55 protein-coding genes, 2 rRNA genes, 1 pseudogene and 1 other annotated feature (1 of these 59 running past the window's edge) are annotated in these 57,671 nt (G+C 38.9%); of the genes and pseudogenes, 17 read left to right on the top strand and 41 right to left on the bottom strand.

From position 1 onward, the window contains the following. Both V6C17_RS03225 and V6C17_RS03220 read left to right on the top strand, forming a co-directional pair. Window positions 1–1,744, top strand: partial view of a peptidase U32 family protein gene (locus tag V6C17_RS03225; RefSeq protein WP_333521107.1) — the 3' portion only. It extends 197 nt beyond the left edge of the window; 1,744 of the gene's 1,941 nt are visible here — the last part of the coding sequence; the start codon falls outside the window, past its left edge; it ends in the stop codon at window positions 1,742–1,744. Window positions 1,745–1,783: 39 nt separating this feature from the next. After that, window positions 1,784–3,070, top strand: coding sequence for an aspartate aminotransferase family protein (locus V6C17_RS03220; protein WP_333521106.1), 1,287 nt, complete (start codon window positions 1,784–1,786; stop codon window positions 3,068–3,070). On the opposite strand, the gene V6C17_RS03215 is transcribed toward V6C17_RS03220, so the two are convergent. From V6C17_RS03215 to V6C17_RS03140, 16 genes and pseudogenes are all read right to left on the bottom strand, one after another. After that, complete coding sequence (locus V6C17_RS03215) at window positions 3,071–3,361, bottom strand: hypothetical protein (protein ID WP_333521105.1); 291 nt, start codon at window positions 3,359–3,361, stop codon at window positions 3,071–3,073. A 253-nt stretch (window positions 3,362–3,614) separates the two neighbouring features. Continuing rightward, a pseudogene (gene fosX, locus V6C17_RS15945) lies at window positions 3,615–4,030 on the bottom strand (FosX/FosE/FosI family fosfomycin resistance hydrolase). A gap of 132 nt (window positions 4,031–4,162) precedes the next feature. Further along, a complete protein-coding gene (locus V6C17_RS03205) occupies window positions 4,163–4,561 on the bottom strand; it encodes a cell division protein SepF (protein WP_333521103.1) in 399 nt (132 codons plus the stop codon). Window positions 4,562–4,661: 100 nt separating this feature from the next. Then, window positions 4,662–6,359 carry an adenosylcobalamin-dependent ribonucleoside-diphosphate reductase gene (locus V6C17_RS03200; RefSeq protein ID WP_333521102.1) on the bottom strand — a complete coding sequence of 566 codons (1,698 nt, stop codon included), beginning with the start codon at window positions 6,357–6,359 and terminating at the stop codon, window positions 4,662–4,664. A 27-nt stretch (window positions 6,360–6,386) separates the two neighbouring features. Then, on the bottom strand, window positions 6,387–8,210 hold the full coding sequence (gene typA / locus V6C17_RS03195; protein WP_333521101.1) for a translational GTPase TypA: 1,824 nt from the start codon (window positions 8,208–8,210) through the stop codon (window positions 6,387–6,389). A gap of 164 nt (window positions 8,211–8,374) precedes the next feature. After that, window positions 8,375–9,985 (bottom strand): MBL fold metallo-hydrolase, encoded by a 1,611-nt coding sequence (locus V6C17_RS03190; RefSeq protein WP_333521100.1) that lies wholly within the window; start codon window positions 9,983–9,985, stop codon window positions 8,375–8,377. A 95-nt stretch (window positions 9,986–10,080) separates the two neighbouring features. Further along, complete coding sequence (gene murB / locus V6C17_RS03185; protein ID WP_333521099.1) at window positions 10,081–10,998, bottom strand: UDP-N-acetylmuramate dehydrogenase; 918 nt, start codon at window positions 10,996–10,998, stop codon at window positions 10,081–10,083. Next, window positions 10,985–11,335, bottom strand: coding sequence for a YlbF family regulator (locus V6C17_RS03180; protein WP_333521098.1), 351 nt, complete (start codon window positions 11,333–11,335; stop codon window positions 10,985–10,987). The genes murB and V6C17_RS03180 overlap by 14 nt, the downstream gene beginning before the upstream one ends. Window positions 11,336–11,425: 90 nt before the next feature. Further along, window positions 11,426–12,277, bottom strand: coding sequence for a TIM barrel protein (locus V6C17_RS03175; protein ID WP_333521097.1), 852 nt, complete (start codon window positions 12,275–12,277; stop codon window positions 11,426–11,428). Window positions 12,278–12,308: 31 nt separating this feature from the next. Beyond that, window positions 12,309–12,767: a tRNA (uridine(34)/cytosine(34)/5-carboxymethylaminomethyluridine(34)-2'-O)-methyltransferase TrmL gene (gene trmL, locus V6C17_RS03170; RefSeq protein ID WP_333521096.1), complete on the bottom strand. Its 459-nt coding sequence runs from the start codon at window positions 12,765–12,767 to the stop codon at window positions 12,309–12,311. Between the two features lie 42 nt (window positions 12,768–12,809). Further along, window positions 12,810–13,202 carry an ATP-binding protein gene (locus V6C17_RS03165; protein WP_333521095.1) on the bottom strand — a complete coding sequence of 131 codons (393 nt, stop codon included), beginning with the start codon at window positions 13,200–13,202 and terminating at the stop codon, window positions 12,810–12,812. Window positions 13,203–13,218: 16 nt separating this feature from the next. Further along, window positions 13,219–14,388, bottom strand: a complete 1,170-nt coding sequence (locus V6C17_RS03160; protein WP_333521094.1) for a M20 metallopeptidase family protein — start codon at window positions 14,386–14,388, stop codon at window positions 13,219–13,221. Between the two features lie 166 nt (window positions 14,389–14,554). Further along, on the bottom strand, window positions 14,555–16,207 hold the full coding sequence (ilvD, locus tag V6C17_RS03155; RefSeq protein WP_333521093.1) for a dihydroxy-acid dehydratase: 1,653 nt from the start codon (window positions 16,205–16,207) through the stop codon (window positions 14,555–14,557). A 26-nt stretch (window positions 16,208–16,233) separates the two neighbouring features. Next, the gene (locus V6C17_RS03150) at window positions 16,234–17,142 is read right to left on the bottom strand and encodes a ketopantoate reductase family protein (RefSeq protein ID WP_333521092.1); all 909 of its coding nucleotides are present in this window, start codon (window positions 17,140–17,142) and stop codon (window positions 16,234–16,236) included. A 21-nt stretch (window positions 17,143–17,163) separates the two neighbouring features. Continuing rightward, a complete protein-coding gene (gene panB / locus V6C17_RS03145; RefSeq protein WP_333521155.1) occupies window positions 17,164–18,006 on the bottom strand; it encodes a 3-methyl-2-oxobutanoate hydroxymethyltransferase in 843 nt (280 codons plus the stop codon). A 167-nt stretch (window positions 18,007–18,173) separates the two neighbouring features. After that, on the bottom strand, window positions 18,174–18,683 hold the full coding sequence (locus V6C17_RS03140) for a YmaF family protein (protein ID WP_333521091.1): 510 nt from the start codon (window positions 18,681–18,683) through the stop codon (window positions 18,174–18,176). 250 nt (window positions 18,684–18,933) lie between these two features. Here V6C17_RS03140 and V6C17_RS03135 point away from each other — a divergent pair, with 250 nt between their 5' ends. From V6C17_RS03135 to V6C17_RS03125, 3 genes are all read left to right on the top strand, one after another. Continuing rightward, entirely contained in the window at window positions 18,934–19,206 is a 273-nt protein-coding gene (locus V6C17_RS03135; RefSeq protein ID WP_333521090.1) for a TM1266 family iron-only hydrogenase system putative regulator, read from the top strand. Continuing rightward, a complete protein-coding gene (gene hydG, locus V6C17_RS03130; RefSeq protein WP_333521089.1) occupies window positions 19,203–20,630 on the top strand; it encodes a [FeFe] hydrogenase H-cluster radical SAM maturase HydG in 1,428 nt (475 codons plus the stop codon). Before V6C17_RS03135 ends, hydG begins: the two co-directional genes overlap by 4 nt. 138 nt (window positions 20,631–20,768) lie before the next feature. Next, window positions 20,769–22,388, top strand: a complete 1,620-nt coding sequence (locus V6C17_RS03125; RefSeq protein ID WP_333521088.1) for an SGNH/GDSL hydrolase family protein — start codon at window positions 20,769–20,771, stop codon at window positions 22,386–22,388. Here the strand turns inward: V6C17_RS03125 and V6C17_RS03120 are convergent. Together V6C17_RS03120 and aroF are read right to left on the bottom strand one after the other, a co-directional pair. Then, window positions 22,357–23,235 carry a prephenate dehydrogenase gene (locus V6C17_RS03120; protein ID WP_333521087.1) on the bottom strand — a complete coding sequence of 293 codons (879 nt, stop codon included), beginning with the start codon at window positions 23,233–23,235 and terminating at the stop codon, window positions 22,357–22,359. The two genes, V6C17_RS03125 and V6C17_RS03120, sit on opposite strands and share 32 nt — an antisense overlap. A 6-nt stretch (window positions 23,236–23,241) precedes the next feature. Beyond that, window positions 23,242–24,258 carry a 3-deoxy-7-phosphoheptulonate synthase gene (gene aroF, locus V6C17_RS03115; RefSeq protein ID WP_333521086.1) on the bottom strand — a complete coding sequence of 339 codons (1,017 nt, stop codon included), beginning with the start codon at window positions 24,256–24,258 and terminating at the stop codon, window positions 23,242–23,244. Window positions 24,259–24,323: 65 nt separating this feature from the next. After that, window positions 24,324–24,565, bottom strand: a binding site (T-box leader). A 226-nt stretch (window positions 24,566–24,791) separates the two neighbouring features. Between aroF and V6C17_RS03110 the strand changes: the two genes are divergently transcribed. After that, the gene (locus tag V6C17_RS03110; protein ID WP_333521154.1) at window positions 24,792–25,460 is read left to right on the top strand and encodes a metal-dependent hydrolase; all 669 of its coding nucleotides are present in this window, start codon (window positions 24,792–24,794) and stop codon (window positions 25,458–25,460) included. Between the two features lie 137 nt (window positions 25,461–25,597). On the opposite strand, the gene V6C17_RS03105 is transcribed toward V6C17_RS03110, so the two are convergent. The 6 genes from V6C17_RS03105 to V6C17_RS03080 form a co-directional block, all read right to left on the bottom strand. Continuing rightward, on the bottom strand, window positions 25,598–26,050 hold the full coding sequence (locus V6C17_RS03105; RefSeq protein WP_333521085.1) for an N-acetyltransferase: 453 nt from the start codon (window positions 26,048–26,050) through the stop codon (window positions 25,598–25,600). Between the two features lie 75 nt (window positions 26,051–26,125). Then, the gene (gene nth, locus V6C17_RS03100) at window positions 26,126–26,761 is read right to left on the bottom strand and encodes an endonuclease III (protein WP_333521084.1); all 636 of its coding nucleotides are present in this window, start codon (window positions 26,759–26,761) and stop codon (window positions 26,126–26,128) included. Window positions 26,762–26,863: 102 nt separating this feature from the next. Then, a complete protein-coding gene (locus tag V6C17_RS03095; RefSeq protein ID WP_333521083.1) occupies window positions 26,864–28,219 on the bottom strand; it encodes a PFL family protein in 1,356 nt (451 codons plus the stop codon). A gap of 62 nt (window positions 28,220–28,281) precedes the next feature. After that, window positions 28,282–28,551 carry an ACT domain-containing protein gene (locus V6C17_RS03090; RefSeq protein ID WP_333521082.1) on the bottom strand — a complete coding sequence of 90 codons (270 nt, stop codon included), beginning with the start codon at window positions 28,549–28,551 and terminating at the stop codon, window positions 28,282–28,284. A gap of 291 nt (window positions 28,552–28,842) precedes the next feature. Next, window positions 28,843–29,751: an NAD(P)/FAD-dependent oxidoreductase gene (locus V6C17_RS03085; protein ID WP_333521081.1), complete on the bottom strand. Its 909-nt coding sequence runs from the start codon at window positions 29,749–29,751 to the stop codon at window positions 28,843–28,845. 10 nt (window positions 29,752–29,761) lie between these two features. Then, window positions 29,762–30,526 (bottom strand): flavin reductase, encoded by a 765-nt coding sequence (locus V6C17_RS03080; protein WP_333521080.1) that lies wholly within the window; start codon window positions 30,524–30,526, stop codon window positions 29,762–29,764. A gap of 184 nt (window positions 30,527–30,710) precedes the next feature. Between V6C17_RS03080 and dat the strand changes: the two genes are divergently transcribed. The 3 genes from dat (at window position 30,711) to V6C17_RS03065 (ending at window position 33,099) form a co-directional block, all read left to right on the top strand. Continuing rightward, window positions 30,711–31,571, top strand: coding sequence for a D-amino-acid transaminase (gene dat / locus V6C17_RS03075; RefSeq protein WP_333521079.1), 861 nt, complete (start codon window positions 30,711–30,713; stop codon window positions 31,569–31,571). A gap of 143 nt (window positions 31,572–31,714) precedes the next feature. Next, complete coding sequence (locus tag V6C17_RS03070) at window positions 31,715–31,897, top strand: DUF896 domain-containing protein (protein ID WP_333521078.1); 183 nt, start codon at window positions 31,715–31,717, stop codon at window positions 31,895–31,897. A gap of 11 nt (window positions 31,898–31,908) precedes the next feature. After that, window positions 31,909–33,099, top strand: a complete 1,191-nt coding sequence (locus V6C17_RS03065; protein WP_333521077.1) for an MFS transporter — start codon at window positions 31,909–31,911, stop codon at window positions 33,097–33,099. Between the two features lie 59 nt (window positions 33,100–33,158). Here V6C17_RS03065 and V6C17_RS03060 read toward each other — a convergent pair whose 3' ends face one another. Then, window positions 33,159–33,548, bottom strand: coding sequence for a DUF1540 domain-containing protein (locus tag V6C17_RS03060; protein ID WP_333521076.1), 390 nt, complete (start codon window positions 33,546–33,548; stop codon window positions 33,159–33,161). Window positions 33,549–33,603: 55 nt separating this feature from the next. Continuing rightward, entirely contained in the window at window positions 33,604–33,846 is a 243-nt protein-coding gene (locus V6C17_RS03055; protein WP_442891429.1) for a hypothetical protein, read from the bottom strand. Window positions 33,847–33,934: 88 nt separating this feature from the next. On the opposite strand from V6C17_RS03055, the gene V6C17_RS03050 reads away from it, so the two are divergent. From V6C17_RS03050 to V6C17_RS03040, 3 genes are all read left to right on the top strand, one after another. Continuing rightward, the gene (locus V6C17_RS03050; protein ID WP_333521075.1) at window positions 33,935–36,187 is read left to right on the top strand and encodes a diguanylate cyclase; all 2,253 of its coding nucleotides are present in this window, start codon (window positions 33,935–33,937) and stop codon (window positions 36,185–36,187) included. Window positions 36,188–36,396: 209 nt separating this feature from the next. Then, on the top strand, window positions 36,397–37,776 hold the full coding sequence (locus V6C17_RS03045; protein WP_333521074.1) for a [Fe-Fe] hydrogenase large subunit C-terminal domain-containing protein: 1,380 nt from the start codon (window positions 36,397–36,399) through the stop codon (window positions 37,774–37,776). 220 nt (window positions 37,777–37,996) lie between these two features. Beyond that, a complete protein-coding gene (locus tag V6C17_RS03040; RefSeq protein WP_333521073.1) occupies window positions 37,997–39,343 on the top strand; it encodes a pyruvate carboxylase subunit B in 1,347 nt (448 codons plus the stop codon). Window positions 39,344–39,441: 98 nt separating this feature from the next. On the opposite strand, the gene V6C17_RS03035 is transcribed toward V6C17_RS03040, so the two are convergent. The 10 genes from V6C17_RS03035 to V6C17_RS02990 form a co-directional block, all read right to left on the bottom strand. After that, the gene (locus V6C17_RS03035; RefSeq protein WP_442891428.1) at window positions 39,442–41,106 is read right to left on the bottom strand and encodes a TGS domain-containing protein; all 1,665 of its coding nucleotides are present in this window, start codon (window positions 41,104–41,106) and stop codon (window positions 39,442–39,444) included. A gap of 132 nt (window positions 41,107–41,238) precedes the next feature. Further along, window positions 41,239–42,225, bottom strand: coding sequence for an inorganic phosphate transporter (locus V6C17_RS03030; RefSeq protein ID WP_333521072.1), 987 nt, complete (start codon window positions 42,223–42,225; stop codon window positions 41,239–41,241). Beyond that, complete coding sequence (locus V6C17_RS03025) at window positions 42,218–42,844, bottom strand: DUF47 domain-containing protein (RefSeq protein ID WP_333521071.1); 627 nt, start codon at window positions 42,842–42,844, stop codon at window positions 42,218–42,220. The genes V6C17_RS03030 and V6C17_RS03025 overlap by 8 nt, the downstream gene beginning before the upstream one ends. Before the next feature lie 492 nt (window positions 42,845–43,336). Continuing rightward, entirely contained in the window at window positions 43,337–44,584 is a 1,248-nt protein-coding gene (locus tag V6C17_RS03020; RefSeq protein WP_333521070.1) for an aminotransferase class I/II-fold pyridoxal phosphate-dependent enzyme, read from the bottom strand. A 210-nt stretch (window positions 44,585–44,794) separates the two neighbouring features. Continuing rightward, window positions 44,795–46,087 (bottom strand): asparagine--tRNA ligase, encoded by a 1,293-nt coding sequence (asnS, locus tag V6C17_RS03015; RefSeq protein WP_333521069.1) that lies wholly within the window; start codon window positions 46,085–46,087, stop codon window positions 44,795–44,797. A gap of 251 nt (window positions 46,088–46,338) precedes the next feature. Then, window positions 46,339–46,542 (bottom strand): alpha/beta-type small acid-soluble spore protein, encoded by a 204-nt coding sequence (locus V6C17_RS03010; RefSeq protein WP_333521068.1) that lies wholly within the window; start codon window positions 46,540–46,542, stop codon window positions 46,339–46,341. 157 nt (window positions 46,543–46,699) lie between these two features. Further along, window positions 46,700–47,560, bottom strand: a complete 861-nt coding sequence (locus V6C17_RS03005; RefSeq protein WP_333521067.1) for a putative porin — start codon at window positions 47,558–47,560, stop codon at window positions 46,700–46,702. Window positions 47,561–48,073: 513 nt separating this feature from the next. Beyond that, a complete protein-coding gene (locus tag V6C17_RS03000; protein ID WP_333521066.1) occupies window positions 48,074–49,300 on the bottom strand; it encodes an aspartate kinase in 1,227 nt (408 codons plus the stop codon). A 197-nt stretch (window positions 49,301–49,497) separates the two neighbouring features. After that, window positions 49,498–49,893, bottom strand: a complete 396-nt coding sequence (locus V6C17_RS02995) for a class II SORL domain-containing protein (RefSeq protein WP_333521065.1) — start codon at window positions 49,891–49,893, stop codon at window positions 49,498–49,500. 92 nt (window positions 49,894–49,985) lie between these two features. Then, window positions 49,986–51,107 (bottom strand): hypothetical protein, encoded by a 1,122-nt coding sequence (locus tag V6C17_RS02990; RefSeq protein ID WP_333521064.1) that lies wholly within the window; start codon window positions 51,105–51,107, stop codon window positions 49,986–49,988. A gap of 278 nt (window positions 51,108–51,385) precedes the next feature. On the opposite strand from V6C17_RS02990, the gene uraA reads away from it, so the two are divergent. Then, a complete protein-coding gene (uraA, locus tag V6C17_RS02985; protein WP_333521063.1) occupies window positions 51,386–52,636 on the top strand; it encodes a uracil permease in 1,251 nt (416 codons plus the stop codon). Between the two features lie 62 nt (window positions 52,637–52,698). Here the strand turns inward: uraA and V6C17_RS02980 are convergent, their stop codons facing one another. Continuing rightward, window positions 52,699–53,193, bottom strand: coding sequence for a YajQ family cyclic di-GMP-binding protein (locus tag V6C17_RS02980; RefSeq protein WP_333521062.1), 495 nt, complete (start codon window positions 53,191–53,193; stop codon window positions 52,699–52,701). 14 nt (window positions 53,194–53,207) lie between these two features. Continuing rightward, window positions 53,208–53,462, bottom strand: coding sequence for a hypothetical protein (locus V6C17_RS02975; RefSeq protein WP_333521061.1), 255 nt, complete (start codon window positions 53,460–53,462; stop codon window positions 53,208–53,210). 294 nt (window positions 53,463–53,756) lie between these two features. On the opposite strand from V6C17_RS02975, the gene V6C17_RS02970 reads away from it, so the two are divergent. The 4 genes from V6C17_RS02970 (at window position 53,757) to fba (ending at window position 56,778) form a co-directional block, all read left to right on the top strand. Then, window positions 53,757–54,086: a hypothetical protein gene (locus tag V6C17_RS02970; protein ID WP_333521060.1), complete on the top strand. Its 330-nt coding sequence runs from the start codon at window positions 53,757–53,759 to the stop codon at window positions 54,084–54,086. 75 nt (window positions 54,087–54,161) lie between these two features. Then, the gene (locus V6C17_RS02965) at window positions 54,162–54,629 is read left to right on the top strand and encodes a hypothetical protein (RefSeq protein WP_333521059.1); all 468 of its coding nucleotides are present in this window, start codon (window positions 54,162–54,164) and stop codon (window positions 54,627–54,629) included. Window positions 54,630–54,872: 243 nt separating this feature from the next. After that, on the top strand, window positions 54,873–55,757 hold the full coding sequence (locus V6C17_RS02960) for an RluA family pseudouridine synthase (protein ID WP_333521058.1): 885 nt from the start codon (window positions 54,873–54,875) through the stop codon (window positions 55,755–55,757). A gap of 91 nt (window positions 55,758–55,848) precedes the next feature. Further along, complete coding sequence (fba, locus tag V6C17_RS02955) at window positions 55,849–56,778, top strand: class II fructose-1,6-bisphosphate aldolase (RefSeq protein ID WP_333521057.1); 930 nt, start codon at window positions 55,849–55,851, stop codon at window positions 56,776–56,778. Window positions 56,779–56,992: 214 nt separating this feature from the next. Here fba and V6C17_RS02950 read toward each other — a convergent pair whose 3' ends face one another. From V6C17_RS02950 to V6C17_RS02940, 3 genes are all read right to left on the bottom strand, one after another. After that, a complete protein-coding gene (locus V6C17_RS02950; protein WP_333521056.1) occupies window positions 56,993–57,208 on the bottom strand; it encodes a hypothetical protein in 216 nt (71 codons plus the stop codon). A gap of 117 nt (window positions 57,209–57,325) precedes the next feature. Beyond that, a 5S ribosomal RNA gene (gene rrf / locus V6C17_RS02945) occupies window positions 57,326–57,442 on the bottom strand. A gap of 103 nt (window positions 57,443–57,545) precedes the next feature. After that, window positions 57,546–57,671, bottom strand: a 23S ribosomal RNA gene (locus tag V6C17_RS02940); the annotation flags it as partial.

Raw genomic sequence — 57,671 nt, 5'->3', positions numbered from 1 at the left:
TAAGCTTTATGTAACTGTAAATAATTTAATAAGTGACCGTGAGATTGACGGAATGAGAGATTATTTAAAACTGCTTGATGAGATTCAGCCTGATGCTCTAATTGTCCAAGACTTAGCAGTTTTAGAATTAGCAAGCGAACTTAACCTGACCGTTCCTCTTCATGCATCTGTTATGGCAAATACTCATAATGAATATGCTGTGCGGAAACTGCAAGAATACGGAATCACCAGAGTAGTAGTAAGCCGTGAGATGACCTTAGCTCAAATGGCCTTACTTAAAGACCGGACAGGTATTGAAATAGAGTATTTTATGCATGGTGACATGTGTGTCGCTCAAAGCGGCCAATGCTTCCATTCTGGTATTTTATTTGGCCAAAGTTCAAACCGAGGCCGCTGTTTAAAGCCTTGCAGATGGCCATTTCAGCTAATGGATACATCAACAGGACAAGCTATAACTAACGGCGATCCTGGACCCTATAAACTAGCTTTAAAAGATATGTGCATGTATCGCAACCTGCCAGAACTCATCCAATCCGGAGTTTGTTCGTTCAAAATTGAAGGGCGTATGCGTACTGCCGATTTTGTTAAGCGTATAGTTCAAGTATATCGCCGTGCAATTGACCGCTATATTGCCGATCCAATGGGATACACTACGGACGAACATGATTGGGCCGACTTGTATGAAAACCGCTCCCGAGACTTTACAACATGTTATGCATTAGGAAACCCTGGTGCAGCTTCAATTGGTTATACTGGTGAAAGAGAGCCGCGCTTCTTCAGCCAAGCTGTTAAAGAAGCTGGTCTTAATGCGCCGGCCGCTGTTAGCCAAGATAGTAATAATTCTTCAAAACCTCCGGCCAAATTATCCGTAAGAGTTTCAGATATGGCTGGTCTCACAGCAGCATGTGAAAACGGCGCCGATATTATTTATATTGGCGGAGAAGCTTTTAAACCTGCGAAACCTTGGACGATTGGCGAAATATCCGAAGCTATAGAAGTTGCAGCAAAATATAATGTTAAAGTGGTTGTAACAACACCTCGTATCACGATGGAACGCGAGAGCAATGAGCTTGAACAATTCTTTACGCAGCTAAACCAAATTAGGCCCCATGGCGTAATGGTTAGTAATATTGGGATGTTAAAACTTGCAAAAGAAACTTGTGATCTTCCTGTTCAAACAGATTTTTCATTAAATACTTTTAATCATCTAAGTACAAAATGGCTTAAAAATAACGGTGCAGCTCAAGCTACTATTTCACTTGAGGCCACACATGAGCAAGTCGGCACTCTCATCAGCCAATCAGACCTTCCATTAGAATTAATTGTTCACGGCCCAATTGAGGCTATGGTACTTGATCATTGTATTCCAACTGCTATTGTTGGCTATAACTTTGACAATAGCAATGAACTAAATAATAAGCAGTTTGAACTCTTGGATACAGCTGGTCAAAAGCACCCAATTAGAATAGACCAATATGGAAGAAACCATATTTTATTTGCCAAGGACTTATGTCTGCTTTCTTATTTACCTGCGCTGCAAGGTGCGGCATCTTACCGCATCGAAGCTCAACATTATTCCCCTGAACTGGTCGGCGTAATCGTCAAAGCTTATCGTGAACAATTAGACAAACAAGCTTCAGGCCAAACTGAGCAGTTAGTTTCAGCTGAAATTGTCAATACAATTGCCGCCGCCAGCCCTAGAGATTTAGGTATCGGAGCTTTCCGTTACCGAGTTTCACGCTAACCCTTGGTTTGATATATTAACCTAGTAGAGGTGATCGATATGACCAACTATATTGGTCCTGATGAGATTATAAGAAAAAAGCGGGAGTATCTAATACCCTGTGTTTACCATTTTTATAGCCAGCCTATGCAGTTAGTGCGCGGTGAAATGCAGTATTTGTACGATCAAAATGGCAAGCAGTATCTTGACTGTTTCGCCGGAGTATCAGTGGTTAACTGTGGACACTGTAATCCGCAAATTACTAAAGCAATTTGCGAGCAAGTTAATACACTTCAGCATACAACAACAATTTATTTGACTCAAAACATAGTCAACTTAGCAGAACGACTTGCCAATGTTACTCCTGGACAGCTTCAAAAATCGTTTTTCTGTGCCAGCGGTACTGAAGCTAATGAGGGTGCTGCTCTCCTTGCGTCAATTTATACAGGCAAGCATGAGTTTATAAGTTTGAGACAAGGTTTACACGGACGTACAAAACTAACAATGAGTCTAACAGGTCTAAGCTTCTGGAGAACCGATACTAATCCGGTCGGCGGCATCAGTTTCGCCCCAAACGCATATTGCTACCGTTGTCCTTATAACAAAAAATACCCTGAATGTGATTTGGCTTGTGCTAACGAAATTGAGACCATAATCAAAACTTCTACTTCAGGTCAAGTAGCTGCTTTGATCGCGGAGCCTATACAAGGCAATGGTGGAATAATAACTCCTCCACCAGGGTACTTTCAAAGAGTTAAAGAAATTCTCGATCAATACGGAATACTGCTTATTATCGATGAAATACAGACAGGCTTTGGCCGTACTGGCAAAATGTTCGGCATAGAGCACTATGATATCGAACCTGATATCATGACCATGGCAAAAGCATTAGCAAATGGAACCCCTGTTGGCGCCTTCATAGCCAGAGCAGAAATTGCTGACAAATATACTCGCCCTGGCGCTTCTACTCTAGGAGGAAATCCTGTTACTGCTGCTGCCAGCATGGCTACTCTTGATTTCATAGAAACTCAAAATCTGCCTGCTAGAGCTGAGGAGTTAGGCTGCTATCTTAAAAACGGTCTTTATCAGTTGCAGCAAAAATATCCGATCATTGGTGAAGTTCGTGGTTTGGGCTTAATGCTCGGGGCGGAATTAGTCCTACCAGATAAAACACCTGCGGTCAGTCAAGTTGATCTTATAATAGAAAAAATGAAAGACCGGGGCTTCCTGGTTGGAAAAAATGGTCCCAACCGAAATGTCCTGGCCTTTCAACCGCCGCTTATTATTACCAAGGGTGACCTTGATAATCTTCTTAATAATCTTGATACAGTTTTGGACTCAATATAACTATCCTCTCATGAAACGCTGCGTACGTGCCAACTTACTGTTGGTACGTGCGTCTTTTTTTACGGAAAACCGTGATAACTGGTACCGCGGTCGATGGTTATTTATTCTTGTAACATGAGCAATAAAAGCTATAATCGCAGTCACTGCCCACACAACCATAAAAACTCTGCCAGAGGTAGATATAATAAATTCAGGCAAAGCCAATGAAAAAAGCACTAGCATAGCAGTAATAGCGACTAAACTAATCAACGATCCAAACTTACTTACCTTATCTTTGAAAAGCTGTTTCATAGCGACACCCCTTATCTTGTGTCATCTGCAGGAAACTATCCGACGACCAATCCGCTCTTATAACCAAAGGCACAGGAGAGCGTCTAAGTCCGTTGGATAAATACGACTAGAAATTCAGACGGTGTTCTACCCGTAGGGCACTGGCGCCTCACTGAATTAAGCCTCATTTGATCCCGCCTAAATAATTATATTATACTTTGCGAATATATATTACCAGTAATTATGAAAAATATTCATATTATGTTATTTAATTCTATTTTTGCACTTTGCTAGCATATCGCTTAAGACTTTCTTCAAGTGTGCCGGTATGTATTTCAAATAGATGATTATTAAAGTCATAGAAATACAATGATCTACCCTCACCTGCTACACGCGGACGAGACGGCTTAAAATCAAGCCCCAAATCACGAATTTTGGCTTCATATTTTTCAAGCTCCTCTTCTGCTACTTTAAACGCTACGTGATTATAAGAACATTCACTCATGGCTTCAGCCCTCCATTATAGCAATCCAAAGCTTACCTAATTAAAAAAAATTTCTCTCGTGATAACGAAAACAAGTTGTCCTCACTTGAATATACTTCCTCAGCATCAAAGATATAAGTAAAGAACTTAGATGCTAACTCCAAATCATTTACAATAAATGTTATGTGACTTATTCTCTCAAATATTCAAACTGCCTCCTCCTGCCTATAGCTTCTAATATGATATAACACCTTAGAATAAATATAACCCTTATATAATTTACAAAACCAATTATATAAGGGTTATTTCTTTTTTAAAATATTTGTATAATAAATAGCTTATTGTTTGATATAGGTTGGAATTGAGTAAGCATATAGCTCTTTATTTATATCCACATTCTCAGGGACATAAATTATGCTATTATCCGAAATTCGCTGAACAGCCCCTGCCGTAATATAACAAACTCCATTAAGGAAATCGCCAATGCGCTGCTGTGTTGCTTGGTCAACATGCTCATAATTAACAATTATAGCTTCCTTAGCTTTCAAACGATCTGCAAACCCCTTGGCGTCATCAAAATTCCGTGGTACAGCTATAAATAACTTTAACTCATCAGCGGCATTACTGTGCACAGTAAAATTAGGTCTCGCTGCAGAATTACCCAAGCTCTTTGAATCCGCTTCTTCTTCAATTGGCATTAAAAAATTTGTCAGCTTATGAATTAGGCCTACAGTCATTTTCTCGCCTCCAGACATTACAATATAAATTTCACCATTTTTTGGTAAATATTCGACAACATATTAGTTTTTTCCTGCAAGTCTGGAAAATAAAATATATTTATATAACACATTTTGCGCACTCTGTCGTTCCATGTGTGAGAACTTGTTCATTTCGGCTCGAATCCCGGTAAACTGTTACCCCTTTACACCCCGCTAAGTAGGCTGTCATATAAACTTCGGCTACGTCTTCTTTACAAGCTTGGTGGGGCATATTAACAGTCTTAGATACGCCATTGTCAGTATACCTCTGTGCTGCTGCTAAATGTGCAACATGCCATTTTGGCGCAATCTCATGAGCAGTTAATAATACCTCTTTTACCGATGCAGGCAGGTAAACATCACGTAAAGTACCTTGTTTTCCAATGGCGCTTTCCACATCACTGCTCAGCAGTCCTCGTTTATCCAAATATCGCATTACCACCGCATTAGTACTTGTGATTAGCTGTCCTTCTAACACGCGCCGCGTTACAGCCAACGCAAATAATGGCTCTATGCCGCTTGAGCATTGCGCAATCAGGCTAATACTGCCAGTGGGTGCAATTGTAGTGACAGTTGCATTACGCATAGCATTATACCCCTTCATGGGGAAAACACTATGCCTAAACTCAGGAAAACTGCCGCGTACTAACGCTATTTCATGGGACATCTGTCTTGCTTCGCTCGTAATATAATTCATAATTTTAGCAGTAAGTTTTACCGCCACATCGCTTCCATACGGTATATCTAGCTTTATAAACAAATCGGCTAAGCCCATAATACCCAATCCTATTTTACGCGTAAGCTTAGTCTTGTCGGCAACTTCGTGTAAAGGATAATGGTTTATATCTATAACATTATCAAGAAACTTCACAGCTAATCTAATAGTTCTGCGAAGTTTATCATAATCCAGCTGTTTATTGTCCTTTAACATGTTTGCTAAATTAATTGAACCTAAATTGCAAGATTCAAATGGTAATAAAGGCTGTTCTGAGCAAGGGTTAGGACTTTCAAACATTCCTAACCTAGGAGTAGGATTAAATTTGTTTACTGTATCGATAAAGAATAAGCCTGGTTCACCGTTTTCCCAGGCCATTTCAATTAGTTCATTATAGATATCCTTCGCATTAACTTTTTTAGCCACTTGTTGAGTTCGAGGATTAATAAGTGTAAATGGCTCATTTTTTATTACTGCTGACATAAATTCATCTGTAACTGCAACAGATAAGTTAAAATTATTTAGTACATCGCGCTGCTTTTTTACGGAAATAAAATCAAGAATATCGGGGTGATCTACACGTAATATTGCCATGTTAGCTCCACTTCGCACAGCACCCTGTTTAACAATTTGAGTTGCTAAATTATAAACATGCATAAAAGAAACCGGACCACTTGAAGAGTTGCCTGTTGCAGCAACTTTATCGCCCTTTGGGCGCAATCGTGAAAATGAAAACCCCGTCCCGCCCCCGCTCTGATGGATTAAGGCCGCATTTTTTAGTGTTTCGAAAATTCCTTCTAGTGAGTCTTCAATAGGCAGCACAAAACACGCAGATAATTGAGCAGCCGATTTACCTGCATTAATTAGTGTTGGTGAATTAGGGAGAAAGTCTAATGATGACATCAAGTTATAGAAATCTTCGGCTGTACCCTGAGGGTCGCAGCCGAAGATTTTATCTGCCTGAGCAACGTGATGAGCTACTCTCATAAACAAAGCATCAGGCGTTTCATTTTCTTTTAAATAGCGAGCCTTGAGTACAGCCATAGCTTCATTTGAAAGCATATGGAAAGCCTCCTTGTGCTTATCTATTTAGCCCTTGTCTTGATTCTTACGTTCGCGGTTACGCACATTGCGGTCAAGTGTTGCTTTACGCAATCTTATGCTATGCGGTGTTACTTCAACTAATTCGTCTTTATTAATATACTCTAATGCTTGCTCTAAGCTTAAGATACGCGGAGGAGTCAAACGAATAGATTCATCAGCAGAGCTTGAACGCATATTTGTAACGTGTTTTTTCTTGCATGGGTTTACATCCATATCTAGTTCGCGGGAATTTTCCCCGACAATCATACCTTGATAAACTGCTTGAACAGGAGCAATGAACATAACTCCCCGATCCTGAACAGTATTAATACCATAAGCCGTTGTTTCCCCATCCTCAAATGCGACTAGTGCACCGCGGCTGCGCCCTGGAATTTCTCCTTTATAAGGAACATAGCCATGGAAAATATGATGCATTATTCCGTTACCTTTAGTGTTAGTTAAAAACTCTGAGCGGAAACCAATAAGACCACGTGCTGGAATAATAAATTCCATACGCAAATAGCCAGCTATCTCGGTCATGTTAACCAACTCAGCTTTTCTTGTTCCCAATGATTCCATTACAGCGCCCATGAATTCCTGTGGGACATCGATAGTAAGTGCTTCCATCGGTTCACAACGCTGACCGTTAATAGTCTTATAGATAACCTCAGGCTTACCCACTTGAAGTTCGAACCCTTCCCGGCGCATCGTCTCAATTAATATTGATAAATGTAATTCACCACGACCCGACACTTTGAAGGTATCAGCGCTATCTGTCTCGTCAACACGTAAACTTACGTTTGTTTCAACTTCCTTAAATAGGCGGTCCCTTAAATGTCTGGATGTAATTAAATGCCCTTCACGACCGGCAAAAGGACTTGTATTTACCCCAAATACCATGGCTAATGTTGGTTCATCTATGTTAATTGTAGGCAGTGCTTCTGGTCTTTCTGGGTCAGCTATAGTTTGCCCAATACTTACATCATCTAGACCAGTTATAGCGATTATATCACCAAGACCAGCTTCTTTAACTTCGACTCGCTTTAATCCCTGATATGTATAAAGTTTGCCAATCTTACCTTTGGTTTCAATATCACCATTTAAAACTAAAACATTTTGCCCATTGTTGACTCGACCGCGAATAACCCGTCCAATAGCAATACGACCAACATAATCATCATAGTCAAGTGTTGTAACCATGATTTGTAGCGGTCCTTCTAACTCACCATGAGGTGCAGGAATTTCCTTGATAAGCAATTCAAACAATGGTTTTAAATCATTGGATTCATCAGCCATGGCCAATTTAGCAATGCCATCACGTGCAGCTGCATAAACGACTGGGAAATCTAATTGATCATCATCTGCTTCTAGCTCGATAAACAGCTCTAGGACTTCGTCTACTACATCTTCTACCCGTTGATCTGGGCGATCGATTTTATTGATTACTACGATTGGTTTTAACTTCTGCTCTAAGGCCTTACGTAAAACATACTTAGTTTGAGGCATTGGCCCTTCAAAAGCGTCGACAAGCAATAACACTCCATCCACCATGTTGAGAACACGTTCTACCTCACCGCCGAAATCGGCGTGGCCTGGTGTATCGACTATATTAATCTTTATATCGTCATACATGACTGCTGTATTTTTGGATAAAATCGTTATCCCGCGTTCACGTTCAAGGTCGTTCGAGTCCATAACGCGTTCTGCTACTTGCTCGTTAGCCCGAAAAACGTTACTCTGTCTTAGCATAGCATCCACTAACGTAGTCTTGCCATGGTCAACGTGTGCAATAATTGCTATATTTCGTAGATCATTCCGTTGTTGTTTCATAAAAAACCTCCTAATAAATAAAGAAAAGGGATGTCTGTAATTTTACATACATCCCTTTTAGTGTACATATACAGACCACTATATTATACAACCGATCGACTTGTCAATTATTAAAGTTAATTTTAAAAGAAATATTATTGATTTTACCTGGTTTAATATCTACTTTATAAGTCGTTTGTCAGTTTTTTCAAATACTTTAATACTTTCTCAATGCGGATAATAACTTCAGAAAGCTTACTTGGATCATTAGCTACAATATTCACTAAACGTTTACGCTCAAGGTTATAAAAAACTTCGGCTTGATTCAAGTAATCTTCTAGTTCCTTAACTGACGGCTCAAGGCTAGATAGATCTGTTTGTTCAATCCGCCATTCCCGTCCATCAATTATTGCAACATCACCATACTGAGGTATATAGCTAGATAAATCCAACCGCTCTTTAATAATTTCAGCTAAAGGTCCGGATGCATCTGCTTCGCCATGTACTAGGAAAATATTAGCGGGCTTAGGATCACTAAAGTTACTTAACCAATCTAATAGCTGATCTTGGTCAGCATGAGCAGAAAAACCATCAAGGTTATAAATTTGAGCTTTTACACTAATTTCTTCACCCATTATTTTAACACGTTTGGCGCCCTCAATAAGTCGACGCCCCATACTTCCTTCTGCCTGATAGCCGACAAATAGTATGCTGCTTTCCGGCCGCCATAGATTATGCTTTAAGTGATGAAGAATACGTCCGGCGTCTGCCATGCCACTGGCAGAAATTATTATTGCCGGATGGTCCATACTATTTAAAGCTTTTGACTCATCCGCTGTTTTAGTGAATTTCAGTTGAGGAAGCTTTAAAGGGTTATTTTTATCATTTACCAACATATCGTAAGCTTCGCTGTCGTATTCCTGGGTATTGTGCATAAAAATATCTGTCGCTGATATTGCTAACGGGCTATCAATTATAACAGGTATATCTTGAATTTTCCCTGCTTTCAGCAATTTATGCAAATAATATAAAATAGCTTGAGTTCTGCCGACCGCGAACGACGGAATTATAATGTTTCCACCTCGGGCCATGGTGTCATTTATAATCTCGGCCAGTTTTTCTTCCTTGTCGTATTGCTCATGCTTGCGATTACCGTAGGTAGACTCAGTAATAATAAAGTCTGCTTCGGTAATTAGAGTAGGATCTTTGATTATCGGCTGGTCAGGTTGCCCTAAATCTCCCGAAAATAGCAGCTTTGTTTTTTTGCCATTTTCATTTACCACAACTTCGACAATTGACGATCCTAAGATATGGCCCGCATCTCTAAACCTAACTGTAATTTCTTCAGATAACTGAAATTCACTGTCATATAAAACTGGTGAGAATTGTTGTAAACAATTATATGCATCTTCTATTGTATAAAGCGGTTCTACAGGCTTTTTACCCGCCCGCTGTCCTTTGCGATTAGCAATTTCCGCATCAAATTCTTGTATGTGAGCACTATCCGGAAGCATTATATTGCATAATTCGGCAGTTACTTTAGTTGCGAAAATAGGTCCCCTAAAGCCGCTTTTGCATAACTTTGGCAACAGTCCGCTATGATCAATATGTGCGTGAGTAAGAAGCACATAATCCAGCGAAGTAGGGTCAAAGGCAAAGTCTCGATAGTTTAATGCTCTAACGGGTTTAGAACCCTGAAACATACCGCAGTCAACAAGTAGCTTTTTCGATCCAACCTCAAGTAAAAAAGATGACCCCGTCACCATTTTGGCCGCTCCTAAAAATGTTAGCCTCATGATATACCTCCCTTTGTCGGTTTATGTAATTATATTCCACATTAGCGAAGTTTTTACCTGCAAAAAGCAGCGAGGTATATTTTCCTCGCTGCTTTTTATTCCTCGCCCAAAGTTCGTACTTCTGGGTGCAACATTACTCCATGCTTCTCATAAACACGCTGCTGTACTTCTTTTATAAGGTCCAAAACATCCTTAGCAGTAGCACCGCCAGCATTTATTATAAAACCTGCGTGTTTAGGAGAAACTTGAGCTCCGCCGATTGATAGTCCTTTTAGACCGGTCTGCTCGATTAAGGTTCCTGCAAAATGACCAGGAGGACGCTTAAACGTGCTTCCTGCACTAGGCATTTCAATTGGTTGTTTTGTTTCTCTCTTTGTGGTAAAATCGCCCATCTTATTTCTTATTAAGGTTTGTTCACCATTTTTAAAAGCTAACTCTACTTCACAAATGGTGCAATGGTTTTCATGAAAGACACTATGCCGATAAGAGAATTCAATTTCCTCTTTGTTAAAACGTATTACACTACCGTCAGCGCAAACCGCTGTTACTGACTGAACAATATGGCTCATTTCGCCTTCATAAGCACCGGCATTCATAAATACAGCTCCGCCAATACTGCCAGGGATACCAATAGCAAACTCCATCCCAGATAAGCCAAGATCGGCCGCATAACGAGAAACATCACGTAATAATGCGCCTGCTCCAGCAAAAATATGATTGCCTTCATGTCTTATTCGTGACATTTCTTTGCTAAACTTCAAAACTAACCCACGAATTCCATTATCTAAAACAAGTACATTTGAACCATTTCCTAGAATTGTAACAGGAATATCATAGTCTTTAGCTAACTTCGCTACACTCGTAACCTCTTCAACAGAAGCAGGCAGCACAAAGTAATCGGCCGGCCCTCCAATACGAAAAGTAGTGTGGTTAGCTAATGGCTCATCTATTAGCAGTCGGTCGCTGGGAATTATTTTTTCAATTTTATTTAAGAATTCATTATTCTTTTGCAAAGAAATCCATTCCTTCGGCGACGGAGTCACCAATTATTTTGTAAATGTCACCAATAATTTGATTAAATCGCATATGCGCATGAACAAAGTCTTTTGCTTTGCTATTGACTATAAGTAGTTCATACATTTTTTGAAGCTGTTCAACTTTATTTTTATCCTCAGGTTTCCCTGACATCATTTCATATTGAACTTCCATTTGTCTGGCTATAAAATCCTGCACCATTTGTTTAGCTTGCGCATCCGCTTCTACACTGTTTTTAGCAGCTAAAAATGAACGATATTCGTCCGAATTTTTTAAGGCTTTGGCTAGTTCGTGAGCTTTATCATAAGTAGTCATTATATACCTCCGTATACATCAATTATAGTATGTTTATTTTTTTATTTTAATACTAACATTTCCAAATTATTGGATAATCATCACAAATCTTCACTTTAAAAGCGAATAATATAAATTTTGCATCGCCAAAGCATCGACAGCCTGAGTACCAGCAGACTCGCATATTATCCTCGGCGCATAATGCTGTTCAGCGCAAAGTTCGATTAGCGGCTGGTGCGGCGGACCATAGGGATCGTCAAACGTCCAATGCCTTTTTTCCCCGGCTTTTGTAAATTCTATTCTGCTAAAGTGTATATGTAAATGCCTAGCAACATCATTACCTAAAACTTCGCCAATTCGATTAAATACTTGGGCAAATTCCTCTTTAGTAGTGTACTGTCCTCCGGTCACCGCATGTAAATGTCCAAAATCAACGGCAGGTATAACCCATTTTGACATTTTGCACAACTCCAGGACTTCCTCTAAATTACCTAATTGATTCTGTTTACCCATTGTTTCCGGCATAAGATATACACCTGTCAAACCACGCCTATCTGCTAATTCTAGTACTTCGGCAAAAGCTTTTTTTGATCGTTCCATGGCTGCCGTACGTGCTTGTTTACCAGGTCCTCCAATATGGAAAACAATTCTGTCTGCTCTCATCCAATGAGCGGCCTGCATCGTTTTCATGAAATGATTTTGAGTATTGGCGACAATTGTTTCATCCTCAGCACCTAGACTAATATAATATGGCGCATGTATGCTAAGACTTATACCATGCTCTTCGGCTTTATTTCCAATAGCCCTAGCCGTATCTTCCTTAATATTAGCACCTCGGCTGCACTGATACTCATATGCCGATAATTTTAATCCAGCCAACCATTCTGGCATTTCTACCGAGGCTTTTTTGCCACTTTCATAAAAGGCATCCGGGTTGCCGGCAGGTCCAAACTTTGCTAACATATCTATTCACCAACTTTAACATCTTTTTATACTAGCCTAAATTGGGGAATTTAAGCTGTCTAAGCGCTTCATATACAACTATTGCAGCAGCGTTTGATAGGTTAAGTGATCTAGCATCATCTAACATCGGTATTCTAATGCAGTTTTCTCGTTTAATATTTAGTATTTCTTCTGGCAATCCTGCCGTTTCTTTACCAAACACTAGCATATCTTCAGCCTCAAACTTTACATCAGTGAAAGGTCTGGTCGTTTTAGTAGTATTGAAATAAAAGGTATTATCTGGATATTTTTCAATAACTTCAGCAAAATTATCATGATAATGCACTTTTACTAAGTGCCAGTAGTCAAGACCTGCTCTCTTTAGATATCTATCGTCTACTGAAAACCCTAGCGGCCTTACTAAGTGAAGCTCGGTTCCAGTTGCAGCGCAAAGCCGCGCAATATTACCCGTGTTGCCCGGTATCTCGGGTTCAACTAAGACTATATGCATAAACAAAATCACTCCAATATGTAATAACAACTAACTTATTCACTAACCATGAATAAGCTTTGGTATACAGCGCACACACACCCATTCACTATCCCCTTTAGATTTTATAGGAATTAGCGGGCGTTCATATTCTGTAACGTCACATAACGAACATTTCATAGTAACATTAAATTCCGGCTTATTGGCGATAACCTTCTTGTGTTCATGTACTGCTTCTTCATCAAATGCATTAACTTCGCGTTCTTCTAATAACAAAGCTCCAGTAGGGCAAACCCCTAGGCAAAAACCCGCTCCATCACAAAGTTCTTCCCGGCGCACTTTTGCCTTGCCTTCAATTATTTCAATAGCACCTTCTGCACAAGGTGAAACACATTTCCCACAGCCCGTACATAGTTCTTCTTGTATCTTAACTATTTTTCTCTTTACTTTTTGCATATTATCATCCCCCCAATTATTTAGCTAAATTTAAAGCTGTTCTAAGCATAATCTCCATCCCTAACGATAATACGCTTTCATCAATATCAAATTTAGGATGATGATGAGGAAAAGTTATATTCTTTTGTTCATTTCCAGAGCCGACGAAAACCATCATTCCTGGCACCTTTTCCAAATAACAAGAGAAATCTTCCCCACCCATTACTGGCTTGATTTCTATTATCTTATCAGGGGAAATTACTTCTTTTGCTGCTTGAACAACTTCTTTAACGATTTCAGGATGGTTGACAACGGGCCCAAACCCGAGTACCTTGTCTAAAATTACCTCAGCACCTGCTGCTTGGCCAATGCCTCGAGCTATTTTTTCTATCCGTTCAAAGATTTGAAGACGAATATTCTGATCAAAAGATCGCACAGTACCTTTTAGAACTGCAGTGTCTGGGATAACATTGAATACCTCGCCGGATTTAAATAAACCTAGAGATACTACCGCATTTTCCATAGGATCAATATTCCGGCTGATAATAGTATTTAATGAAATAACAATTTGAGCTCCTACAAGTATAGGGTCGATTGTCTGATGAGGCATTGAACCATGTCCGCCCCGTCCCTTAATAGTAATGGTAAATTCGTCAGGTGATGCCATCAGTCTTCCGTAAGAAACACCTATAGTTCCGGCTTCGACTGTCTGCCACAGATGCGCGGCAATAATCGCGTCGACTCCAACTAGAGCCCCTTCTTTAATAAGCTGCTGTGCGCCCCCAGGAAATTCTTCTTCGCTCGGCTGAAACAGCAACCTTATTTTACCTGCCATTTGTCCTTTGATCTCATATAAAACTTTAGCAATACCTACAAGCATTGCAATATGTCCATCGTGACCACATGCATGACATACACCGTGGTTTTTAGATCGGTAAGGCTTAGTAATTTCGTCCTGAAGTTTCAAAGCATCCATATCTGCCCTTAAAGCTATAGTCTTTCCTGGAAAAGCACCTTCTATTTCTACTATAACACCTGTATTGGCAGCGGCTCTAGGGCTTAATCCTAATTCTTGCAGTTCTGACATGATTTTTTTCTGAGTATTATATTCCTGTCCGCTTAACTCTGGATAGGTATGGAAATATCTGCGCAGCTCTATAACTGAGGAATTATGTTTCTCTACTAGTTTTCGAATATCAAGTGTCAAGGAAGTGCCTCCCTTCTCCGAATACTATTAATAATTACTTGTTAATATAATAATTATACTAAATGTACAATCAAAACCCTTTATTGCAATTACACACTTTATCTCCGCTAAAAATAAGTATCCCCTCACAAACTAAATCAGTTTGGGGAGGGGATACTTTTGTAAGCTATTTTAAAACCGCCCCTTGACTTGCGGATGTAACAAGTTTTGCATAACGTGCTAAGTAACCACTCGTTACTTTCGGCTGCGGCTTCTTCCAAGAAGCTTTACGTTTTTCTAACTCTTCATCACTTACTAGAACTTCCATTACACGTCCAGGTATATCAATGGATATAATATCGCCTTCCTCAACAAGAGCTATTGGTCCACCTTCCGCCGCCTCAGGTGAAACATGTCCAATACAGGCACCACGGGTAGCACCGCTGAAACGACCGTCAGTAATAAGCGCAACACGCAAACCCATACCTGCTATTACTGCAGTCGGATTGAGCATTTCTCGCATGCCTGGCCCACCTTTAGGACCTTCGTAACGAATAACAACAACCTCGTTATCAAATACCTTTTTATCCAGTATGGCTTCAATCGCAAGATCTTCGGAGTCAAAAACACGCGCTTTACCCTTAAATACTAACATGTCTTCCGCAACAGCGCTTTCCTTGACTACAGCTCGGTCTGGAGCGAGGTTACCTTTTAGAATGGCTATCCCACCCCTGCTGCGGTAAGGATTATCTACCGATTTTATAATATCAGAATCTAGAATTTCAGCATTTTTAATTCGCTCTTCAATAGTTCCGTCTATAGTCAAGGCTTCTGTGTGAATAAGCCCGCGTTTAGCTAATTCTTTCATAACTGCAGAAATGCCGCCTGCCTCGTTCAAATCTTGGATATGGTGTGTGCCTCCAGGACTAAGTTTTGTTATATAAGGAGTCTTAGCACTAATACTGTCAAATAAATCGAGAGGAAGCTCTAATCCTGCTTCATTGGCAATAGCCGTCAAATGCAATACCGTATTGGAAGAACCGCCTATTCCCATATCCACAGCAATCGCATTTTCAAACGCTTTCATAGTCATAATATCACGAGGTTTTATATCTTTTTTTACTAAATCAAGAATAAGCGCTCCGGCTTTTTTGGCTAGCATCTTTCTTGCGCCAAAATGAGCGGCCGGAATTGTTCCATTGCCGGGAACACCCATACCTAGAGCTTCTGTTAAACAGTTCATTGTGTTTGCTGTAAAAAGGCCGGCACAAGAACCGCACCCTGGACAGGCAGATTTCTCCATAGAGTCAAGTTGAGCCGCGTCTATTTTTCCAGCCTCAAATAGGCCAGCAGCTTCAAATATGTTGCTTACACTAACATCCTTGCCTTTATACCGACCTGCCATCATTGGACCGCCGCTTACTACAACACACGGAATATTAAGGCGAGCCGCTGCCATCAACATTCCTGGAACGATTTTATCGCAGTTGGGTATAAGCACTAATCCGTCAAAAGCATGCCCCATAGCAACTGATTCGATTGAGTCAGCAATTAGTTCACGGCTTGCTAAGGGATACCTCATACCATCATGCCCCATAGCGATACCGTCGCAAATACCAATGGACGGGAACTCAACAGGTGTACCGCCTGCAGCAGCAACCCCCAACTTCGCTGCTTCAGCAATGGTGCGCAGATGTATATGACCTGGAATAATCTCATTGAAGGCATTAACAACACCAATTAATGGCTTGTCTAAATCCTGCGGCGTATAACCCATTGAGTAAAATAACGCACGATGTGCGGCACGTGTAGAACCTTTTTTTACGATATCGCTCCTCATATTATCCCCACCTCAAATATTATTGACTATTGTTTCTCTAAAGCCTTTATCAAAAGAGTTAAAACATGGTTGACTGGTGTTTCAACCTCATATTTTTTCCCTTCAGCAACTATAGCGCCATTTATATTATCAATTTCCGTTTTACTGCCTTTTTCGATATCCTGAAGCATCGATGATTTATTAGTGTAAGTGTCTTTTGCAACAGCTTCAGCCAATTTGAAAGGATCCTGCAAAAATCTAATCCCTTTATGATTTGCTACAGAAACTAATTCATTAATTGCCAAATTCATAAGTTCTCGTGTTTCTTTACGAACTAACAGCTCTCCATTGGTTAGTGAAGTAATAGCTGTAATGGCATTTATTCCAGTATTTACAGCAAGTTTTGTCCAAATCAGGCTCTGAATATTTTCGCTGAGAGAAACATTTATACCAACACTGCTAAAAGTTTCTGCAATTCGAAGTAATCTTCCTGACAAAGATCCGTTTAGTTCTCCAAGAGTCACTTTGCCAATATTACTAACTTTTATCAGTCCCGGAGCTGCCACAATGCATCCGTAAGATGTTGAACCAGCTATAACTTTTTCTTCACCTATTACAGTGCCGATTTTTTCAATATTTCCGAGACCATTCTGCATCGTTAAAACAACAGTTTTATCATCAATAATCCTAATGCAATCCTGAATTGCTTGCTGTGTGTCATAGGCTTTGACAAATAAAATTATTAAATCAGCTTTTTCTGCATCAGTTATATCTGCAGAAGCTCTGATGTTAACTATAATCTCAGAAGATTCATCAATAATTTTAAGACCATTTTGGGTTATTGCTTGTACCAGTTCAGTACGCTTATCGATAAGTATTACATCTTGCCCGCCCTGTGCCAGCATAGCTCCAAACAAGCTGCCCATTGCACCAGCACCTATAATAGCTATTTTCATTAGAAGCTCCTTATTCAGCTATCAATACAGCCGGCCAAGCTGCTGTTCCTTAGTTAAACCAAAGGAGTGCTCTGGTGCTGGAAATGATCCATCTGAAACTTCTTTCGCATATTCATTAAGAGCATCTACGATTTGCCCATTAAGTTGAGCATATTTTTTTACGAACTTAGGAGTGAATTTATCATACATTCCTAGTAAGTCCTGCATTACAAGCACTTGAGCGTCACAATATGGACCAGCCCCTATCCCAATTGTGGGAATGGCGACTTTTTCTGTAATCAACTGTGCAATTGGTGAAACTACGCACTCTAGGACTATAGCAAAGGCCCCGGCTTGTTCAAGCTGCATCGCATCTTCTACTAGTTTTCTAGCAATCTCCGCATCTTTTCCCTGCACTTTAAAACCGCCTAATTGAGCGGCTGTTTGGGGTGTTAAGCCAATATGGCCGACAACAGGAATACCGCCTTTGACCATTTCACTAACTATCTCTAAGACATTAGATCCGCCTTCAAGTTTTACTGCATCTGCGCCGCCTTCCTTAATAAGACGGTTGGCGTTTCTAATTGCTTCACTGACACTAACGTTGTAGGAACCGAAAGGCATATCGGCAACAACAAAAGTATTCTTGGCTCCTCGCACCACAGGCTTTGTATGGTGAATTATATCCTCCATGGTAACCGGAACAGTACTATCGTAGCCAAGTACAACCATACCCAATGAATCCCCAACAAGGATCATTTCGATTGGTGTCTTCTCGACCATTGATGCAAACGTATAGTCATACGCTGTTACCATGCGAAATTTCTGGCCCTGTGCTTTAAGTTCTTTGAATTGAGGAATGGTCAACTTTTTTTTCGTCAAAATAGCCGCCTCCTATAACTGCTTATAATAGTATAACTTAATATGCGGTTTACACCACATATATATTCTGTCTATTATTCAATAAACATTACAAAATTCCTGCTATTATTCGACAAAACGGACATACAAAAGCAGTGCCCTTTTAATTAGAGCACTGTTTTTATGTGTTACTATTTTTCAGTTTCTTCTGGGCGGTGATTTTTACATTTTTTATTATTTTTTGATAACCCTGCAATTCCAGCGACACTTGTTGCCCCTGCTACTGCTGCATTAGTAGTTGCTGCAAAATTAGGGCAATCATCGTCGTCATCTTCATCATCTTCAATAATTTCATTCGGGCCTAGAGCCGTATTATCTGCAAAACTATGCGAGTGACCGTCATCAACACTAGTTTCACCACTGAAATAATGCGTATGAGTCCCATCAGGCATTGCAATCGCTGGACCACTCATCACATCATACCAATGCCAGTGACCTTCATCGCCATCTACAAAGAAAGTTGTCCTCCCGCGAACCCGATGGACATGAGAGTTTCCTTGAGGACACATCGGACCACTTACTCCCATAATAACGTGCTGATGCTCATCAGCTACATCAGTCTCTGTATTGTAGCTATGAACATGCAGCGAATGTTTCTCATCTAATTCTCCTACTATAGTCTGACGTGCTTCGTCAGCCATTCTCGACACCTCCTTAAAATCCCTACTATATGTTATGTTAATTTAAAACATTTTGTGATTACCGTTTTGAAAATGGTGTATAATTAATCTATCTAACAAAAAGTGGTTACCTATCATTTTTTGAAGGATTCTTAAATCAACTCAATCTGCAGCAAGGGTATATAAGCCTGCGCACGGGAGGGAACGCAAGTTATACAGTCCCTTCTATGCTTATTGTCATAGAAGGGATTCACTATTTAGGGAGGTACATATGTCAAAGCGTATCGGTGTGATAGGAATAGTAATTGATAATCCCCAAGAAACATCTGAGCGTGTTAATAAGATTATCAGCGAATACAGCCATTTAATCATTGGTCGAATGGGCATACCTAGACCAGACGAACAGGTTGGCATTATTTCCTTAATAATTGAAGGCAGCACTGATCACGTCGGAGCTTTAACTGGCAAACTTGGAAACCTTCCAGGTGTAACTGTGAAATCCGCCCTTACTACAAAAAACTTAACTAAGGGGGAGACGAGATGATTAAATTAGAAGAACGTTCTACAGATGCCTTTATTGACGACAGTCTAATAACCGAATTATTATTTTCTGCTGAAAACTTAGCCCAAGACTTTGACTACGTTAAGGGCATAATTGCTAAAGCCAAAGATTACCACGGACTTTCTGCCGCCGAAGTTGCTGTTTTATTAAAAGTGACTAACCCAGAACTACTGAATGAAATGTTTATAGCTGCCTCTGAGGTTAAAAAAGCTATTTACGGAACTCGAATCGTTTTATTTGCACCGCTATATATCTCAAGTCACTGTGTAAACAACTGTATCTATTGCGGGTACCGTGCGGAAAACAAACATCAATTGCGACGGCACTTATCGTTAGAAGAGGTAAAGACAGAAGTTGAAATATTACAATCACTTGGTCACAAACGAATAGCACTCGAAGCAGGAGAAGACCCTGTTAACTGCTCGATAGATTATGTGATTGAAGCAATTCGTGAAATCTATAGTATAAAGAACCAAAATGGTAGCATTCGCCGTATTAATGTCAACGTAGCTGCTACAACAATTGAAGAATATCATAAACTAAAACAAGCCGATATTGGCACTTATATCCTCTTTCAAGAAACCTACCATCGCCCAACCTATGCCGCAATGCATCCAACGGGTCCTAAACAAGACTACAACTGGCACACCACGGCAATGGATAGGGCTATGAAAGCTGGTATTGATGATGTTGGTATAGGCGTTCTTTACGGCTTATATGACTATCAATATGAAACGGTCGCAATGTTTCTCCATGCTGAACATTTAGAAAAAACTTTTGGAGTTGGCCCTCATACCATTTCCGTTCCGCGGCTACGCCCCGCAGCTTCCGTAACTTTAGAAAATTTCCCTTATCTCGTAACAGATGACCAGTTTGAGAAAATCATTGCGATTATCCGCTTGGCTGTACCTTATACTGGAATGATTTTATCTACAAGAGAAGCACCTGAATTACGCGATAAACTAATTACATACGGTGTTTCACAGATTAGTGCTGGCTCCTGTACTGGAGTTGGCGGCTATCAGCAAACTTATGAGAACCAAGGTAATGCTAAAAATGGAATGCAATTCGAGACTGGTGACAACAGGTCTCCTAACGAAATTATAAGAATGCTTTGCAACAACGGATTTATACCTAGCTATTGTACGGCTTGCTACCGCCAGGGAAGAACAGGCGATCGATTTATGAGTCTAGCGAAAACAGGCGAAATACAAAATGTATGTCTGCCAAATGCACTATTGACTTTTAAAGAATTTCTCATCGACTACGCTGACGAAACCACAAAGCAAATTGGAGATAAATTAATAGACAAAAGTATTGCAGACATACCTCAGGAAAACATCCGTAATAAAACTATTGAGAGACTTAATCAAATTGAAATTGGAAAGCGTGATTTATACTTTTAATCAAAAAAGATAGGCCAATGGCAGTAACCAATTGGCCTATCTTTCTATTTTATTGGTAATAATAAGGATATAATGCACTTTTTAACGAAATAATTAATTTGGTATAATTTACATATAACATGACAAGCAGGTGAATTAATGAAGCGTATTTTGAGCCTTTTGCTAGTGCTTTTATTTTTTATATTTCTCACAGAAAAAAGCGGGATAATGGGACTGAGTACCTTTAGGCCAGAAATTGAAGTAACACAAGAAGCCAATGAATATGTTTTATCCTGGTCTGAAATTCCTTATCTGGCCTACTACGAAGTCGAAGTACTAACTATACCTGCTGATTCCGCGCAGCAAATTACTTCGGCAAATCAGCGTATTGTCAAATATCAGACCTGGGACAATAAATTAACAATAGATCAAACTTTCCCCTTTCGGACATTTTGGCGTGTTTCCGCACATGGTTTATTCAGCCACCCTATAGGCAGCTATTCAAATACCATTAACTTAGCCCAAATATTAGGGACAACAGCCGAAGATTTTTCCAAAATAAAGCCTGCTGCTACATCGCACTACACACAAAGTAACCCTTCCGCCGCTCAGCCGATGTTAACGTGGACAGTAATACCAGGAGCCGTATACTACGAAATTGAATTTTTAAATTCCCCCCCGGAAAACCCTAACGATATAACGTTATCTGAGCATAAGATTTTTAGCTCGCGTGAAGTCTTTACAAATGGCTACAATGCCGATTTATCTAAATACACAGAAAGTCATTTCTATTGGCGGGTAAGAGCAATTGATAATAATGATAATCCTATCGGTGTTTTTTCGGACGCTACTGATATCTATATTGACCATTCACTTAAGCAACCATTAAAACCGCAGACGACCAGTAAATACGACTTAGGACAACATACAACACCCTTATATCCTGTGTACTCTTGGATACCCATAATTGGCACAAAGCAGTACGAAATAGAAGTCCTTAGCCAAGCCCCAGAAAACCCTAATGGTACTACACCATCTATTTATAGAATTTGGCACAAGGAAGTCAATGATGCATTAGACTGCTACGATGAAATTGCGCGCATTACCCCTGGAACCTATTTCTGGCGTGTTCGAGGTCTTGATCAATATGGGAATACTTTAGGTGTCTTTTCCGATGCTGAGCAAGTTACTGTCGACTTAAAAAAAGGAAATTATTCAGCAACGTTTGGTGACAGCATTACTCATGGCGGAGGAGCAATATCTTATTCGCCAGCCGATTTGGAGTACAGCTTTCAAACCTATTTAAACTTCCCAACTGTAAATTTGGGAAAGAGTGGTGATACCTCCCAAAGCATGGCAGCCCGCTTCGATAAAGATGTCCTGCCCTACAACCCGAGATTTCTAATTATACTGGGCGGAACTAACAGCCTGCGCGGAGGTATTTCATCAACACAGGTTATTAGTGATCTAACAGTTATCCGCGATAAATGTTTGGCTGCAGGCATCCGGCCTATCTTCCTTACACTGCCGCCAATTAACCCCGCTGCAATAGAGCGAGCTTTTAAAGAGGAGACTTCCCCCAATTGGCGGGAAGAATTTGATGCAGTCAATAGATTCATTAGGCAACAGCGTTATTTTATTGATCTTGACCCGTATTTTATTGACGCAAAACGCGAACTTGCTGACCATTATGCTATCGACGGACTTCATCCTGATATTGAAGGAAAAAAACTAATCGCACAAATCATTAACGCTCATTGGGAGCGAGTGACGCGCTAATAAGAGCATCGCGGTGCAGTTTAGCAGTCTTAAAAAATTCATGCACAATTTGACGTTCTTCTTGCTGAATGGCAGTTATAACGTTTTGAATAATAGTCTGCAAGTTCATTAGACTACTGACAATTGCTTCAGAATTTGTCATACAAATATCAGCCCACATATCAGCATTAGATGAAGCGATACGTGTAGTGTCGCGAAAACCTCCACCAGCTAGTTTAAGATTGCATTCAAGCTCACTCGGCGTTAGCCCTAGCAGATTAACTAAAGCTGCAGCAGTTACATGCGGTACATGACTAATTACTGCTGCGCATTTATCATGCTGTTCCAAATCCATAACCGTGATATTTGCTCCAGTACACATCAGTAAATCATATATTTTTTCTACTGCAGCAACTGACTTTGATGTTTCTGGAATTACTATATACCATTTATCTTTGAATAGATCTTTATCTGCCGCTAATATCCCGCTTTGCTCGCTGCCAGCCATAGGATGGCCAGCAACGTAATGAACATCAGGCGGTAAAAGCTTAGCTAAGTTTTCACATAGATAAGCTTTTGTGCTTCCTACATCAGTTATTATCGTATCCTTCCTTAAAAAAGGAAGGATTTCCTTTACAACCGATATTATTTGCAATACAGGCGTGCATAAAAAGATTATATCTGCCTGACTGACAGCTTTAGCATAATCAGTCGTGCTTTCGTCTACTGCGCCACACTCAACCGATTTCTTTAGTGTTTCCGCATTATTATCAACACCTATTATAGAGGCCTGTGATCCATATTTATTTTTAATGGCTAGCCCTATCGAACCGCCAATTAATCCTAGACCGATTATTGTAATATTCATTTCATATCACCTAAGTTTTTTATCCATTATTTGTGAAATAGCGCCGATTTCCCCCATTAATTTTGAGAAATTCTGAGGTGTTAATGATTGGCTGCCGTCACATAAGGCTTCGGCAGGATTCGGATGTACTTCGATCATAAGGCCGTCAGCTCCAGCTGCTATTGCCGCTCTTGACATTGGACTAACCATTTTCCATATACCAGTACCATGACTTGGATCTACTATTACAGGCAGATGGCTAAGACTCTTTACAATAGCTACCGCACTTAAATCTAGAGTGTTCCGTGTATATGTTTCAAAGGTACGGATGCCGCGTTCGCAAAGAATTACGTTGTAGTTTCCTTCACTCATGATATATTCGGCAGCATTAAGCCATTCGCTGATAGTAGCAGATAACCCGCGTTTTAATAAAACGGCTTTATCTGTTCTTCCAACTGTTTTTAACAAGTTAAAGTTTTGCATATTTCTTGCACCTACTTGAAGCACATCAGCATACTTACTGACAATTTCAACCGATGTCGCATCAACGACTTCAGTAACAATTTTAAGACCAGTTTTGTTACGAGCTTCTGCTAACATTTCAAGTCCTTTTTCTTCGAGCCCTTGAAAAGCATATGGTGAAGTTCTCGGCTTGTAAGCTCCGCCACGAAGAAACTGTGCACCAGCTTCTCTTACCACTGTTGCCGCTTCTAAAAGCTGTTCCATACTTTCAACAGCACATGGACCTGCCATAATACCAAGGTGCTGCCCGCCAATAAGTGCGCCTCCAACATTAACTATTGTATCTTCTTGCCTAAACTCTCGGCTAACTAATTTATAGCTCTCAGTAACCGATACAGATTTCTCAACTCCTGGAAAAACGTCTACCGGAAGTTTGGCAATAAGCTTCTTGTCGCCAATTACCCCAATAATAGTACGTGATTCACCTTGTGATAAGTGATACTGCAGGCCAGCCTCAACTAATTTTTTAGTAACTGTGTCTACATCACTTTGGGAAGATTTAGGTCTCATAACAATAATCATATTAGGGCCTCCTTAAAATTTTAATTAATTATCTTAAAAATGAATACAAAAAATCCCGCCCCTAAATCAGGGACGGGATCATTATGCCCGTGGTACCACCCTGCTTGCCTGTAGCAAGCCGCTCATTTCGAGTACACTTCCGATACTCTAGCCCTTGGTAACGGTGGCAATCCGGCACAGTCTACTAGCCAAAGCTTTCAACTTGCTGCTCACAGGTGTATTTCACTCAGTACGCATACCAGGTCTCACCACCCCCTGGCTCTCTGAAAAACGCATCTGACCTACTTTTCCTGTTCATCGCATTTACTGTTATTGACGTTAATATATCAAACATACGCCATCTATGTCAATAGTATTTTTAGTAAAAATACATATGTTTATGTGGTTAGTACATCTCTTCGTGTTCTCAAGGAACTTAGGCAGTTGTTTTATCTGAAATAAAATAAGAGGAAAATTTATATAAATAAAGAATATATTCAAGCAAAATTTGGCATTATTGCTATTATAGTATTATCGAAAAGGAGTTGCTTCTTATCAAAAATTTAAAATTTTTCGGACACGCTTGCTTTCAATTAGCCCACGGTGATACTTCAATAATATTTGATCCATTTCTTACTGATAATCCCTTTAAAATTGCCCAGCCGGATGATATTAACTGCAACTATATTCTAGTTTCGCACGGTCATTTTGATCATCTAGGAGACACAATTGCTATCGCTAAAAGGACTAATTCAACAGTAATCTCTACAGCTGAAATTGCCGGGTTATGCGGCCGCCAGGGATGTCAGACCCATGCAATGCATATAGGAGGAAAGCATACTTTTGACTTTGGCTATGTGAGAGTTACCCCAGCATTCCATGGAGCCGGAGTAGAAGGAGGCCACGCCTGCGGTTTCATTGTTAATTTTTTCGGTACAACTATATATTTTGCTGGTGATACTTCGCTATTTGGCGATATGGAACTGCTTGGTCGTTTAGAGAAAATTGATTTTGCCCTACTTCCAATTGGTGATAACTTTACAATGGGTCCAGATGATGCTGCGATTGCAGCCAATATGCTAAAGGCTAACACTGTTATTCCTATGCATTACAATACATGGCCTTTAATAGCCCAAAACCCAGAACAATATAAGCAGTCCGTAGAAAAGCAGTTCAATATCCCAGTGCAAATCATCAATCCTGGAGAGCTTATAAATATTTAATTTATATACAGAAAACACGGCTATATGCCGAGCCTTAACGACAGCTTAAGTCGATACTCCCTCCTTCTGCATGTAAGAAATTTTTATACTTTTATATAGTACAAAAAATCCCGCACAAAAAAGTGCGGGATTAAATTTTAAATTTTTCTAATCATAGCTGTCTCATCACAATTTGGAAATTTCGGACAGTTAATACATTCTTTCCATACTTTATGAGGAAGTTCTTCTTTAGCAACTTCACTAAAGCCTAGCTTTGAGAAAAATCCTGGCTGATATGTCAGAGTGAACAGTGTTTTAACACCAAGCCCTTTAGCTTCCACTACTAAATCTTCGACAATCTTACTGCCGACTCCTTGCTTAGTAACTTCAGGCGAAATAGCCATTGCTCTTATCTCTGCTAATTCCTCCCAAACTAAATGCAATGCACCAACACCAACTACGACATTGTCTTTTTCCGCTATTATCATATCTCGAAGCGTTTCATAAAGTACATTTCGTGAGCGAGCTAGCATTAGCCCTTGGTCTGCATAATTATTTATTAATTTATGAATAGCCTCTACATCTTTAAAGGTTGGCTTGCGATAAATCATCTAATCCCCTCCTCCACGGTACACCTTGCTGTATAATTATAACTAAATCAATATATTTATGCAATACTCTTTACATTAACTCTTTTTCCCAGACGGACATAATTCAACAACAGGACAGCTATCACAGGACGGATTTCTTGCTTTGCAGATCTGTCTGCCATGCCAAATTAGCCAATGATGAGCTTGTCCCCATTTATCTCGTGGAATTGTTTTCATCAAGCCTTGTTCGACATCAAGGACATTCTCACCGACTGCTAGTTTCAGGCGGTTTGAAACTCTAAAGACATGAGTGTCTACAGCGATAGCCGGAATATCAAAAAGTTCACTCAATACTACATTTGCAGTTTTTCGACCAACTCCTGGCAGCTTAATTAGTTCGTCGTAATCCGAAGGAACTTGACTTCCATAATCATCTAGTAAAATTCGACATGCCGCTATAATGTTTTTGGCTTTACTTCGAAATAAACCGCAATCCCTTATATACTCTTCGAGCTTTGTTTGCCCTAAATCAAGAATTTTTTCGGGTGTATTAAATTCTGGAAACAGTCTTGCCGTTATTATGTTTACTCGAACGTCAGTACATTGAGCAGATAGTATTACTGCGATTAACAGTTCAAAAGGCGATGAATAGTTCAAAGCTGTAGTCGAGTTAGCATAGTATTTTTCCAATATATCGAGCATCTGCTTTTTGATTGCATTTGTTATTCTCATTTTAACCACCGACCATTCATTTAATGAAAATAAGAATAGGCTAGTATTAGTATACCAGCCCATTACATCTATATTGCTTAGCTCTTAAAATAATATTTACAATTAATTCGTTAGACTGCGAACAGGTGCAGGGATTCTGCCGCCACGAGCAATAAATGCCTCGGCACTAAATTTATTAACCTTTAATATCGGGCTGTATCCTAGTAAGCCGCCAAATTCCACATTATCACCAACTTTTTTGCCTGGTACAGGAATAATTCTGACAGCAGTTGTCTTATTATTAATCATACCAATTGCAGCTTCATCTGCAATTATAGCCGAGATGGTTGAAGCGGTAGTATCACCGGGCACAGCAATCATATCTAAGCCAACAGAACAAACACAAGTCATTGCTTCCAATTTCTCTAGAGTTAGACTTCCGCACTCTACAGCGGCAATCATACCCGCATCTTCACTTACAGGGATAAAAGCTCCGCTTAAACCGCCAACATGTGAAGAGGCCATGAGTCCGCCCTTTTTAACGGCATCATTAAGAAGTGCGAGAGCAGCAGTAGTACCTGGAGCACCACAGCTTTCTAGTCCCATCTCTTCTAATATATGGGCGACACTATCCCCAACAGCAGGTGTTGGAGCTAAAGACAAGTCAATAATGCCAAACGGTACACCAAGGCGTCGCGAGGCCTCTTGGGCAACAAGTTGTCCAACTCTTGTGATCTTAAATGCTGTTTTCTTTATCGTTTCAGCTACAACCCCGAAGTCTGATCCTTTTACATCTTCAAGAGCCCTTTTTACAACTCCCGGGCCGCTAACTCCGACATTAATAACTTTCTCTGGCTCACCTACTCCATGAAAGGCCCCAGCCATAAACGGATTATCTTCAGGTACATTAGCAAATACAACCAATTTTGCACAGCCTAAGGCATCGCGATCACGTGTCAGTTCAGCTGTACGCTTTATAATTTCGCCCATTTGCCTTACACAGTCCATATTAATACCTGCTTTAGTCGACCCAAGGTTAACTGAAGAGCACACTCTTTCCGTAGTCGCCAAAGCTTGAGGAATAGAATTTATAAGTATTTTATCACCGTTTGTATAGCCTTTTTCAACTAATGCAGAAAACCCGCCGATAAAGTTAACTCCCACAGCTTTAGCTGCAGCGTCAAGAGCTTCGGCTACAGGAACATAACTGTCTGTACGACAGCTTTCAGCCGCAATAGCGATCGGTGTGACTGAAATTCGCTTATTTATAATTGGAATTCCATATTCTGCTTCGATGTCTTCTCCTGTTTGAACAAGATATTCAGCCGAGCGAGTAATTTTATCATAAATATTTTGACAGAATTGCTTAATATTGGGATGGGCACAGTCTCTCAAGCTTATACCCATAGTGATTGTTCGAACGTCAAGTTTATTTTCCTCAATCATCCGATTTGTTTCTAATATCTCTTGTATTAGCATTACTGTTCCTCCGTTAACTATTACTCTCGAATAAATAAAATCATTATAATTATGTTTACTGATTAAATACGATGCATAATTGAGAAGATATCTTCATGCTGCACTTTAATATCTAGACCTATTTCTTCTCCCTTTCCCTTAAGTAATTGCTGCAGATCTTTTAAGTTTATTTTACTAGCAGTCATATCAGCAATCATGACCATGTTAAAGAAACCATCAAGAATATTTTGATTTATATTTAGGATATTAACATTCTTTTCAGCTAAAATGTTGCTGACCATTGCAATAATACCTACACGATCTTGTCCAACAATAGTTACTACTATCTTCATAATACACTCTCCTCAATAATCCGGTCTATTAATTATCATACTATAAATGCTCTGTTTTCCCATTGAAAACATTTGCAATTTCACAATAGACTACTAATTTATTTTTATTATACGTAAATTGTAACAAAATACAAGGTTTTTCCGCAATGTTTTTATTTTCAGATATCTTAATCGCTACAGATTATGCCAAGTATTCACTAATATAAAACAAATATACGTGCACGGAATACGCATATCAGACTAACTCAGCTCATACCTGAGGTAATGAGCTGAGTTAGTCTGATGTATAAACTATTTTTTATGAAGCAAATATTCGTATACTGCCAGTGCAGCTTTAGATCCGTCACCAGCTGCAATTACAATTTGCTTGTCAATGCCATCAGTCACATCTCCTGCTGCAAATATTCCCGGAATATTTGTCTGACACCGGCCATCTACTAGAATTTCACGTCTATTATTTAGTGCCACAATACCTTCAACAAATTCCGAATTAGGTTTAAGTCCAATTTCGACAAAAACGCCTTGCACATCAAGATCGGTTTCTTCACCTCTATCTTTACGAGCAACTGTAAGTTTTTCAACATATTTTTCGCCGCGAACAGCCTTAGAGATATACCCTTTTAACTCAATAACATTTTTAGCTTGATGAAGCTTATCTATGATAATAGGATCAGCACTATAGCCCCCGCGAACTACTAAGTACACCTTATTGGCAACTGCACTCAATTCCAGCGCGGCCTGCAATGCCGAATTACCGCCTCCAACTACAGCTACCGTTTTGTTTGAATATAGTGGACCGTCACAAGTGGCACAATAGCTAACGCCTCGTCCGGTAAATTCAACTTCACCTGGTACCTCCAGTCGACGAGGTCGTTTACCTGAAGCAATAATTACAGTCTTAGTTGTATACTCACCTTGATCGCTTTGTACCGTAAAGCTGCCATCATCGTTTATTATTAATTTCTTTACTTCTTCATACTTTATATTGTCGGCATGTCTTCTAGCTTGTTCATCAAACTTTTCCATTAACTCCGGACCTGTTATAAACTGATATCCCATATAATTTTCGATTTCCATTGTCCACATGGGCTGTCCGCCAAACTCTTTAGTTAACACTAGAGTGTCTAACTTTTTTCTGGCGGCATACACAGTCGCCGTTAACCCAGCGGGACCACCACCAATTATTATAACATCATGCATTATATCACCCTTATTTATTCTTATTTTGGCGATAATAGGAATAGGTGAGCTCTTCTTCAGTTATAACTGTGCGACCAGAAGTAATATCAGCTACAAATAAAGTATGTGTTCCTACATCTACTATTTTTTCTCGTATTACACTTGCTTCAAGATAAGCTATACAATCTTTTAATATTGGGCATCGGTTTTGGGCAACAAGATACTCAGTATTGGCAAATTTGTCTGCATTTCGCCCTGATTGATAACCAAAATTCTTAACAGCCGAAATATGCTCACGGCCTAAAATCGATACAACAAAGGTTCCACTATACTCTATGTATTCATGGGTTAAATTGTTCTTGTTTATACAAACAGCAATGCGCGGGGGAGTATCCGTCAGCTGAAAAACGCTATTTGCGCACATGCCGTTTAAGTTATTTTCCTTCACTGAGGTTATAATATACAATCCATAACTTATTTTAGTTAAGGCTGCTCTAATTGTTGCTAAATCTGTCTCTAAGATAGATTCAATAGATAAAACCGAATTTTTCTCCTCTAGTAATATAAATAACTCCCTCCCCACTCCGCATAAGGGGCAGCTATCAGGCGGCTGATCACCAGTATGAATATAGTCACATACTGTACATTTCCAACGTTTAATAGGAGTTACTTCTTTAGCTACGTTGTCTTTTTTTAAAGTGAATTCATCTTTGGCAACTCCGCAAATCGGACAAATATCTGGCGGCTCTTCTCCTACATGTTCATAACCGCATACCATACAACGCCATGTTTTCATAAAATATACACCTTTCTGCTGCATGTTTATTATGTAAGTTAAATTATCCATTAACTATATTTTTATCTACTTATGATAAAAATTCCTTTAACTTAAATATCTTTGATTTTGTAAACTAAGCAGGATTAATTTGTTAAATTGGGGAATACAAAAATTACAAAGCCAAAAACAGGAGGTTTTCATTATGCGTCCCCTTGGATTCGTTGACGGTAAAATTATTGATCTTAGTGAAAATGTTGTGCCTATGGAAGACCGCGGCCATCAATTTGGTGATGGTATATATGAAGTCACCAAAGTTTATAATGGCAGATGCTTTGCACTTAAAAGACATATGGATAGAGCTTATCGTTCGTTGCGCGAGCTTAGAATACCAATCGTTTATACTTACGAAGAACTAGAAGAAATGCACAACTTATTGATAAAAGAAAGCGGAATCACCGAAGGTGGAATATACCTGCAGATTACACGCGGAGTTGCACCTAGAGCTCATGGATTCCCTGAACATGTAGTGCCGCGCCTTACAATGTCAATTCGACCAGCCTCTTCAAACGCTAATTTGCTTGAAAACGGAGTTAAAGGTCTGCTGATAGCAGATGAACGCTGGCTGCGCTGTGATATTAAATCACTAAACTTATTAGGTAATATTCTAGGCAAGCAGCGTGCGCAAGAAGCAGGTTGCTATGAAGCAATTCAAATACGAAATGATGTTATTACAGAAGGTACCAGCAGTAATTTCTTCATTATAAAAGACGGTATTCTCTGGACACATCCTGTTTCCAATTTGATACTTAAAGGAATTACTCGTTCGATAATTATTGAAGAGATTGCTCCGGCCTTAGATCTTACAATTTTAGAAAAAACTTTTACACCTGACTTTGCCAAAAAAGCAGATGAGGCCTTTGTCTCTGGCACTACTTCTGAAATAATGCCGATACTAAGCCTTGACGGTATTAGAATCGGAAATGGGGATGTAGGTCCTATAACACGCCGACTGCAGCAAGCTTATAACGAAATTATTGACAAAGAGTGCGGTCGTAAACAATAATACAGCTTTTTGTTAAATCAGTATATAAAACCAGACTCGGAGAGAACTAATCTCGAGTCTGGTTTTAATATTTATTCAGTTGACTGAGCCAATAGATTATGGTACTATTTCTGAATAAACTCACCATGAAAGGATGGTTCTATATGACTCCAGAAATTATTGCACGGATAAATGAACTTGCAAAAAAACAGCGAGAGTGTGGATTGAATCATCAAGAATGCGCTGAACAAGCCAAACTTCGCCGTATATATATTGACAACATAAAAAATCAACTCAGAATTAATTTGGATTGTGTAAAAATAGTTCCAGAGTCAAGCCCTAATTAAGCAGGCTTTGTATGGAAGTTAAATGTGATAATCGTCAGACCTTGTCCTATTTGTGGTTATTAACGGGTGGTCATTTTCTCAGTGATTTCTATGCGAACTTCTTGCCTGCACTGCTGCCTGTAGTAATTTCTAATCTAGGTATATCATTAACAGTAAGCGGACTTTTAGTTATGGTGTTTGCAATAACTTCGAGTATGCTTCAACCAGTTTTCGGCTATTTTGTTGATAAGAGCGGCTATACATGGCTTATATTAACTACATTGCCGATAAGTGCAGTTTTTATTTGTTTTGGCGCCTTATCTAGTACCCCAGTAATGCTGTTTAGTTCTGTTGCCCTCGCGGGATTAGCAACATCATTATTTCATCCGCTGGGTTCAAGCCTTATCGGCCGGACTACTAACCACAGCAATAAGAGCATTTCTATGTCCATTTTTGTCGGTGGCGGCAATTTAGGATATGCACTTGCTCCGGTTATAGTTATTTACCTAATAGCTAGTTATGGAATAGAGTATTTGCCTTGGTTAGTTTTGCCTAGTATAGTAATTACCACTGCCTACTATATAACTGGTCTGCACAAAGTTAATTTAACAATTAATCGCGAATCTTTTACCAATGACGAACGGTGGTATAAGTCAAAAAGCATAATAAAACTTAACCTTGTAATGGCTCTTAGGTCCTGGCCCCAAGTTGCTATTCCTACATTCTTGCCTGTGATGCTTTCGCTACAAGGTTATGAACCAACTCTTGCGGGAAACATGCTAACCATCTTTTTACTAAGCGGAGCTATTGGCGGGCTTATCGGTGGTTATTGTGGCGATAAATTCGGCTATAAAAATTGCATAATAGGCGCTTTAATATTTGGATTGATTCCAACCTATATGTTCTTATCAACGGAAGGACTACACTGGATTATATGGATTTCGTTAGGATTATGTGGTGCTGCTTTGCAGAGCATGGTGCCTTCTTCAATTATATGGGCCCAGCATATTATGCCTAAAAATGCAGCAATGGCTTCTGGCATGATGCTGGGGCTTTCATTTGGACTCGGAGGAGTTGGAACTGCTGTTACTGGAATTCTTGCTGATCTCATCGGACTTAAACTGGCACTGCTGGCAACATTAGTTCCGCTGATTATTTCAATCCCAATAGCATTTAGTATACCTGTAAATGAACATCATCTAGTAAATACTAAGTCTTGCTAAATAAAATGCCATTGGCTGACGCCAATGGCATTTTATTTAGCAAAAATTTATACAGCTTTTTATCTTGGCTCGTAAGTCTGACAATCAGTGTCCTGTTCTAATGAAGCATTAGCGCCCATTACGTCAATTCTGGCTGCATCACAAAGATTGTTATGGTGCCAATATTTACAGTTACTTACAAAACATTCAACAGTTGGTGTCACTTGAGTTCCGCTCAAAAAAGCAGCAGAGACCATACCGCCAACATTCGCATTGTGAAGCGCACCTACCATATCACCAACTGTTTTACGAGCGTGAAAGGATTTGCATAAGGTATCTGCCGAAGTTGATGATTCACTTGAAGTCTGATCGTTATAAATACTAATTTTGGCAGCCATACACTGATCGCCAGGCATATAGTGTGTGCATTGATCAACTGTACATTTTACCAAAGGATTAGCTGTTGCCATAATATCACCCCTAATTTTTTTTTTTAGTTTCTTCTAAAATGAATCGAATTATCCATTAAATATTTACCATTTCTAAAGCAACTCTCAAATCATAATGACAATTTGGACAGTACAATAAATGCACACATTGCTTGACTGGCGTCTGATAAGGACCGTATATGCTATCACGACTCATATACGGGCTATATGGACCGTAATAATTTTCGATTGCACCTCCATCAGTCATTTGCTGGTTACATATAGGACATATTTTATCAAGTGGCTGCAACGCATTACATAATGGACACACCATTTCCACCTTTTTCACCTCTATATAGTTCAAGCACTACTACTTGCACTAAAGCATACTATATAACAGAATGCCTTTACTATTGGGGGTCGGTAATATGCTTGCGCTTAATAACATCCTTGACATGGCAAGTATTATATTAGGATTTACAATTTTTATTATTATGTGGTTTGACACTACGCAAAATAACAGGAACAAACTTAAAGCAGCTAGCATAGCAATATTGTTTGCAGCTATTCTCGACTTAATTCATCTTATGTCATATACAGAGATGTTAAAGCCGATTAGCGATTTCATGGACAAAAACTGTGTTTCACTTTTCGCATTAGCAAGAATTGTCTGGTCTTGCGCTCTCCTTTATGCTGTTTACCTTCCTGCCAAACGAAACGGCTACCAAAACTCTTCTATAATCTACACTATCATAATAATTTTACTGATATTAATGGCGAACATTGCTTTCAGCTCAGATAATTGGTCTTTTTATCTTATCAATAGTTACAACCATCCACTATTAAAGACCGTCTTACTAGCCGCACTATTACCTGATATTGCTGCTTTAATGATTTTACGTAAAAATTACGTGAGCTATATTACCGCAAATAAGCTACAGATTGCGCTGTTATTTGATATGTTAACTAACATAGGTTTTGCAATAAATGTTCATATACCCTTTGATCTAGGTTTTTCAGTTCATATCTTTAAATTTTTAGCCTCCTGTTTCATGCTTCAAGCAGTATTTAGGCTGGTTGTAAGATATCCTTATGAACAATTAGTAAAACTGACAGAGCGTTTAGAAGATTTAGTTGCAAAGAATGCCACTCTTTACAAAGAGTCTGAAAAGCAAAGAAATCTAGTCGAAAATGCGTTAGCTAAAATAGGTGCAATTATATCTTCCCAACTTGACTTACGGGATACTCTCGACGCTATAGCAGATATGGTTGCAGATATGATGAACTCAAGCCAAAGTGTAATTGCCCTAATTACAAATGATCAATCACAATTACAGGTTGTTGCTACCTACGGCATTAATACACCGCCTTCTATTCTGCCGCTTAAGCAAAGTCTTGGCGGTAAAGTGATTGAGGAGAATAGAGCACTTTTTTTAAGTGATTTATCCTCATATCCTGATATTTTTCGCCCTCAGTTAATATTCTCTAGCATTCGTTCAATTATAGCTGCTCCTTTAATTAATGACGGACACATAATAGGAGTTATCGAAGTCTACTCGAGTGAAAGTGCTTCATATGAGCAGCATGATGCGCTATTTCTTACCGCACTAGGTCATCATGCAGGTGCAGCTATAGCTAGCGCCATGTTGTTTGAAGAAACGAAGCTTCGGCTAGAGGAAGAAAAATTTTTATCCGAAATAGCTCAAGCATCAGCATCATCTATTGATACTGATACCATAATTGAACAATGTACCAGACATGCAGTCAAAGCCATGAACGGAAACGTTGGGATAGGTCTACTATTGAGTGATAATCGAGATTTTTATAAAGTAGCAGCATCAATAAATTTTTCCTGTAAACTTCCTGATTTTTCTCTAAGTGACTTTCCTAAACTTGCCGCTCTAGTCGGAGGGTTAAAACCAGTAACAGCCTCAGCCGATGTCTTTGAACCACTTACTCATTCATGTGATAAAATTGATATCCGTCATTTAATGGTATTACCACTGGCAGTTGATGAGCGCTTACTCGGGTTTATTATAATAGGTTGGCAAAGATTTATATCACCTGAAAGGTTAAAACGAGTTTCCTTTGCTAAAATTATGGCTCAGCAAATCGCGTTAGGATTAGAAAAAGCTCATTTATATAATCAAGTTAAATCCATGGCTTTATCTGACGGTTTAACAGGCTTGGCTAATCGTCGAAATTTCGATATGTTTTTAAAGACTGAACTTAGGAGAGCGGCATCATTAAAGCGTCCGCTAAGCCTAATTATGTTAGATCTTGATAAATTTAAAAACTATAATGACACATACGGACATTTAATAGGAGATAAGTTGCTTGCCCAAATTGGGCAAATCTTGCACCATAATGTTCGCAATATAGATTTGCCTGCACGTTATGGCGGCGAAGAATTCAGCATCATTCTACCTGAATGCAGTTGTGCAGAAGCAACAGTTGTAGCGGAAAAGCTTCGTGAAATAATCGAAACGAGTAACTGCCCTGATAATCTAGGTACTTTTACTGCTAAGATAACTGCAAGTATGGGTGTAACAACATATGACCCAGCTCTAATAAGCTGTCCACCTGATACTGAGAAGATTATTTCTGTTGCTGATAAAGCATTGTACCAGGCTAAGCAGCAAGGACGTAATCGGGTAATAAGCACAACAATTTTAGATTAATGAAAATCAAACATCTGTTGCAAACATGCTACAGATGTTTGATTTTTTCTAGTATTTTATAGCAAATTCCAATTCAGGTAGGTTATAATTTATTAAAAGATTCATAATTAATAATTTTATCTGCCATCAGGAACAATACTACAATTGGACTTCATTTAATTAACTCAATATTTGATACTGGGATATATTTTTCTAGTGAGGTGTCTTTAATGTCTACAAATAATACACTCGATATTAAACCCCGTATTCTGTATCGTATAGCTAAAGCTGCTTGGGAAGGTAAACTTATGGAGCAGCGTGAAGAAATTTGTCAACTTGTTCATGATGAATTTAAAAACAACGTTGATCGCAGGTATGTTGCTAACCAAATTCGTCTTGCAATGGGACTGCCTATGCATGACTCGGATTCCGTAATAAACGATTTTGACAATGAAGCTCTAATGGGTATGGGTAATGAACCAGTAATTATTGCCGACCCAGCATCGTGCAAGCTCTGTCCTGAAGGTGATCGTGCATGTCAGAACGCATGTCCCTTTGATGCGATTAATCACGATACATATGGAAAAGTATCAATTGACTATGACAAATGCATGGGCGAAGGTCATTGTGTGCAAGCCTGCAGTTTTGGTGCACTTTCAGAAAAGACACAGTTTGTCCCTTTAATAAATCTACTGCGTCAAAACTCTCATCCAGTATATGCTTCAGTTGCACCAGCTTTTGCTGGCCAATTTGGAGAAAACGTTACTGCAGGAAAACTTAGGTCGGCATTGATCAATCTTGGCTTTGTTGATATGGTCGAAACAGCTTTATACGCTGACCTCATAACTATGAAAGAAGCATTTGAATTTGATGATCATGTAAAAACAGAAGAGGACTTTTTATTGACAAGTTGCTGCTGCCCTGTTTGGATTAAACTTATCGAGAATAAATTTCCCGAACTGATAGAGCATATATCTCCAACAGTTTCACCAATGATTGCTTCTGCTCGAGTTATAAAAGCCTTTAATTCTGAAGCGAAAGTAGTGTTTATCGGTCCATGCGTGGCAAAAAAATCTGAAGCGATGCTTCCTGATTTAAAGGGATCAATAGACTTTGTACTTACCTTTCAAGAACTAGCTACAATATTCGAAGCAGCAGAAATTCACCCTGAAGACCAAGCTGATGAAGAATCCTCACATGCTTCTTTAAGCGGCAGAATATATGCTCACACTGGTGGAGTAAGTAAAGCTGTTGAGAAGACTCTAAACAAACTGGTTCCTAATCGGGTCCATAAGCTAAAGGCCTTATGTGTCGACGGTATACCTGATTGTCAGCAGGTACTTAGTCGTATACAAAATGGCAATATTGGTGCAAATTTCATTGAGGGAATGGCTTGCAAGGGCGGTTGTGTTGGTGGACCAGGACGAATAATTAATGCTAGTGATGGTAAACAATATGTCGTAGAGTATGGGGACAAAGCTACTGCCGAAACTCCGGTCGAAAACCCACAAGTTTACGCTATACTAGCTAGGTTAGGTCAGGAGTCCCAAGAACTTATTCTTACTGGTGAAAGTCCAATGGCAAAACTGCTTGCCAGAAAACTAAAATAGGAAATTATTGCCACATAAAGTATACATGTTAAATTTATCACAATATTAATGTGCACTGATTGACAAAAGTGGCATAAATAACTATAATTAAAACTGTTTGGTAAAGCCGATATTTTAACCTGTAAAATTCGCAATTCACTGAATTTGCGTCATATTTTGGGGTATTAGTCGGTATTATATTATCTAAATTGATCTACATAAACTAGGAGGAGATTACTTAATGGCCAAGAATCCGGTTAAAATTATGGAAACAGTGCTACGTGACGGTCATCAGTCTCTAGCTGCTACTCGTATGCGTATCACTGATATGGTCCCTCAGCTGCAAGCACTTGACGAAGCTGGCTACTGGGCAATTGAAGCTTGGGGCGGTGCTACATTTGACAGCTGTCTTCGCTTCTTGAACGAAGATCCTTGGGAGCGTCTAAAATTCCTGAAAAAGAACCTTAAAACTCCTATCTCCATGCTTCTTAGAGGCCAAAACATTCTTGGTTACAACCACTACGCTGACGACGTTGTTGAAATGTTCGTTAAGAAAATGGTTGAGCATGGTATCGGCGTTATTCGTGTATTCGATGCATTAAATGACGTTCGTAACCTTGAAGTTTCAATCAAAGCTGGTCTTGAAGCTGGCGCACACGTACAAGGTGTTTGCGTATACACAATCAGCCCATACCACACTAAAGAAAGCTATCTGAAGCTTGCACATGATCTTGAGGACAGAGGAGTTCACTCCATTTGTATCAAGGACATGTCCGGTCTATTAGCTCCATATGTAGCTTATGATCTAGTTAAAGCTATGAAAGCTGAAATTAAAGTTCCAATTCAGTTACATACTCACTATACAAGCGGCTTCGGTTCAATGACTTACCTTAAAGCAATTGAAGCAGGCGTTGATACAGTTGACTGCGCATTGTCACCATTTGCACTTGGTACTTCACAGCCTTGTACCGAAACTATGATCGCTGCTCTTGAAGGCACTGATCGTGATACTGGTATCGACCGCAAAAAACTTAAGCCTATCGCTATTCACTTTGGCGAAGTTAAGAAAAGCCTTGCTGAGGACTTCAAGCTTAAAACTTACTTCGACGTTGATACTAACGTTCTTGATTTCCAAATTCCTGGCGGTATGCTTTCAAATCTGTACAACCAGCTTAGAGAGCAAGGTATGGAAGACAAATATCAAGAGCTTCTTGAAGAAATGCCACGCGTACGTGCTGACCTTGGATACCCTCCATTGGTTACACCTACTAGCCAAATCGTTGGTTCCATGGCTACTTTCAATGTTATGCTTGGCGAACGTTACAAAATTGTTCCTCGCGAAGTTAAGGACTTGGCTCGTGGTAAATACGGCCGTACTCCTCTACCTGTTGCTGAAGAAGTTCGTGAGAAAATCATTGGCAGCGATCCAATCATTGAGCATCGCCCAGCTGATGACATTGCTCCACAACTTGAAACTCTTAAAGCACAACTTGCTGAAAAAGGATATCCAAACGCTTCTATCGAAGACGTGTTATCCTATGCAGTATTCCCAGAAGTTGCTTTGGAATTCTTCAAAAAGAACCGTTAATAATATTGCACCCATGCCTAGCATGGGTGCTTTTATTTTGTATTTTGATTAAAGAAAAAGCTTGATTCTATCTTTTCGATAAAATCAAGCTTTTAAAATTATTTGTGGAAACAAGATTTACCAATAAATTCACGTAAAATTGAATTTAATGGAACCTCATCCTCGTTAGCAATTGAATCAAAATAAGATAGGAACTTTAGTAGGCGTGTTGCCTCCGAGTATTCGGGATCAGCATTTGTAACCTTTTCTAGTAATGGTTCCGCATACTTCTTCAAAACCGATAGCTCGTAAAGTAATGCTGAGTTGAACATTATATCAGCTTCTTCTTGAAACGGAAAAATATTTCGCTCTTCGCCTCTTCGTACTGACGGCCAAATCTTGAGTGATTTTATAGCATTATGTCCTCTAAACTGATTGTCCCTCACAATGCGTCTTATCAATCGAGTATCCGTTGTCGGAATACGATTATGGTTATCAATCGAGAGCTGAGTTAGAGCACTTATATAAATCTTAACTTTATGATCGCGTGATACAGCACTAGTAAGTCTTTCATTTAAACCGTGAATGCCTTCAATTATTAGCGGCTGATCCGGATCGACTTTAATTCTATTACCTCGAAATTCCCGCTGTCCTGTTAAAAAATTATAGTAAGGTATTTCAACTTCCTGACCGGCTAAAAGGTTTGTTAAGTGTTCATTAAAAAGCTCAAGATCAATTGCTTCAATTGCCTCAAAATCATACTCACCTTTTTCATCTCGCGGAGTATGAGCACGGTCAACAAAATAATCATCCAAAGAAATAGGAACTGGACGGACTCCATTTACCCTTAAATGAATTCCTAAGCGCTGCGCGAAAGTTGTCTTACCAGAAGATGACGGGCCTGCAACCAGTATTACCCTTACTTCCTTGCGATGTTCTGAGATAAAATCTGCTATTTGAGCTATTTTTTTCTCATGAAGAGCCTCTGCAACTCTTACAATATCTATAAACTCATCTTTTTGCACATGATTATTAAGCGTGGCAACGTAACCACAGCCTAATATGTCTCCCCATCTTTCGGCTTCGGCAAATATTTCTGCCAGTTTTGGCTGCTCTACGTAAGCTGGGATACTATCAGGCCGGTCTTTTTCAGGGAAGCGCAGTATTAAGCCTGGCTTAAAGTATTTAAGTTCAAAGACAGATAAGTATCCTGTGCTCGGCACCATTGTTCCGTATAAGTAATCGTATATTTGGCCGCAGTAATATAATGTTACCTTATCCCGCTTAAGCTGTTTAAGCAAATTGACCTTTTCGTAATGCCCAGCTTTCTCAAATAAGTCAACCGCTTCTTCTATTGGAACCACCTTTTTAATAATCGGGCGATCTTCTGCCACAATTTGCTTCATACGTTCTTGAATTTTGTTTACATCATCTTCTGTAAGACTTCTGCCTAGATATACCTCACAATACAGCCCCTTGCTTAATGAGTGCTCTACCGTTACTTCACTCTTAGAGAAAACTTCCTCAATGGCAGTTATCATAACGAAAGTTAAAGAACGCTGATAAGCCTTAATTCCTTCGTCAGTATGTAAATCTAAAAATTCAATCGTACAGTTTTCTTCAATAGTTGCCTGCAAATCTTTAACAGTATTATTTACTTTAGCTGCTACTATTAATGTAGAATATAGTTCCTGCATTTCTCTAGCAATTTCAACTATAGAAGAACCATAAGGATAGTTTCTCTTCTCTCCATTAGGAAATTGCACTATAACCATATTTTCCATTCGTTATGCCTCCATTACCCCTGAAATCCTGTTAAGCGCAATTATCAATTATTCGTATGAATACTATATGCTTTTAAAGCAACTATTTATGATGAAGAAATATATGTCAATTAAGGTATAAAATCAATTTGCTTAGAATAAGGAGATTATTTTATAACCGATAGCGCTTACAAGTGCAGTACAAGGAATAGTTAAAATCCAAGCAATTAGCATTTGCTGAGCAACTCCCCAGCGCACAGCATTAACACGTTTAGCCGTTCCAACACCCATAATTGAACCTGATACAACATGTGTCGTACTTACTGGTAAATGTAATAAAGTAGCTGTAAATATTACAATAGCCGAGTTTAGATCTGCTGCAAAACCGCTAATAGGCTCAAGTTTGAAAATCTTGCCACCCATTGTCTTTATAATTCGCCAGCCGCCTGCTGCGGTACCAAGGCCCATAGCTAATGCCGCTGATAATTTAACCCAAGTCGGAACCTCTAGGGTAGTCAAATAACCTCCGCTGACTAGCGCTAAAGTTATAATACCCATAGCTTTTTGAGCATCATTAGAACCATGAGAAAACGACATCATCGCGGCAGATAGTATCTGCATTCTTTTAAATTTGGAATTGATATTTGACGGCGACATTCGCCCAAATATCCAGAAAAGTGCAATCATTATTATAAGTCCTGACAGCATCGCCAATACAGGCGATATTACAAGTGATAATACAATTTTAATGATGCCTTGCATCTTAAGACCATTAATCCCAATTGAAGCTAGAACAGCCCCTACAACACCGCCAACAAGAGCGTGTGACGAACTGCTTGGTATCCCGTACCACCATGTTAACAAGTTCCAAAATATCGCTCCAATAAGTGCAGCAATAATAACTTGCTGGTTTATCATTTGAGCAGATTTAACTAAATCTCCTCCAATGGTCTTAGCAACACCCGTACTATACATGGCACCTAGAAAGTTTAAACTAGCAGCCATCCAAACTGCAACCCTTGGGGGAAGTGCTCTAGTTGATACAGACGTAGCTATAGCATTAGCCGTATCATGAAATCCGTTAATATAATCAAAAGCTAAAGCTAGTACAACGACAGTAATTATTAATAACTCAGGCATATTTCATTACCACACCCCGTAACAAGTCTGCTAGATCTTCACAATGATCTAAAGTATCCTCTAGATATTCTAATACTTCTTTCCACTTAATTATTTCAATTGGATCTGGGCAAGAAGTAAATAGATTAGCAACTTCTTGACGATAAATCCGATCCCCTTCGCTCTCAAGAACTGTAATTTTACGTGTATGGTCCAGAATTTTATTCTGGTTACCTTTAATATTTCTAAGCAAGTCAAATGCCTTTACAAGCTCCTCAGTACAGTCCACAAGTAAGCGAGTCAACTCGACTGCTCCAGGACTTGGCTGACCAGTACGGTATAACAGCATTCTCTCAACTGTTCCTTGCAAAAAATCCACTCCGTCATCTAGAAGCGTAGCCATTGCATAGATATCTTCCCTGTCAAGCGGGGTAATAAATGTTTGGTTAAGCTTGTCGATAATTGCATCATTTACATCATCTGCGGCATGTTCTAGATTAGATACCTGCATCATTTTCTCTTCGATTTTGGTATAGTCATCTACAACTTCTTTGAGCACAATAGCGCCATCCCTTAGTAAGCGGGCACTTTCAGCAAATAACTTAAAAAATTCATCTTCTTTTGGTTTTAAACAAAACATACCTAACCTCCAAATTGCGTTTTAGTATCTTATAGAAAGTTTTTATGCATACAAAATTACTATATCACCAATATATAAATAATACAATAACTATAAAAAAGTGAGAAAGAATGATAAATTTCGTCATTCTTCCTCATTTTTCTATCTATGCTTCAATAACATCTTAAAAAGTCGATATCCAACTATTGATAAAGGAGCTCTTCTAATAGCAAAGCGTATACCCCAAATGAAAACTAAAATTGCACTCAGAATATGGAGCAGCCAAACACCTGCTCCAACAGACTCATTTCGTGAAAATATATTTTTTTTGCGTCGACAACCCATATTTATCACCGCCTTCCTGAATTATTATCCCCAGGAGTTGGACTGCTTAATAATGGGTAATTTATGTAAAATATTTTCGGTCTCTATGATAATAGGTAAGACAAAAAAGGAGAAAGACTTCACTTGCTAATTCAAAATAGAGCAAGAAAAGTCTTTCTATTCAATATCTTATTTTCCAACTGCTTGAATAGCTCTTTGCACCTTATCTGCCATACCAGTAATCTTAGTTGATGGAACTGCACAAACAGCAATTCGTACACCTTTTGCTAATGGTACTGCATATATCAATTCATCATGAAGTTTATCGCAAACAGCATCAGGATCATTAGCAGGAATGGTTAAAAAGAAACCAGCTCGGTATGGAAGCATATCTAAACCAGACGCTTGCGCCTCCCGCATAAATATATCGGCACGATTGCGGATAAGTTGGTAGAATGAGTTTCTCTCATTTTCAACTTGAGCTAATAAAGCTTTGTCATTATACACAGTTGCTAATAAACTCATAGCACCACGATTTATATTTGACCAGGTTGCTCTGCTTGTGAATTGGTTTATATTAACAAATTCACGCATAACTTCTTTATCGGAAGACACGCCTATCATAGCGCCGGTGCGCTGACCATACATAGTGTAACCTTTAGACATACTAAAAGCTAATATAGTTAGAATATTCGATGGTAATTCGCCAAACTTCTTGAGGAAGGTTCTGCAAGAATTTTTTTCACCAGCAAAATCAAGATATGCAATATCAACTAATAGTACAATGCGTTTTTGGGTGTTTTTAGCTTGTTCCTTACAAACTTGGATAACTTGATCCCATTCACTGTCCGTTAAACTATATCCTGTAGGATTATGTGCGGGTGCATTTAAGATAACAATAAGATTATCCTGCTTTTCGAGCAGGCTGCTTACTTTATCAGCAAAAGAATTTATGTTGAAGTTAAGTTTTTCGTCAAACAGTACGAAAGTATCTAGCTTACGAAGTGCGTCTTCACAGAGCACCTCATACGGTCCCCAGTACCAGTCTGAAGTAATTACTGTATCGCCAATTTCAGAGTAATTCCAGATTGCATGATGAAGCACGCCTGAGCCGCCAGCTGTGGCAACAGCATCAATATAAGCGTCAGGTTTATTATCCGCAAAAGTAAGATTCACGGCAGCTTCTAAAAAACTTGGAAGGCCGGCTATTGGTGCATAACTAATTATTTCATTTATTGGTAAGTTACGCAGTACTTTTTCAACTGTTGGGATGCAAGCTAATGTTTCTTGATCGTCCATAAATGCGCCAATTGTAGCATTTACAACTTTATCCTTACCATATTTTGCGGTAGCTTGAGCAGCAGCACCGCTTGCACCGAAAATTTTATCTGTGGCAAATTTGCCCTTAGCATGTGATGCAGCAAGACTAAAAGTCATGCTTTCCCCCCCTTTATATCGTAATCGCTTAAATAGCGATTGTGATCGGTTAGTATTAGACACAATATACTTATATTTGTTATAAACTTCTAATCTCCTGCCATGAACTAAAGTATACACAGTTTTTAGTGATAATTGTAAATTCAGTAAATTATGTAAATAAAGGGTGATCTTTATCATTATTTCCCGGGCAATCGACAAAAATTATCACTATGGATACATTTTATGCAATAATCTTGGAAATGGTATTGTTTCCCTAACATGATCCAAGCCACATAACCATGCAACAGTTCTCTCAATGCCTAAACCAAAGCCAGCATGAGGGACTGACCCAAATCTACGAAGATCTACATACCATTCAAATGCTTCCATCGGCAACTTATGCTCTTTTATTCTTTCAACAAGCAGATCAAGATCGTCCAACCTCTGACCACCGCCGATGATTTCACCATAACCCTCTGGAGCCAGCAAATCAGCACCTAACGCGACTTTAGGATTATCAGGGTCGGGCTTCATATAAAATGCTTTAATTTCAGTTGGATATCGATGTACAAATACTGGAGCATTAAAATGATTAGATATAAGTGTTTCGTGAGGAGCACCAAAATCGTCTCCCCATATAAATTCCTCGCCAGCTTTCTTTAGAATTTCAACAGCTTCTGTATAACTTATGCGTGGAAATGGCAGCTTGATATTTTCTAGTTTCGTTAAATCACGCTCTAGTATACGCAGCTCGTTTGCACATCTTTTTAGAATTCTTTGAATTACATAATATATCATTTCCTCTTGAACTTTTATATTCTCATCCATGTCACAGTAGGCCATTTCAGCTTCTACCATCCAAAACTCCATGAGATGACGGCGAGTTTTAGACTTCTCTGCTCTAAAGGTTGGACCAAAACAATAAATTCTTCCAAGCGCTAAAGCTGTCGCTTCATTATATAACTGACCACTTTGTGATAAAAATCCTTTTTCTCCATGATAATCAAGTTCAAATAACGTAGTCGTTCCTTCGCATGCCGCTGGAGTAATTATGGGTGCATCGGCTAATACAAAATCGCGCTCATAAAAAAAATCACGAATTGCATGCTCAATTTCTGACCTCACACGTAAAATAGCAACCTGTTTGGGGGCACGAATCCAAAGATGCCTGTGTTCTGCTAAAAATTCCACACCATGTTCTTTATGTGTAATTGGATAATCATGAGCAATACTAACTATTTCCAGTCCTGTTACTTGCATTTCAAAACCGCCGACAGAACGGGGCTCTTCTCTTACTATACCTGTTACCTTAATAGCACTTTCCTGAGTTAGTTTTTTTGCATCTGCAAAAACCTCTTCGCCTACTTCTTTCTTAACTGTCACGCCCTGCATTAAACCGCTGCCATCTCTAACAATTAAAAAAGCTATCTTCCCTGATGAACGAATATTGTAAAGCCATCCTTCAGTCGCAACTTGCTGCCCTACGTGGTTTTTTAGGTTTTTAATTAATACCTTTTCCAAAATTATCCCCTCCTAATATCCATATATCCCTCGCTTTTAGCGATAGTTTAACCACTTAAAATAATACCTATTGCTGCTATCGAAAATACTTCACTGCACTGAGACTGGCAATTAGATGCTCTGTAATGAAAAACAATAACCATTCTTTCATTTATTTCTTAATTAATTCAAATATTCCTTTTAACCTTTTTACTCAAAAATTAAAGCAGGCCATAATAGGCCTGCTAAGAGGGTTCCGTAAAACTGATTACTTATTTACCAGCAAATTTTGATTCTTGAGCCTGGATCATTTTGCGTACCATTTGACCACCTACGCGTCCGTTGTCAGCTGAAGTTAATGCACCTTTATAGGTGTTGTTGTAATCCTTCAAGCCGATTTCAGCCGCTGTTTCTTCTTTTAAACGATTAAGAGCTTCTTGTGCTGCAGGATTAACAGGTTTTCTGCTTCTTGACATACGCAAAACCTCCGTTTAAATAATTTTTTTGTGGTATCTGATAATAGAATGCCACAACATAAAAAAGTTGATACCTTGAAAATTTTGGTCAAAAAAAACGGCTCTTTACAGAGCCGCTTAAGTGCGTGTGTGTGCAAATATTTTACTGGATCTTAACTTAGAAGTTAACGGAGAAAGTGATATCAGTGAATTTTTTGTCGCTGCTGCCAGCATTATTTTCAGCAATATCTTGTTTAATATTTAAAGTCGAGTTGTCTGAAACTTTGTAGTTTGCCGCTACACGGAAACCTTTAGAATCATTAAATTGTGAATCTGTTGAATATCCAGTTACTGCTCCATCTTCGATATTTCTGTAGGAAACAGCATAGTCGAAATCACCTTTTTTTACTGCTTCGCCTACTTTTAATTCAGCAATGTAGCCGTCGTTCTTATCTGTAGTGTTTTTTACATATTCAACATTAAGCACTGTATTTTCCGCTACTTTAGTATCAAAATTAATTCCATAGAATTTTGTGTCATCTAGTTTAAGATAGTTAGCACCAACATTTACATTACCGAAAGAAGTACCAATTTCAGCTTGAGTAGTCTTGTCATGATTAGCATCTTTACCTGTGAAAGCTGTTATCGCAACATTATCAATACCAGTAGCTACTTGAACACCGTTAAATGCGTCACCATCCATCAACATACCTTTGCCTAACCATAACGATTGACGACCCACTCTGATTTCACTGTCTTTAATAATTGCACCAATATATGCTTGGTCAATAGAAGCATCTACAGTTGCTGCGCCATCGCTTATGCTATATCCACCAGTGTTATAGCGAGCGTGCACATTAAGATTTTCATCAATTGAAGCATCCACGTTTAAACGAAAACGGCTGGAAAGGTCGCTGCCGGAGTCTTTGTTGATAAACTCGATTTTACTGTCACCAGAGAATGCAGGGGAAGCGAAAACGGAAGCAGTGGAAAGAGTCATTGCTGCAAGTACAGCAGCTGCAAGAATTTTCTTTTTCATTTCTTCTACTCCTCAGTTTTAGATTTTTAGGATTATTTGAAACAGATTTTGTAAATTTCCCTGTTTCAGTTACTGAGAAGTCTTTTGTTATGAGTGTCCACGTTTCCTCATACCTATTACACTTCTTTCACCGAATACAAGTTATTTCTTATTTCGCATCTAGCCGAGCCAATCCCTAAAACTCAAGCGATACGGCAATAAGTATATTCTGTTATGCTAAAGTAATTCTGCTAAGTTTACATAATTCCTGCATCATGTAATGTAAATAAGCCCGCCAATTACTGGCAGGCTTATTATTTTAGTATATTACTCTTTGTTTTATGTAAATAAAATGGATCCAGTTTAAGCGTCTACTATTTGATACCTCAACTAAGGCTAGGAGAATAGATTATTAAAATAGTAAGTGAGCGCCAGCGTTGTAGCGTTAACAATTTATTCTCCTAGCCACCTATCTAGCCAAAAAAAAGAATAAAAAAGCATCCTCGGAAGAAGATGCTTTAAAATATTCATTATCTATTGTGGAAAGAACTTCTCATGTATGGCATTTACCGCTTCTTTGACCTGACTTCCTTTTATTAGGCAAGAAATACTAATCTCAGAAGTGCTGATAACCTCAATATTAACGCCTGAGCTCGACAATGCACCAAACATAGCAGCAGCAATGCCAGGGCTGCCAAACATTCCGGCGCCTACTACCGATACCTTGGCAACATCTTCGTCAACGCTTACCCCATAAGCCTCAAGCTTCTGTGCTGTTTTTTCAACGATTGACTTAGCTTGGCTTAAATCAGTAGTTGATACTGTGAAAACCATGTCAATTATATCAGTTTCAGAGTTGCGGATACTTTGTACTATCATATCTACGTCAATATTAGCGTCTGCTAAAGCGGAAAATATAGTATAGGCGATACCTGGACGATTAGGTACACCTAAAACAGCTATCTTAGCAACATCGTTATCGTGAGTTACGCCTCTAATAGTAAACTCTTTTTCTTCCACAGTATATTCCTCCCTGATTATTGTCCCGGCTTGCTGCGTAAATGTTGATCTAACATGAATAGGCACACCAAAATGCTTGCCCATCTCTACCGATCTTGGTTGCATAACAACAGCTCCTAAACGAGCCATTTCAAGCATTTCGTTATAAGTTATTTCTCGCATCTTTCTTGCATTTTTAACCACTCGTGGATCGGCTGAATATACTCCATCAACATCAGTGAAAATTTCACAGGAGTCTGCTTTTAGAGCTCCCGCTAAGGCGACAGCAGAAGTATCAGATCCGCCTCTACCGAGTGTAGTTACATCCCCTAAACGATTAATGCCTTGGAAACCTGCTACTACTACAATTTTCCCCTTATCTAATTCTTCCAATACCCGCTTTGGATTAACATCAATAATCTTTCCTTTAGTATGAACATTATTTGAAACTACCCCGGCTTGTGGACCAGTTAAAGAAATCGCAGGCTGTCCTAGGCTATTGAATGCCATTGCTAAAAGAGCAATAGATACTTGCTCACCTGTAGATAACAGCATGTCAATTTCGCGAGTATATACATATGGTTCTGAAGTTATATTTTTAGCCAACGTTATTAAATCGTCAGTTGTGTCCCCCATAGCTGAAACAACTATAACTACTTTGTCTTCCGGCTGTTTATCTTTTAAAATCCGCTGAGCTACAGCCAGTATTTTTTCAGTGGTTGCTACAGAACTACCACCGAATTTTTTCACAATTAGTGCCATTCCCATCCCCCTATAAGAAGCTCATTAGTTTTATTACTATAAATAGATATTCTCCATAAAAACACAAATCCCTCTTACAAGTGGACATACGACAAAAAATTTACATATTACATTGATGAACTAAAAGAGATTATAACACTAAAAAACGACATCCAAACATAAATAGCAAAAATCCCGGCAATTAGCCGGGATTTTTATTACTCTTCTACTTTAATTACTTTGTTGCTTTCCCATAGACCATGAATATTACAATAAGCTGTAGCTAAAAACGTACCTGAAGTTGAAAGTTTCAAAACTGCTTTGCCAAAAGGCTCGGTATATACAGGTCCTTTGTTAGGTCCTTCAGTTGATTCACCATGAACATTAAACTCAAAACATGCTACTTCATACGGAAACTTTCCATTGTCTGGTTTAAAGTATAACTTAATCCAGCGTATATTATGTTCAGTAGTATTAGGATGTGGAATTTCTTTACCCACACATACTTCAACAGTAACCTTCTCTCCAGCTTTAACCGCTTCTGGCGCATCAATTACTGGCACGTGTTTCTCCGCTTTCCAATCGGCACTTTGAATAATATCGGCAATTTTCATGAGAATCAAACCTCCTAATTTGTATCTTCTTTTATTCAATAATTATATTCCACTAATAAGTAGGAATTCCTTTTATTTTATGTTATTTTTTCCTATTTATTACTGAAAATTTTTATATTCAGACTGCGAATAAGCTGAGAAGGTACCTTGCCCCACTCCTCGGGCTGCTCTTGATGCAAAGGCTTTAAATTCAGCATTGTATCTGTTTCGAGTTTACAATTTAATTGGTTTATAGCACTTATTCCATTTTCAGCCTTACATGCATTTACAATATTTTCACGATTAGCTACTATATCAAATAAGCATTCATTTTCAGGTATATTTTTTAACATTCCCCATATATAGAGGCGATCAACTGTAGGAATGTTTGCATATATAGTAGAAACAACCTGCATTATCACTGCTGAACATGCTTCTATGTATTGCTTATGTATTGTCCGCGTTTCTTTATCCGTATATTTTACGCGGCCCGAGGTTAATAATGCACAAACTTGCGTAGGTATTATAGCTTTAGAAGGAAGCCAAACTTGCACTAAAGGAATACTAGAATATATATCAATATCTACTGCAATAGGGAATGGCAGATCTAATTTAGTTAGTACAGTATCAAGTCGTAGGAAGATTGTCGGTACGTCACCTTGAAGCAGTTTCTCTATTAGAGCGATCCTTTCCTGTTCGCTCGTTTCGTGTTGCAATCTTGCGTTTTCAATAAGCTCCCGCTCTTGTTCAGTTCGAGTCTCAACATCAAATCGTGCTTGGGTAACGGCAACTTCTACTGCTTTGTGTCGTTGCTGTATTATTAAAAATAAATTTATTAACAAGGTTATTGAAACTGTACCAGCAGCCCATAAGAACATTGTACTTGTGCTATATATTAAAATAAGAATACTTAAGAAAAAACCCGCAAGCCGAACCGCGACAGGTATAAAATATTTACTTTCGGCAGCTTGTTTTGCATCCTCGATTAAAAAACTAAAATCAGGGACCTGCCGTTCTTTCCATGGTACCTTTACAAGCATTGGTGCATATTCAAATGGCTCATAATTTAACTTACTTAGTTTGGTCAATTTTTCCTCAGCTGAATTATGGCGTTCATATTCTTGTCGCCAACGTTCTGCAGGATCCACATAACGGAAATGGTGCTCTTCAGTTTGGCTGGTATCATTATTCCTCATCGAATTATGAGAACCGCGACTTGGTGGTTTATTAGACATAAAACCCCACCCTTTCTAGTACGATAAAAACAATCATCTTTATTTTAACTAAAATATCGTTTACTGCCCAGCAATTTTTTTGTCGAAAAATTTATAGACATTTCGTGTAATATGTGTTAGATTAAAAATACAAACTATCCTTTAAATTAGTCCTGCGAGACTAAAAAGGTGCACAATAATAAGCTAACTAGTCGTAGCTGACTTATGCCTTTTTAGTCTCTTACTTAGGTAAGAGACTTTTCTATTGTGTACCACATTACAATGAGGGGGCAACGTATATGAGTAATCGAATAATTCAAGTTGAGGACAAACTTCCTCTTCTGCAGACCATTCCACTGAGTCTACAACACCTTTTTGCGATGTTTGGTGCAACAGTTCTTGTTCCTATCCTTTTCAAGGTGAACCCTGCAACTATTTTGTTATTCAACGGTATTGGTACACTTTTGTATATTTTTATTTGTAAAGGTAAAATACCTGCTTATCTAGGTTCCAGTTTTGCGTTTCTTTCCCCTGTTTTTCTAGTATTACCGCAATATGGTTACAATGCAGCTTTGGGTGGCTTCATAGTGGTTGGTGCCATCTTCTCACTTGTTGCACTTAGTCTTAGGGTTATAGGCACAAAATGGATAGATGTAGTCTTTCCACCTGCTGCAATGGGAGCTATTGTTGCTGTTATAGGTCTTGAGTTAGCACCTGTTGCGGCTGACATGGCGGGGCTTACTGCAAAAATTCTTGATCCTAAAGCAGTTACTGTTTCAGTATTTACATTAATAATTACTATACTAGGCTCAGTAGTATTCCGCGGATTTATGGCAATCATCCCAATCCTCGTGGGGGTTATAGGCGGCTACATTTTAGCTTTTACCCTCGGTTTGGTTGATTTATCTGGTATCTCTAAAGCAGCATGGTTTGCAATGCCGACAATTTACAAACCAGAGTTCAACATTAATGCAATAGCAATAATTGCTCCTGCTGCATTGGTCGTTATCGCTGAACATATTGGCCACCTAATCGTTACTGGAAACATCGTTGGACGTGATCTTGCAAAAGATCCTGGATTAGATCGTTCTTTACTTGGAAATGGACTTTCTACCCTTATCTCTGGTTTCTTCGGGTCTACCCCTAATACAACATATGGTGAAAATATCGGGGTTATGGCTATAACTAAAGTTTATAGTGTATGGATCATCGGTGGAGCGGCTGTAATTGCTATAATACTCTCCTTCGTTGGAAAACTTGCCGCTGCTATTCAAAGTATACCTACTCCAGTTATGGGTGGTGTATCCCTGCTGTTGTTCGGTGTAATCGCTGCATCAGGTGTAAGAATGCTTGTTGAATCAAAAGTTGATTATAGCAAATCTCGGAATCTTATCCTAACCTCAGTCGTTTTGATATTAGGAATCAGCGGAGCCAGCATGACAATTGGTACAGTAACAATGAAGGGCATGGCTTTGGCAACCGTAGTATCAATAATGCTCAGCCTCAGTTTCAAATTGCTCGATGTATTGGGTTTATCTAACGATAAATAAAACAACTAAATTAAAATAAAAATTCCGCATTTAGCGGAATTTTTTTATTTTAGTTTAAAAGGCTATGATCGGAAGTTAATAAATTGTAATTCAATACCTAAATCAATTTGTTTGAGCTTTGCAATAACCTGCTGTAAGTCATCCTTATTCTTACCCGCGACCCTTACTTGATCATCCATTATCTGAGGCTGAACTTTTAATTTTGTATCCTTGATAGCAGAGATAACTTCCTTTGCTTTATCCTTGCTAATTCCTTTTTTTATTTTAATGATTTGCCTGACAGTGCCCTGGGATGCAGGTTCAATTTTGCCATAGTCCAGGCTTTTAATTGAAATACCGCGTTTGATTACTTTAGTCTGCAAAATATCTATAATACTATTTAGCTTATATTCATCATCGCCAATAATTTTTATTTCTTCTCCTTCAAAAGCTATCGAAGATTTGCTATTTCTAAAATCAAAACGCTGGCCAATTTCTTTCGCTGTTTGATTAACAGCATTATCTACTTCCTGCATTTCAACTTCAGAAACAATGTCAAATGAACAATCCTTAGCCACTATCGAACCCTCCATTATTTATGTTTTATTGTCACTCTGATGGTCTTGCGGGCTACAAGATAGAAAAAAGCTAAAACTCCACCTACTGTAAAAAAGAATGCTACAGGCTTTACCATAATAATTTCCGATGTAGCCACAAGGCTAAACAAGAGTGCGACCATATATGCGAGAAATAGTTCGCCAAAGCGTGGGCTATTATTACGCGGCGCAATTGTCAGCCACACTAAAAAGCCAACCAAAATGACATAGCTATATTTAGATATTTCCATGTTTTCCTCCTCATAAGCAGTTAAGGCTTATAATTCGGGATAAATAAGATATATTCCTGCAATATTGACTACTTTATAGCTTACATATTAATTCTTATGTACCAACTAACTAATTCCAATTTTATTATTTACAATTTTTTCTTATAATTATAATATTTACAACTTGTAATTTTAATAAACCTTCTAAAAATGTTTACGGACAGTAGCATTATGTCTAGGCAGTTCATATGATGTATCAGGTAGGCACTCCAAAGACTTTTAATTCTATCGAAAATAAAGGGGGATGTTAGTTTTATGGACTGCAAATATCCACATTGGTATCAAGAAGAAAAAATGGAACCGTGCTTCGATTATATGGAAAAAGACATGTGTGAATACTCAGGTCCAAAGGTTCATGCATTTCCAGATGCGACTTTTAGAGATCGTTTATTATGCTTACTAGGTGACGAAATAATCTTCTCTGTAGATGCACGTATATGTGGTCGGGAATCTTTCTGTGGCACATTGTGTTATGTTGGCTGTGATTTCATGATTGTTAACGTTTGCCTTCGCCGCAAGCCTGTTTCTATGCATATTCCTATTTGTATGATTAGATTCTTTGCTCCTTACAAGGGACGGTCATAATCCTTTATTGCCGGCTTCTACACATATAATCCAAACTCGGCATAGGATATAGCAAAAATTCGGGAGGGAATTCTCTTGAGAAAAATTCGCAGCAGAAAGCCTATATCGATTGATTTGGATCATATGAAAACACTACATGAAGAAGCTATTGAACAGCTAGAACTTATGAAGACCACCCTTGAAGCCGCTGAACATGCAAAAGATACTATGCGCGACAACCTCGATAATATGTCAGTCGATCATTGGAATGCATACATGGATGTTTTACACATGATCTGCATGCACGATGATGCTATGAACGCTATCCTAAAAAAATTCGGAATGAAAATGCGTGACGATAGCTTTGAAAATAAGGAGAGGCAGTTTGGAATTAGGCGCTCACTCTTATTGTTCTTGCTTATGGCACTTATCCGACGACATCGCCGTGTAGTATATGTTTATAGCTTACGTGGGGAGCCTATGAACGACTATCTCAAGGATTCTCTAACCATGGAACGGGAACATATGGCTGATTTAATATCCATGATTCACAATTCCTTATAAACTCCTTGATGCCACGAGGGGCGATCTTTTGATCGCTCCTATTTAATTATAAAAAGGATTTATAGTTACAATAGTGGAAAAAATATAAATTACACATATTCAATTACATGCAGCTCTAGGATTCCCGCTTTTATAAAAGCAAGCACCTAAGTCCCTGGATAACTTCGACTAAGATTCAGATCTAAAACTCCACTAAACATAGTCTCGCTTGATAACATTATACAAACAATTTAAGGAGAATTAATGCTTAAACTAGTAGTTCCTCCAAATACCCAACCTCAGTCTATAAAAGACTATTTGCGCCGTCAAGCTGGACTCTCTCTAAGTGCGTGGCGCAAAATAAAGAATAACGGAATACTTACCTTAAACGGCGTTGCTGTTCCGATAACAGCAATAGTATCACCGGGTGATTCAATCGCCTTATCATGGGAAGAAACATGCAATATTGAACCAAAGCATATTCCTCTTGAAATATGCTTTGAAGATGATTTCTTAATGGTAATTAATAAGCCTGCAGGGCTTCTAGTACATCCTACCGTAAAAGAAAATAAAGATACATTAGCAAATGGCGTGTTATTTTACTTTCGCGAACAGGATTTGCCTTATTCCTTCCATCCTGTGCATAGACTCGACAGAAATACTTCTGGACTAATATTGATAGCGAAGTATTCACATATTCAAAATTTACTATCAGCGGATAATATTAAGAACATAAAAAGGATATACACTGCGGTGGTTAGCGGTATACTCGAAAATGATACCGGCGTAATTTCAGATCCCATTGGCCGTAAAACAAGCAGTATTATTGAAAGAGAAGTTCGTGATGATGGTCAGCCTGCGGTTACCTATTACCGTAGATTAGCATCATATAAGAACGCTAACCTGATTGAATTAGAACTGCTTACTGGTAGAACACATCAAATAAGAGTACACCTGTCACATATTGGTCATCCACTCTTAGGCGATGATTTATATGGTGGTTCACAACAACTTATTGGTCGACAAGCTCTTCATGCTAGTAAATTAATATTCGAGCATCCTATAACTAAGAATCCGACTACTGTAACAAGTCCACTTCCTAACGATATAAATTCATTATTAAATCAACTAAGTGACAAATTTGAATAACTTTGCCCGGTTTAGCATATATCTTTTATGGAGGCAAGCTGCCATAATGTGATATAATAATTAAGCTATAGAAATGTTAGGAGGGACCTTAATGCCATTAGTTACTTCGAAAGAAATGTTTAAAAAAGCCTATGAGGGTCAATATGCTATTGGAGCATTCAACGTTAATAATATGGAGATTATTCAGGGTATCGTTGAAGCTGCTAAAGAAGAACAAGCTCCTCTAATTCTTCAGGTTTCAGCGGGAGCTCGCAAATACGCCAATCATACATATTTGATGAAACTTGTTGAAGCAGCACTTGAAGATTCAGGTCTGCCAATCTGCCTACATTTGGACCATGGTGAAGATTTTGAAATTTGTAAAGCCTGTGTTGACGGTGGCTTTAGCTCTGTAATGATTGATGGGTCTAAGCTGCCATTTGAAGAAAACATTGCTCTTACCAAAAAAGTTGTTGAGTATGCGCACGCTCGTGGTGTTGTCGTCGAGGGTGAGCTTGGGCGGTTAGCTGGGGTTGAAGATGCCGTCAAAGTAAGCGCTAAGGATGCGACATACACTGACCCTGACCAAGCCGTTGAATTTGTGCAACGTACTGGTGTTGATTCACTTGCAATTGCAATAGGAACAAGTCACGGCGCATATAAATTTAAAGGTGAACCTAGTCTTGACTTCGATCGTCTTGAGACTATTACAAGACTTCTGCCAAATTTCCCACTGGTACTTCATGGAGCTTCCACAGTATTACCAGAGTTTGTTGCTAAATGTAATGAATTTGGCGGAGAAATTCAAGGAGCACAAGGCGTGCCAGAAGAAATGCTCTTATCAGCTGGGCGGCTTGGTGTTTGTAAAATTAATATTGATACCGATTTGCGTTTAGCTATGACAGCTTCAGTTCGTGAGCATCTTGCAAAACATCCTGGAGATTTCGACCCGCGCCAATACCTAAAACCTGCAAGAGAAGCAATTAAGAATATGGTTAAGCATAAAATCAGCAATGTATTAAACTGCAGTAACCGTTTATAGTATATTAAGACCGAGATATTCTCGGTCTTTTACTTTGTGATAACATACTAAAAAATCTTGTGGAAATACTACTATTGAATCTTTTAATATTGAAAGGAGCTGCGATATGGAAATTAAAAACTTCGACTTTGCAAATCTAACTTCAGAACAAGAATCAATGCTCAAAAACTTTGAGAAAGAATTCAATAGTAAATTTGGAAAAGAACTCTATGTATTAGCCTTCAACAAAAAATAGATATAGCAAAAAGCACTTACCAATGGTAAGTGCTTTTCTAATCAGCAGCTTTCTATCCTCCCAGGCCGTTTCACCTAGCGCAATGCCATCCATGGCGCGCTCGGCACTTGGTCCATCCGGGACCATCGCCAGCCAAGTACTTTCGACGTATACGAGCTTAACTACTGTTGCGATGCTGACTTCGCTAGTTTCCATAACGGAGATAGCTATTTCCTACTTAGTCCATCTCATAGGCGACGGTGATATGGGAACAGGTGGAGCCTTACTTACTACTAAAATAAAAAAGCACTCATCAAGCAATGAGTGCTTTTTAACCGGCATCTACTTATCCTCCCAGGCCGTTTCCAGCCAAGTACTTTCAGCGTATAAGGGCTTAACTACTGTGTTCGGTATGGGAACAGGTGGAACCCCTTAGCTATCGACACCAGATACATCAGGTGATTGTCTCTATTTGAGTACATTCCCTGAAAACTTCACAGAAGATAATTTGCATTTTAGTTTATATAATCGATAACTTGTTATCGATTAGGATTAAGTCAAGCCCTCGACCTATTAGTACCAGTCAGCTGAATCCATTACTGGACTTACACACCTGGCCTATCAACCTTGTCATCTACAAGGGGTCTTACTAGATTACTCTATGAGAGACCTCATCTTA

Source organism: Dendrosporobacter sp. 1207_IL3150, assembly GCF_036763085.1.
In the GTDB taxonomy this organism is placed as follows: Bacteria; Bacillota; Negativicutes; order DSM-1736; family Dendrosporobacteraceae; genus JBAIYU01.
This window is presented reverse-complemented; position numbering and strand designations above follow the sequence as displayed.

Coding starts and splice junctions, on each gene's coding strand:
- V6C17_RS03220 (WP_333521106.1), top strand. CDS start 1,784: ATGACCAACTATATTGGTCCTGATGAGATTATAAGAAAAAAGCGGGAG.
- V6C17_RS03215 (WP_333521105.1), bottom strand. CDS start 3,361: ATGAAACAGCTTTTCAAAGATAAGGTAAGTAAGTTTGGATCGTTGATT.
- V6C17_RS03205 (WP_333521103.1), bottom strand. CDS start 4,561: ATGACTGTAGGCCTAATTCATAAGCTGACAAATTTTTTAATGCCAATT.
- V6C17_RS03200 (WP_333521102.1), bottom strand. CDS start 6,359: ATGCTTTCAAATGAAGCTATGGCTGTACTCAAGGCTCGCTATTTAAAA.
- typA (WP_333521101.1), bottom strand. CDS start 8,210: ATGAAACAACAACGGAATGATCTACGAAATATAGCAATTATTGCACAC.
- V6C17_RS03190 (WP_333521100.1), bottom strand. CDS start 9,985: ATGAGGCTAACATTTTTAGGAGCGGCCAAAATGGTGACGGGGTCATCT.
- V6C17_RS03180 (WP_333521098.1), bottom strand. CDS start 11,335: ATGACTACTTATGATAAAGCTCACGAACTAGCCAAAGCCTTAAAAAAT.
- V6C17_RS03175 (WP_333521097.1), bottom strand. CDS start 12,277: ATGTTAGCAAAGTTTGGACCTGCCGGCAACCCGGATGCCTTTTATGAA.
- trmL (WP_333521096.1), bottom strand. CDS start 12,767: ATGCATATAGTCTTAGTTGAACCCGAGATACCGGGCAACACGGGTAAT.
- V6C17_RS03165 (WP_333521095.1), bottom strand. CDS start 13,202: ATGCAAAAAGTAAAGAGAAAAATAGTTAAGATACAAGAAGAACTATGT.
- ilvD (WP_333521093.1), bottom strand. CDS start 16,207: ATGAGGAGCGATATCGTAAAAAAAGGTTCTACACGTGCCGCACATCGT.
- V6C17_RS03150 (WP_333521092.1), bottom strand. CDS start 17,142: ATGAAAATAGCTATTATAGGTGCTGGTGCAATGGGCAGCTTGTTTGGA.
- V6C17_RS03140 (WP_333521091.1), bottom strand. CDS start 18,683: ATGGCTGACGAAGCACGTCAGACTATAGTAGGAGAATTAGATGAGAAA.
- V6C17_RS03135 (WP_333521090.1), top strand. CDS start 18,934: ATGTCAAAGCGTATCGGTGTGATAGGAATAGTAATTGATAATCCCCAA.
- hydG (WP_333521089.1), top strand. CDS start 19,203: ATGATTAAATTAGAAGAACGTTCTACAGATGCCTTTATTGACGACAGT.
- V6C17_RS03125 (WP_333521088.1), top strand. CDS start 20,769: ATGAAGCGTATTTTGAGCCTTTTGCTAGTGCTTTTATTTTTTATATTT.
- V6C17_RS03120 (WP_333521087.1), bottom strand. CDS start 23,235: ATGAATATTACAATAATCGGTCTAGGATTAATTGGCGGTTCGATAGGG.
- aroF (WP_333521086.1), bottom strand. CDS start 24,258: ATGATTATTGTTATGAGACCTAAATCTTCCCAAAGTGATGTAGACACA.
- V6C17_RS03105 (WP_333521085.1), bottom strand. CDS start 26,050: ATGATTTATCGCAAGCCAACCTTTAAAGATGTAGAGGCTATTCATAAA.
- nth (WP_333521084.1), bottom strand. CDS start 26,761: ATGAGAATAACAAATGCAATCAAAAAGCAGATGCTCGATATATTGGAA.
- V6C17_RS03095 (WP_333521083.1), bottom strand. CDS start 28,219: ATGCTAATACAAGAGATATTAGAAACAAATCGGATGATTGAGGAAAAT.
- V6C17_RS03090 (WP_333521082.1), bottom strand. CDS start 28,551: ATGAAGATAGTAGTAACTATTGTTGGACAAGATCGTGTAGGTATTATT.
- V6C17_RS03085 (WP_333521081.1), bottom strand. CDS start 29,751: ATGCATGATGTTATAATAATTGGTGGTGGTCCCGCTGGGTTAACGGCG.
- V6C17_RS03080 (WP_333521080.1), bottom strand. CDS start 30,526: ATGAAAACATGGCGTTGTATGGTATGCGGTTATGAACATGTAGGAGAA.
- dat (WP_333521079.1), top strand. CDS start 30,711: ATGCGTCCCCTTGGATTCGTTGACGGTAAAATTATTGATCTTAGTGAA.
- V6C17_RS03070 (WP_333521078.1), top strand. CDS start 31,715: ATGACTCCAGAAATTATTGCACGGATAAATGAACTTGCAAAAAAACAG.
- V6C17_RS03065 (WP_333521077.1), top strand. CDS start 31,909: ATGGAAGTTAAATGTGATAATCGTCAGACCTTGTCCTATTTGTGGTTA.
- V6C17_RS03060 (WP_333521076.1), bottom strand. CDS start 33,548: ATGGCAACAGCTAATCCTTTGGTAAAATGTACAGTTGATCAATGCACA.
- V6C17_RS03050 (WP_333521075.1), top strand. CDS start 33,935: ATGCTTGCGCTTAATAACATCCTTGACATGGCAAGTATTATATTAGGA.
- V6C17_RS03045 (WP_333521074.1), top strand. CDS start 36,397: ATGTCTACAAATAATACACTCGATATTAAACCCCGTATTCTGTATCGT.
- V6C17_RS03040 (WP_333521073.1), top strand. CDS start 37,997: ATGGCCAAGAATCCGGTTAAAATTATGGAAACAGTGCTACGTGACGGT.
- V6C17_RS03035 (WP_442891428.1), bottom strand. CDS start 41,106: ATGGAAAATATGGTTATAGTGCAATTTCCTAATGGAGAGAAGAGAAAC.
- V6C17_RS03030 (WP_333521072.1), bottom strand. CDS start 42,225: ATGCCTGAGTTATTAATAATTACTGTCGTTGTACTAGCTTTAGCTTTT.
- V6C17_RS03025 (WP_333521071.1), bottom strand. CDS start 42,844: ATGTTTTGTTTAAAACCAAAAGAAGATGAATTTTTTAAGTTATTTGCT.
- V6C17_RS03020 (WP_333521070.1), bottom strand. CDS start 44,584: ATGACTTTTAGTCTTGCTGCATCACATGCTAAGGGCAAATTTGCCACA.
- V6C17_RS03010 (WP_333521068.1), bottom strand. CDS start 46,542: ATGTCAAGAAGCAGAAAACCTGTTAATCCTGCAGCACAAGAAGCTCTT.
- V6C17_RS03005 (WP_333521067.1), bottom strand. CDS start 47,560: ATGAAAAAGAAAATTCTTGCAGCTGCTGTACTTGCAGCAATGACTCTT.
- V6C17_RS03000 (WP_333521066.1), bottom strand. CDS start 49,300: ATGGCACTAATTGTGAAAAAATTCGGTGGTAGTTCTGTAGCAACCACT.
- V6C17_RS02995 (WP_333521065.1), bottom strand. CDS start 49,893: ATGAAAATTGCCGATATTATTCAAAGTGCCGATTGGAAAGCGGAGAAA.
- V6C17_RS02990 (WP_333521064.1), bottom strand. CDS start 51,107: ATGTCTAATAAACCACCAAGTCGCGGTTCTCATAATTCGATGAGGAAT.
- uraA (WP_333521063.1), top strand. CDS start 51,386: ATGAGTAATCGAATAATTCAAGTTGAGGACAAACTTCCTCTTCTGCAG.
- V6C17_RS02975 (WP_333521061.1), bottom strand. CDS start 53,462: ATGGAAATATCTAAATATAGCTATGTCATTTTGGTTGGCTTTTTAGTG.
- V6C17_RS02970 (WP_333521060.1), top strand. CDS start 53,757: ATGGACTGCAAATATCCACATTGGTATCAAGAAGAAAAAATGGAACCG.
- V6C17_RS02960 (WP_333521058.1), top strand. CDS start 54,873: ATGCTTAAACTAGTAGTTCCTCCAAATACCCAACCTCAGTCTATAAAA.
- fba (WP_333521057.1), top strand. CDS start 55,849: ATGCCATTAGTTACTTCGAAAGAAATGTTTAAAAAAGCCTATGAGGGT.
- V6C17_RS02950 (WP_333521056.1), bottom strand. CDS start 57,208: ATGGAAACTAGCGAAGTCAGCATCGCAACAGTAGTTAAGCTCGTATAC.